The following is a 57,671-nucleotide window of genomic DNA, read 5'->3' on the forward strand; positions in this document are numbered from 1 at the left end:
CCAGGATCAAACTCTCCATTAAAGACCAACCGAAGCTGGTTTATAGAAAGAGCGATTCGCTCATTTTGAAACTGACGAGATAAAATATCTCTTTTACACTCCGATTTCATACAACCTTACGGTGTGCACCGAAATCTTTGTGGTTGATTTTGCGAACAAAATCATTCACTCACTCGTTGTTCAGTTTTCAAAGATCAAACATTTCTTTTTTTTTGCTTCAGGGTTTCTTCCATCCCCTCAGCAACTTTTATATTATATCATGTATCTCTTAGTTGTGTCAACACTTTTTTAAAAAGTGTTTTTCGCTCTATTTGATAACACTTGAAGCGACAAGAAGTAATATATCATACTTTTATTATATTGTGCAACTATTTTTTTAAAAAAACTTACTTAAGTAACAATACACTCGATATAAAGCTCTCTTTGAAGCATTAAGTTAATGATTTCCCCATTTACCTGCACCAATGGACGAGTCGGATGGTCTCGATCGGCAAATATAATTTCCCCTGTACGGTTATCATTGAGACGCACCTTGGTTCCGTTATTGAATTGAGTGAGTTTTTGGATGAAAACCTGTACAACACCCGGGTCCAGCTTACCAAATGATTCCAATTTGATTTGCTCCAGTACCAGATATGGGGACTGTGCTGGTCGGTAGGTCTTCTCCAATGTCATGGCGTGGAATACATCAGCCACTCCAACGATTTTAGCGTAAATATGAATTTGCTCCCCTTTGAGTCGCAATGGATATCCGGTGCCATCGACTTTCTCATGATGCTGAAGAGCTACCAGACGCACTCCTTCATTAATGGCCTTCACATTTTTTAGTAGCTGGTAGCCTAATGAGGTGTGCTGACGAATTTCTTCCTGCTCCTCCCACGTTAATTTAGAGGGTTTGTACAGAATGGCCGGGTCCATTTTAGCATTACCAATATCATGGAGCAATCCGGCAAAAGCAACCTGCATCCAGTCCTTTTGGGGTAAACCAATCCATTGGGCAATAGAATACGAAGTCAGAGAGGTTAGTACAGCATTGTGAAAAATATAATCAACTTCAATCATGGCACGCGGAGTACACGTCATTACATTATAGCGATGAATGTACACCAGTAAAGCCTCCAGCTGTCCTCGCAACTCATATATGGACAGATTAGATACGAGTACCGATTGGAATGCATTTTTCACGAGCATCACCATTTTGTCGTACTCTTCCTGGAATAAAACGGACTCATCCCGCTCCTCTAACGAAGGGGATTGCACTTCAGGCCCTCCAGCCCGAGCAGTAGCATGATCTCCACCAGCTTTTACCGATCCATCACGCTCTACTTCTACTTGCTGGATCAGGAACGCTTGTAAGACCTCCAAATCACGCGGTAGCAGAATACGGCCCTTCGGAAGCAGTAAGCTGCCCATTTCAGTAAATACGTCGCTTTGCAATCTAAGTCCTGCTTTTAATTCGGATACGGGTACTGTTGTCATGGTCAACCTCTCTGTTCTCATAACAGCAGCTCTAGCTGCCAGTTTTTATTATGTCATTATATTACTTGAACCTGCTCCTGTACATTTACTTTATATGATTTGAAGCATACTTGGTGTATTCATGTGTCGGCAATATAAAAAAAGGACTCCCTGACCCAATGGCCAAAGAGTCCTCCCCGTCATTTAAAAACCAATACCACTGTTTATATTGGTGGATTATTATTCGTCCTTAGAAGGCTCCGAATCGTTACCTTCTGTATCCTCCACATCCGTGCCAAGAGCTAAATCAGCTGGTGAATGAGATGCACCCTCACTGACTTCTTGGTTAGCATCCTGCTCCTCAAGCAGTTCATCGAACAATTCATCCTGCTCCTCATTCTTGTTCGCACGACAAACAGTAGCAACCGAATCATCTTCGCGGATGTTGATCAGCCTTACCCCTTGTGTATTCCGACCCATCGTGGAGATTTCCTCCATGCTGGTCCGAATCAAGGTTCCGCTGGCTGTAATGATCATCAGATCCTCTTCAGTTTTTACAACCTTAAGGCCGACAACTGGACCATTTTTATCTGTGACGTTAATCGTCTTGATCCCCTTACCTCCACGGCTTTGGATGCGGTAATCCAATACAGGGGTACGTTTGCCATAGCCTTTGGCCGTTACGATCAGGATATCCAGGCTGGTATCAACAATATCCATACCTATTACAGCGTCACTCTTATCGAGAGTAATACCTTTAACCCCAGTAGCACTACGACCCATGGAACGTACATCGCCCTCAGGGAAGCGGATAGACATGCCTTGCGCTGTACCAATGATCATTTCCTGCTGTCCATCGGTCAGCTTCACTTCAATCAGCGCATCATCTTCACGCAGATTGATGGCGATCAGACCACCCTTGCGGATATTAGCGTAGTTATCAAGCGGTGTCTTCTTGATAATCCCTTGCTGAGTAGCAAAGAACAGATAGCTGTCCTCTACAAATTCCTCAATTGGAATGACCGCATTGATCGATTCACCCTGCTCAATCTGAATCAGGTTAATGATCGGTGTCCCCCGGGCCGTCCGGCTCAGATCAGGAATCTCATAGGCCTTAATCCGATATACCTTACCCTTGTCGGTGAAGAACAACAAATGATGATGTGAATTCGTAATGAATAGATGCTCTACGAAATCCTCATCCTTGGTATCCATTCCCAATACACCACGACCGCCGCGTTTCTGACTACGATAAGTAGTCACGGGAAGACGTTTAATATATCCAGTATGGGTTACAGTAATGATAACATCCTCACGTGGAATAAGGTCCTCATCCAGAATGCTCTCTTCACCCACTGTGATTTCAGTACGGCGCTCATCTGCAAAACGTCCTCTGAGCTCATTAAGCTCATCACTGATAATGCTAAGCACCAGATGCTCGTTGGCCAAAATTTCACGGTATTCCGCAATTTTTTGCAACAACTCATTATACTCGTTCTCAATCTTCTCACGTTCCAGGCCAGTCAGACGTTGCAGACGCATATCAAGAATCGCCTGAGCCTGTTCCAGAGACAACGAGAAGCGCTCAATTAATCCTTCACGCGCCGCTTCTGCGGTTTGGGAGGAACGAATCAGTGCAATAACCTCATCCAGATGGTCGAGGGCAATGCGCAATCCTTCCAAAATATGTGCTCTAGCCTCAGCCTTCTTCAGATCAAATTCTGTCCGACGACGGATAACTTCAACCTGATGCTTGAGATAATGATACAGAACATCTTTCAGGTTCAGAATCTTCGGCTCGTTATTTACAATCGCGAGCATATTAATACCGAAAGTGGACTGCATTGCCGTATGCTTGAACAAATTGTTCAGAACGACGTTCGGGTTCACATCTCTGCGCAACTCGATAACGACACGCATGCCCGTACGGTCCGATTCATCCCGCAGATCGGTAATGCCCTCAATACGTTTGTCACGTACTAATTCAGCGATTTTTTCGACCAGACGGGCCTTATTCACTTGGTAAGGCAGCTCGTGCACAATAATACGTGCTTTATTGCCAATCTCTTCAATGGTGGTCTTCGCACGCATGGTCACAGATCCGCGGCCGGTCTGGTACGCCTGACGAATGCCCGAGCGTCCCAAAATATAACCTGCTGTCGGGAAATCGGGCCCTTGAATATAATCCATCAATTCCATTGGTGTAATGTCAGGGTTCTCAATCAGTGCTTGTACACCGTCAATAACCTCTCCCAGGTTATGCGGAGGAATATTAGTAGCCATTCCGACCGCAATGCCGCCGACACCATTCACCAGCAAGTTAGGATAACGTGCAGGCAAAACGACTGGCTCGCTCTCCTCACCATCGTAGTTCGGCATAAAATCAACGGTCTCTTTGTTCAGGTCACGCAACATTTCCATCGCAATCTTTGACAGTCGTGCTTCCGTGTAACGCATGGCAGCCGCCATATCTCCATCAACGGAACCAAAGTTACCGTGTCCATCCACCAGCATATAACGCAAGGAAAAATCCTGCGCCATCCGAACCATTGTATCGTATACGGCTGTATCACCATGAGGGTGATATTTACCGATAACTTCACCGACGATTCTTGCAGATTTTTTATATGGCTTGTCTGGCGACATGCCCAGCTCGGACATCGCGTACAAAATACGACGGTGCACCGGCTTCAGTCCGTCCCGCACATCAGGCAGGGCACGGCTGACAATAATACTCATGGCGTAATCCATAAAGGATTCGCGCATTTCCACTCCGATATCCCTGTTGATGATTTGCGAGTTATTTTGATCCGCCATGCTGGTCCTCCTTCTCGTCCTTCAATACATTGCTCTCTATGTGAAAAGCCTACCAAAACATTGCCTATATACTTCGCTCTGTGCGCAGGATTTTGGCTGAAATCCTTATCTGTATAATTATATTACTTTCACAAAAAGAGCACAATTAAACGCATCTGTCCGCTTCACAGCGTAAAACCCTCAGAGATTGCGCACTTCTGTGAGCAGCAGATGGCTAACGCATCGTACGGCTCACAGGCCCTGATCACGACAAATTCCCCCGTACTGGGGATTAGCCCCCACCCTGAAGGCCTTTTCCACATACAATACATATACAGTCAGGGTCAACTGAGCACAATTCCGAAAAAATGCCGTATTTCTCTATTATATCATTGTTTTACGCACTTGTCCTTTAGTTTCCCTTGTTTTGTTCAAGCGTTTTGAATTCCATGGAACGTGACTTACATTTTCAAAAGAAAGGGATGAGAATACTTGTCTATTCAACGAGTATCCAGTAAGTGGACCAAAACAAATATCATTCTCCCCAATCCGATGTTGTCCGCTTATGTACCGGAAACACGTTTGTATGCAATTGAGCACTTGAATGAAATGTTGGTAGTGTATGGAACCGTCTATATTAAGCCGGATAAGGGTACTTATGGGAAGGGGGTTATGCGTGCAGAGAGACTCACTGAACCGCTTCCGCCGACTGAAGAGGGAACCATCGGGGAGAGAACGTGGTATATCCTTCGTTATGAGTTAGAGACCCACACCTTCGAAAATCTGGAAGACCTGCATAAAACAGTTTCTCACCGTATACGGAAGCGCCCTTATCTAATTCAACGAGGAATTCCCCTTCTTCATCATGATGCGTGTCCCTTTGATCTACGGGTACTAACACAGATGAACTTGAGAAAGCAATGGGAGACGACGCTTATCATAGGACGCGTAGCTGCTCCTGACAAAGTCGTCACCAATCACCACAGCGGGGGTACAGTGCGCTTTTTCAATGAACTCGTAGCTCCATATCTGGATGTGAAAGAAGCGGTAATACTGGAGCAAAAATTATCAAAAATGGGCGAGCGAGTGGCTTGGCAGCTGCAAAAAAGATATCCCCGTTTGAGGGAAATTGGATTGGACATAGGTCTGGATCAGCAAATCTATCCGTGGATTTTGGAGGTGAATACGAGACCAGCAATTAAAGTGTTCTCTTCCCTTCCAAACAAAAGCTTATATCATAAAATATTCAGATATGCTGTAGGATACGGCCGTTACACAGCATCCACGGGTAAACCTGCACGCACTAAGAAAAAAGCGTAAAGCTTTGATATTAAATACTCAAATTCCCCCCGACGGGTTAATGACAAGAAAAGGGACGCTCAATCTGAGCGCCCCTTGGTAAATTCTTTCAAAATCCATCAATGCAAGTAGTTAATACAGCTGCCCATGATGGAATAATGCAAATTTAAATATCAAGATTTTTCACGTACTTGGCGTGCTCCTGAATAAAGTCGCGACGCGGTTCAACATTATCGCCCATTAGGGTATCGAACAGCGTATCAGCCAGCATTGCATCACTGATGGTAACTTGAAGCATTGTACGGCTCTCAGGGTCCATTGTCGTTTCCCACAACTGGGTCGCGTTCATTTCACCCAAACCTTTATAACGCTGTACGTTATACTTCGCATTTTCTCCGAATTCGCTGATGATAGCATCACGTTCCGCTTCAGAGTTTGCATAACGCACGACCTTATTGCGCTCTACCTTAAACAGCGGCGGCTGGGCAATATAGATATAGCCGGCGTCAATAATTTTACGCAAGTACCGATAGAAAAATGTCAACAACAGCGTCCGAATATGGGCTCCGTCGACGTCCGCATCGGTCATGATAATGACCTTGTGATAACGAGCTTTAGCAATATTGAAATCGTCGCCAATCCCCGTTCCCATAGCCGTTACCATTGACCGAATTTCATCACTGGACAAAATACGATCCAAACGTGCCTTCTCGACGTTCAGGATTTTACCGCGAATCGGCAAAATAGCCTGAAAGTGACGATCACGGCCTTGCTTGGCCGATCCGCCCGCTGAATCGCCTTCGACGATGTACAGTTCGCTAATCGACGCATCCTTGGAAGAACAGTCTGCCAGCTTACCTGGGAGGGAGCTGATTTCTAGCGCACTTTTACGGCGAGTCAACTCACGCGCTTTACGTGCAGCCTCACGAGCACGGGCTGCTTGTAATGATTTATCAACAACGCGACGGGAGACAGACGGATTTTCCTCCAGAAATTCCTGAAGTTTCTCTGCGAACAGGGATTCGACAATCCCGCGCACCTCACTGTTACCCAGCTTCGTTTTGGTCTGACCTTCAAACTGTGGTTCTGGGATTTTGACCGAGATAATCGCTGTTAGTCCTTCACGCACATCGTCACCCGTCAAGTTGGCGGTGTTGTCCTTGATAAAGCCATTTTTACGCGCATAATCGTTAATAATCCGTGTCAATGCGCTCTTGAAGCCAGATTCATGTGTACCGCCTTCATGGGTGTTGATGTTGTTGGCGAAAGAATAAATATTTTCAGTATAGCTGTCGTTATATTGCAGCGCGACTTCGACTTGAATCATATCACGCGAGCCCTCGACATAAATTGGCTGCTCATGTAGCGCTTCTCTCTTCTGATTCAAAAATTGCACGTATTCACTAATTCCGCCCTCGTAGTGGAACGTATCATTGGCGCCAGTCCGTTCATCGGTCAAGCTAATTGCAATTCCTTTGTTCAGGAAGGCCAACTCACGAATCCGCGTTTGGAGCGTATCATAGTCATATACGGTCGTTTCTGTAAAAATTTGATCGTCCGGGTAGAACGTCGTTTGGGTACCGGTTTCGTCCGTGTCGCCAATGACTCTGACATCATACTGCGGAACACCGCGGTGGTATTCCTGCTCGTACATATGTCCATCCCGTTTGACGTGAACGATCATTTTGCTGGAGAGGGCATTCACTACGGATACACCAACACCGTGCAGACCGCCCGATACCTTGTACCCTCCGCCTCCGAATTTACCACCTGCGTGAAGCACAGTCATAACGACTTCCAGCGCAGATTTTTTCATTTTGGCGTGTTCGCTTACCGGAATACCGCGTCCGTTATCTGTAACGGTGACGCTGTTATCTTCGTGAACGACAACTTGAATGCTGTTACAATAGCCTGCCAGCGCCTCGTCAATGCTATTATCCACAACTTCCCAGACCAGATGATGGAGCCCTTTGGCACTGGTGGAGCCGATGTACATCCCGGGACGTTTCCGAACCGCCTCCAGGCCCTCCAGGACCTGAATCTCACCCGCATCATAAGACGGTTGATTCATAGACATACCTTTCACCTACTTCTATAGATTCTATGGTTAAGCATTCGCAACAAACTGGTTTGCCCGTTTTTTGAGAGTTGTTGAGGAGATGGAGGAATAATACACCGTATTTTGAGTCACGACGATGGACTTGGCTTCCTCTTCACCAATCATCTCGACATGCTTTTGCTGTTGGGCGTGGTTCACGTACTGCTTGGAGATTTTAGAGGATTTTTCAATCGAGATATCGAAAATAGCCACAAGCTCTGACGAGCGGATGATTTTTTCTCCACCCAGATGAATATACATAGCGGTCACTCACTCCTTAGTGTTCCACATGCCCGTCGTGGACGTGATAAATACTGGCATCCTTGAGCCGTTCTGCATTCAAGGTCTCAATACCGGTTGCCGTAATAAAGGTCTGTACCTTGCTCTGGAAGGTCTCGATCAGTTGGGTCTGACGGTAGGGATCCAGTTCGGATAGAACATCATCCAGCAGCAGGACAGGATATTCGCCAATTTCCTCATGGATTAATTCAATTTCAGCCAGCTTCAAGGACAGGGCAGTCGTCCGCTGCTGCCCCTGAGAGCCATACGTATGCACTTCCCTGCCGTTAATGGCAAAGGCCAAATCATCACGATGGGGCCCCGCCAAAGTCATACCACGGCGGATTTCCTGTTCCCTCATTTGGGATAACTTTATCATAAATCGCTCCAATAAGACAGCTTCATCTTCTTCCTCCGGCTCGCTGAAGGAGGGGACATAGGTTAATTTTAACTCTTCAGTCCCTCCCGCGATCCCTTCATGAACGGCCTGAGCCCACTTTTGTAGCTTTGTTATAAATTGTTTCCGCTTTTTAACAATTTTAACACCATGCTCAACAAGTTGCTCATTCCATACCTCCAGCATGAGCTGTACGGAAGCCATATCTTTGCCCCAAGCTTGCTTGAGCAGGTTGTTACGCTGGACTAACACTTTCTGGTATTGCTGCAAATGGTACAGATATCCCGGAGCAACCTGTCCAATTTCCATGTCAAGAAACCGACGGCGTACCCCCGGTGTTCCCTTGACGATTTCCAAATCCTCAGGTGCAAACATAACGACATTCAGCGAACCAATAAAATCGCTCAGCTTTCGCTGCTCCAGTCCGTTGATCTTCGCTTTTTTCCCTTGTGTGGATAACGACAGATCCAGCCTGATTTTCCCGTATTTTTTATCCACATCCGCAGCCAGATGAGTGGAGGTAGCCCCGAAAGAGATTAACTCCTTGTCGCGAGACGTCCGGTGGCTTTTGGTCAAAGCCAGGACAAAAATCGCCTCTACCAAGTTCGTTTTGCCCTGCGCATTTTGTCCGATCAGCAAATTAACGGGCCCAAATTCATTCAGCTCCAGCTGTTCATAGTTCCGGTATTGCTGCAAAACAATATTGTTCACAAACACATAGGGTCCCCCTTGTTACTCCGCACCTAAAAGGAGTCCTTGCCGACCAGGCGATCATACTCCTGCCGTGATCTCGAAACTTCCGTTGTCCTCTACTTCTACGGTATCGCCCGGGTACAGTTTTCTTCCGCGTCGTTCTTCCGGCTCACCGTTGACACGAACTTGCCCCTCCTGCAACAGAGCTTTGGCCATTCCCCCTGTAGAAACACAATCGGCTAATTTTAAAAACTGATCGAGCTTGATGTATTCGGTCTGTATAGATATCCGTTTCAAGGCTTGTTCATCCTTTCGCTTGTTCTCGGTTAGGTGACGCTAGACTTTAGTTGGTGGTGCGATATGGCAGGATGATGTACAGCGCATTGCTGGAGTCCGCTGGTTTTAAAATGATCGGGCTCATAATGCCAGTAAAAGCAATCGTCAGTTGCTCGCTGTCAATCACCTTCAGCACATCAAGCATATATTTCGAGTTGAACGAGATTTTGAGTGACTCTCCCTCAAATTTGGAGACTGTGACTTCCTCACGCACTTTACCTAGCTCAGAGGAGCTGGAGGAAATCTCCAAGCCACCGTTTTCCAGCGATTGCATTTTTACAATATTCGTTTTTTCCTCACGGGACAGCAAATAAGCACGATCGATGGATTCGCTCAAACTTTTTGTATCCACAATCAGTTCTGTTTTGTAGGAGGTTGGAATAATTCTAGAAGTATCCGGATAGGTTCCGTCCAAAATGCGGGAATAAAACAGAACCCGGTCAATTTTGAATAATACCTGGTTGTCTGCTACGACGATATCTACAAGCATATTTTGATCCGGAATAATTTTGCTCAGCTCGTTCAACGTTTTACCTGCAATGACGACATTGCTGAAGCGTAAGCCTTCGGACGTTTCCAAACGGGCGCTGCGGGTGGCGAGGCGGTGGCGGTCCGTTGCTACAAATTTCAATTCTCCCTCAGCCAAATTCCACAATACCCCTGTCAAAATAGGTGTCGTTTCGTGGGTGGAAATAGAGAAAACGGTCTGTTTGATCATGTTTTTGAGCAAATCTCCTGGTACAGAGATGACCTGATTTTCTTCAATGCTTGGAAGCACCGGGAATTCCTCAGGGTCCAGACCCACAATCTGAATTTCGGTTGCACCGGATGAGATGAAGGTTTGGAAATGGTCTTTTACCTCCATGCGGATCTCCTGAGACGGCAGCTTCTTGATAATTTCGACAAAGAACTTGGCTGGCAGTACAACACTTCCCGGTTGTTCGACCTGAACGACGGTTTGGTCACCATCCTCCATCGGAATGAAGGATTGAATGGATATGTCGGTATCGCTGGCAGTCAGCGTTACTCCCTGATGATTCACATCCAGCTTAATACCGCTCAAAATCGGAATCGTGGTCCGACTCGATATGGCCTTGGATACATGTTGTATAGCCTCGTTCAATACGTTTTTCAAAATGCTGATCTTCATAAGTTCCTCCTACGGGTTTTAATCCTTCAAGCACGCGTTGACGCGGGCCTTATTTAGGTGATGTATATCTTTAAAATCTATTAGTAATAGTAATAGGGGCACTGAATATGTGGATAAGTCGGTGTAAGCCTAATAAAATCAAGCCTATCCACATGTGTATAAGTTGTGTATAGGCTCTGAACTTGTTCAGGTTGGATTTTTGATTTTTTCTATTAGGCTGTTGATAACTTTGAACAGCTCCTGATCCACTTGAATGGATTTAGAGATTTTTTCGTGCGCATGAATGACGGTTGTATGGTCGCGTCCACCGAAGGCTTCTCCGATTTTCGGTAAAGAATAGTCGGTTAGCTCGCGGGACAGGTACATAGCGATCTGTCGTGGAAAAGCCACAGCCTTCGTCCGCTTGCGTGCTTTGAAATCCTCCATGCGCAGATTGTAAAATTCCCCGACTTGATGCTGTATATCCTGAATGGTAATCATTTTGGGACGACTGGAAGGAATAATGTCCTTTAACGCCTCGGCTGCGAGATGACTTGTCACATCCTGATTGGTCAGCGAGGAATAGGCAACAACGCGAATCAGCGCCCCTTCCAGCTCACGGATGTTCGTATCAATCTGGTTGGCGATATACATCATGGCTTCATTGGGAATATCCAGGTTTTCCGCTCTCGCCTTTTTCCGGAGAATTGCAATCCGCGTTTCCAGATCCGGCGGCTGAATATCCGTAATCAATCCCCATTCAAAGCGGGAACGCAGCCGTTCCTCCAGCGTTGGGATCTCTTTAGGCGGACGATCACTTGAGATAATAATTTGTTTGCGTTCCTCATGAAGCGCATTGAACGTGTGAAAAAACTCCTCCTGCGTCGACTCCTTGCCTGCAATAAACTGAATATCATCAATGAGCAAAATATCAATATTACGATATTTGTTCCGGAAACTTTCCCCGCGGTTGTCCCGAATAGCATTAATAAATTCGTTGGTAAACTTCTCCGACGACAAATACACAACCTTGCTGGCTGGGTTGTGTTCCAAAATATAATGCCCGATGGCGTGCATCAGATGCGTTTTGCCCAGACCTACGCCGCCATACAGAAACAGTGGGTTGTAAGCTTTGGCCGGCGCCTCGGCGACGGCCAGCGATGCTGCATGGGCAAAACGGTTCCCAGATCCGATGACGAACGTATCGAATGTATATTTGGGATTTAGCATATGGGATACGGCTTCTTCATGTACGACCGGTTGCTGCTGAGGTTGTTGCTGAAGGTCGAACTCAGCTGGCTTGTTCTCTTCAATGACAAACTTGACCTCCAGCTGTTTGCCTAAAATTTCATAAACCGTTGCCCCGACTAGCTTGGTATAGCGGCTTTCAAGCCATTCCACGGCAAAAGTTGTCGGTGCGGAAATCACAATGGAGTGGTCATTCAGTTTCGCTGCTTTGGTAGCCTTAAACCAAGTGTCGTAACTCGGTTTACTCAGCTTGGTTTGTATGATGGATAGAATTTGCTGCCATAGTTCAGAGGTATGGCTGTCCACAGACGTCACTCCTTTTAAATCCTGACATTTTGCCGTTTAAGCAGCAGAAAGCTGCTCCCGGCGCTTCGGCAAAACGCCTAAAATCCCAAAAATGTTGTTGAAGGCCATAAAAAGACATACCGCCGCCTAAATCATGCGGCAGTTGGTGAGAGAACGCAGCACAAAATGGTCCTGAAAATAGCTAATGGAAAAATCCGCTGCTGATTGGCAGAAGAGAGGCGATATTTCTCAGGAGGGAATGTGCGGCACGATCCGTTCTCTTGATCCCGCAGGCCAAAACGGGACTGCAGTATGTCGAAATCAAATGAAAAATGTAGAATATATCCCCAGAATCCCGAATCCGCACAAAAACAAAAAGATGGATAAAACGAACTTGTTCACAACTTTATCCACAGGGTGTTGATAATATGGAGGGTGAAACAACATATTCACATTCAAAAGTAATATCATCATAGCAAAAGAAGCCTTGTATTTCAATGTCTCGTGTTTATTTATCCACAAATTCAATCTGTTGTGTACAATTTTTATTCACAACACAAGATATTGTTTATAATTTGTTCATTTTTCGACAATAACTCTTTTTCGTCTCAAAATGTTATGCACAGGTTATGACCATTTAGATCATAAATCAGCTCTTTTTGTGAATCTGTGCATAACAGCCGTTACCTTTTGGTCACAGAGGCTGCTTTTTCTGTTGAAAATTTCCGGTAACGTTTCCGACAATATTTTTAATGAACTGGATTATGATGCTTGTAAATAGGGCGATCACAAAATAGAGGCGGTGTAAATGAGTAGGATGGAAGAGCAGACAGTAAGGAATAGGAGTGGTTGAAGGAATGCAAAATATGGACAAGTTGATATTGAAGAAGGAAGGTCGAAGAAATTCACGATAAAAAAAGAGGGAGAGGATTGCGCGATTTTGGGGGAGGGGATTAAGCTGTACATTGACTTTGGTCGCTATTTATGGTTAAATGTACAAAGGTGTTTTTTGTGGAGATTGCTATGTTAGGTATATTCCATATAAAACGTATTCCTTGTAAGGAGGTGCAGTACAATGAGACCGACTTTCAGACCGAATGTCAGCAAACGTAAAAAAGTTCACGGCTTCCGTAAAAGAATGAGCACAAAGAATGGCCGTAAAGTTTTGGCAGCTCGTCGCCAAAAAGGCAGAAAAGTATTGAGTGCGTAATGCGTGCATAAAGACCACTACGGTGGTCTTTTTTTCATAATGGAGGTATTCATGGACCGGGTCGCTTTCCCTGCGTCTGTAGAAATGCAGTGGAAAAAGAGGCGGAGGCCCCGTATCCTGCTCTATATTAGATGAAGCTTTTGAAAATGAATGTAAAATAAGCGAGATTACCATGGCGGAATGTTGTCCATACTTCTTACTATATAAGAGGTAAGGAATAGCTTGCCGGCATGTGTAAAAGAGATGAGCAAGGAGAAGCGCCGTGCAAAAAAAATTGCGTCTACGAAACCGGGCGGACTTTGGGCGCGTATACCGCCATGGCAAATCTTTTGCCAACCATCAGTTTGTGGTGTACTGGTTCCGCCGCAGAGAGGTAGAGCAGTTCCGAGTCGGGATTTCGGCCAGCAAGAAGATCGGCAACGCAGTTGTCCGTAACCGGATGCGCAGAATCGTCAAGGAAATTGTGCGCCATCATGAGCATGAATTGGTGGAGCAAATTGACCTGATTTTTATCGTCCGCAAGGGAGCGGTTACAATGTCGTATCAGGAGCTGGAGAAAAGCGTGCTGCACGTTCTGCGCAAAGCCTCGCTGCTCAAGTCCTCACGTCGATAGTCAGTATCTTTGTCCTACAGGATATGGTATGATTTACGTTGGAATGGATTGGTTAAGAAAGGGGTTATGAAGTGTCGCGTTTGAAGACTCAACGGGGGAAGTGGTTCCTCCTGATTGCCTTATTGGCACTTGTTGCTGTGCTGTCGGGATGTGCCCAGGCGGCCCACAATTCTTACACGACGGCAGACTTGGCCAATGGATCTTGGTGGCAAAGATATGTCGTTTACTGGTTTTCGTATGCGCTGGATACATTTGCCCAATGGTTCTCAGGAGAGTATGGCCTGGCCGTATTGATTCTGGTGATTATCGTGCGAACCATTATTTTGCCGCTTACACTCAAGCAAGTACGCAGTTCTAAAGCTATGCAGGCCATTCAGCCGCAATTAAAAGAAATTCAAGCAAAATACAAGGATACGCCTGAGAAAGTCCAGCAAGAGACGATGAGGCTGTTCCAGGAAAACAAGGTCAACCCGATGGCGGGCTGTCTTCCTTTGGTCGTTCAGATGCCGATTTTCATCGCGCTCTATAATGCCATTTACTATAACTCGGCATTGCGGGATCATGATTTCTTGTGGCTCCAGTTAGGTAAACCGGACCACTTCTTTATACTGCCAATTCTGGCAGCAATCACAACATTCATCCAAACCTGGATGATGATGAAAATGAATCCGACTCCGCAGCAGGGACCGATGCAATTTTTGCTGTACGTCTATCCGGTGCTGATTCTGTTCATGTCGTATAACTTCCCATCCGCTTTGCCGTTATACTGGTTCTTTAGTAATATTTATACCATTGTTCAAAACTATTTCCTTTATCGGAATAATGATAAGGAAGCTACACTGGCCAATGTGAAAACAGCCAGTCTTACAAAAACAGGTTCCTCCAATAGCAATAACAAGAGAAAAGGTGGCAGAAACTCGAAGGGGGCTAAAAAGTCGAGATGACCAAAGTCGTGACTTCAGGAAAAACCGTTGAAGATGCTGTAAAACAAGGACTCTCCCAGTTGGGAGTAAGCCGTAAACGGGTAACCGTAAACGTGTTGGAGCAGCCGTCAAAAGGATTCCTGGGGTGGCTCGGGGCCAAGAAGGCGAAGGTAGAGCTTACGCTGCTGTCTGATCCGTCTTTCAAAACCACGCACGCGGCTGAACATCATGTATCGGCTCAAGCGTCTACTGTGGGACAGGCTGTTGTTCCGGAAGCTGAACCTGCTACGAAGGAAGTGCGCACGAGCGAGGAAGCCTCCATGGGCCACGCAGATCCCTATGAAGAAGCTGTACGTTTTATTCACGAAACAGCAGCGGGAATGGGATTGGATGTGGAAGTGGATGTCCGTCACCGCAAGGATGAAAGCATACTGGATATATCCGGTCCGTCGCTCGGCATGCTGATCGGCCGCAGGGGACAGACGCTGGATGCGTTGCAGTACCTGACGAATATCGTTGCCAACCGTCATTCTGACAAATTCATCCGGATTGTGCTGGATGCGGAGCAATTTCGCGCACGTCGGCAAAAAACATTGGAGGATTTGGCAGATCGGCTGGCAAACCAGGCTATTCGTTACGGTAAGGAAGTAGTGCTGGAGCCAATGCCGTCACAGGAGCGAAAGTTGATTCACGCCAAGCTTCAACAGCATGCGCTGGTTAGAACATACAGCAAAGGAGACGAGCCGAATCGGCGCGTCGTCATTGCAAAAAAATAATCCGACGCAATGGCTCTCTGCAAGGTGCAGAAGCCATTGCTTTTTATATTTCTTGCTGAAACGGTTGCCGTCCTTGATTACAGGACGGCAATGCCGTTTCTACTTGATAGGAGGTAGAAATCATATGTTGAGCGATACCATAGCTGCCATTGCAACAGCTGTTGGCGAAGGGGGCATTGCGGTTGTACGAGTCAGCGGCCCGGAAGCCGTCACGGAAGTGGAAGCTTTGTTCCGGAGCAAAACGCCTCTAAGCAAGGCTCCATCTCACACGGTACACTATGGACATATTATAGATCCTCAAAGTCATGAAAAGGTGGAGGAAGTTCTAGTTACGGTTATGCGGGCGCCGCGCTCTTTTACAACAGAAGATGTCGTAGAAATCAGTACCCATGGCGGAGTTGTAGCCGTCAAACGGGTGATGGATTTATTACTGCTGCAAAATATACGTTTGGCGGAGCCGGGCGAATTCACGAAGCGTGCTTTTCTGAACGGTCGTATTGATCTGAGCCAGGCGGAGGGTGTTATTGACCTGATTCGCTCGAAGTCGGATAAAGCTTTTTCGGTAGCTTTGAAGCAAGTAGATGGACAACTGTCACAGAATATCCGCCGTTTGCGGCATGTTCTGGTGGAGACACTGGCTCATATTGAAGTGAACATTGATTATCCTGAGCATGATGTGGAATCTTTTACGTCTGAGTTGATCAAGGATAAGAGCAGTCAGGTCATGGCGGAAATTGATCGGCTGCTGCATACAGCGGAGCAGGGGAAAATTTTACGTGAGGGCCTGACCACCGCGATTGTCGGAAGACCGAATGTGGGGAAATCCTCGCTGCTGAATACACTGGCTCAGGGCGAACGGGCGATTGTGACCGATATTCCGGGCACGACCCGTGACGTTATTGAGGAATATGTGACGATTAACAGCATTCCTCTGAAGCTGTTGGATACGGCTGGCATTCGGGAAACGATGGATGTAGTGGAACGGATCGGGGTAGAGCGTTCGAGAACAGCGGTCAGTGAAGCGGATCTGCTGCTCATCGTGATTAACGCCAACGAACCGCTGCATGAGGATGAAATGGCATTAATGGAACAAATCCGTGGTAGACAAGCGATTGTCATTATGAATAAAATGGACTTATCGGCCCAAGTAGACCGGGATTTGCTGCTGCGTTATGTTCCCGAAGAGCTTATCGTACCGATGTCTGTAAAGGAAAATGAGGGAGCAGATCGGCTGGAGCAGGCCATATCACAGTTGTTCTTTAGTGGTAAGCTGGAATCAGCCGACATGACATATGTCAGCAATGTACGGCATATTGCTTTGTTGAAGAAGGCTCGCCAATCGTTAGTGGATGCTTATGAAGCTGCTGATCAATTCGTTCCGATTGACATGATTCAGATTGATGTACGGCTGGCGTGGGAGCATTTGGGTGAGATTGTGGGCGATACGGCGCATGATGCGTTAATTGATCAAATATTTTCACAATTCTGTTTGGGTAAATAGGACATTCGAGTATGGCTGTTATAAGCCCTGCTATCGTTATAGATATACAAGAGTATATTCGGTACGAAGACCGAAGTGCATAAGGAGGTAAGTGAGGTATGGGATATCAAGGAGGCGACTATGACGTAATTGTCGTAGGCGCGGGCCATGCGGGTGTGGAATCCGCCTTGGCAGCAGCCCGGATGGGCTGTCGTACGTTGATGATTACGATTAACCTGGATATGGTCGCGTTCATGCCCTGCAACCCGTCTATTGGCGGTCCTGCTAAGGGGCATGTGGTGCGTGAAATTGATGCTCTGGGCGGCGAAATGGGCCGGAACATCGACAAGACGTTTATCCAAATGCGGATGCTGAATACAGGTAAAGGACCTGCGGTTCATGCATTGCGCGCGCAGGCTGACAAGTTCTCTTATCAGCATGCGATGAAGGAAACGATGGAAAAGGAGCCGAATCTGACCTTGCGCCAGGGAATGGTGGAAGAGCTGATTATTGAAGACGGTCATTGCGTGGGCGTCATCACGAAGACGGGCACAGAGTACCGAAGCAAAGCAGTTGTATTGACTACAGGCACTTATTTGCGTGGCAAAATCATTATGGGTGAGCTGATGTATGAGAGTGGCCCGAACAATCAACAGCCTTCGTTGAGACTGTCTGAGCATTTGCGCGAGCTGGGCTTTGATCTGGTCCGCTTCAAAACGGGTACACCGCCGCGCGTGCATAAGGACACGATTGATTTTAGCAAGACCGAAATTCAGCCGGGAGACGATCAACCGAAGTTTTTCTCGTATGAAACGAAATCTTCGGATAATGAGCAGCTTCCTTGCTGGCTGACATATACTTCAGTGGAAACCCACCAGATTATTAATGATAATTTGCATCGTGCGCCGATGTTTTCTGGTCTGATTGAAGGAACAGGACCGCGCTATTGCCCATCTATTGAAGATAAGGTGGTACGTTTTAGTGATAAGCCGAAGCACCAAATCTTTTTGGAGCCTGAGGGTAAAAACACATCTGAATACTATGTTCAAGGCTTGTCGACCAGCTTGCCTGAGGATGTGCAATTAGCTGTGCTGCGATCGATTCCGGGGATGGAAAAGGTAGAAATGATGCGTAACGGCTATGCGATTGAGTATGATGCCATGGTGCCTACACAATTATGGCCTACGTTGGAAACAAAAAAAGTACCCGGCCTGTTCACGGCGGGTCAAATTAACGGGACTTCCGGTTATGAAGAAGCTGCGGGCCAAGGGATTATGGCAGGCATTAACGCGGCTCGTAAGGTGCAGGGCAAAGAACCTGTCGTGCTGGATCGCTCCCAAGGCTATATCGGGGTTCTGATCGACGATCTGGTGACCAAGGGGACGAATGAGCCTTACCGCTTGCTAACGTCCCGTGCGGAATACCGTCTGTTGCTGCGTCATGATAATGCAGATTTGCGGTTGACTCCAATCGGGCATGATATCGGACTGATTACGAATGAACGATATGAGCGCTTTTTGGATAAGAAGCAAAAGGTAGAGCAAGAGATTGGGCGTTTGCGCTTGGCAAAAGTGCGTCCGGTTGATGTAAATGAGATGCTGGAGCAAGGTGGATCTGCACCGATACAGGATGGCAGTAATTTGTTAACCGTGCTGCGTCGACCAGAGATCAGTTATGCGCAAGTGGCACAAATTTCACCTTCACCTGTAGCTCTGACTGAGGAAGAACAGGAGCAGGTGGAAATCCAGATTAAGTATGCGGGCTACATTGAGAAACAACTGATGCATGTAGAACGTCTGCAAAAGATGGAGAAGAAGAAGCTTCCAGAGGATATCGTATACGATGAGGTTCAGGGTTTGGCGATTGAAGCGAAGCAGAAGCTTACGAAAATTCGTCCGATGTCGATTGGTCAGGCATCTCGTATTTCGGGCGTGACTCCTGCGGACATCTCCATTTTGCTCGTTTATCTGGAGCATTATAACCGCGTAACGGCAGCGAGGGGATTATAATGGACGCGATACAACAGCAATTTAAGCAACGACTGGCAGAGCATAGCATTGTGATTAATGACAGTCAGCTAGAGCAGTTCGAAACGTATTACCGTGTGCTGGTTGAGTGGAATGAAAAGATGAACCTGACGGGCATTACAGAGCGTGATGCGGTATACACCAAGCATTTTTACGATTCTCTTTCGCTGGCCTTTTATGTTCCGTTAAATGATGTGGAAAGCTTGGCGGATATCGGATCGGGAGCGGGGTTCCCTGGTATTCCTTTGAAGATATGCTTTCCGCAGATTCGGTTGACCATTGTGGATTCGTTGAACAAACGCATACAATTTTTGGCGCATGTGGTAGAACAGCTGGGATTGGAAAACGTGGAGCTGGTCCATAGCAGGGCAGAGGAATTGGGTCGTAAAACGGGATATCGGGACAGCTACGATCTGGTCACAGCGAGAGCCGTTGCTCGTCTTGCGGTGCTGAATGAATTTTGTTTGCCTTTTGTCCGTGAAAGGGGTTACTTCGCTGCGATGAAGGGCAGTGACCCGACGGAGGAAATCAAGGAAGCTTCCTACAGTTTGAAAGAGCTTAAGGGGAAGATTAAGCATATTCAGGCTTTTCAGTTACCTGTAGAGGATGCAGCTAGACATATGATTATTATCGAAAAAAGAGCAGCTACACCACGAAAATATCCGCGTAAACCGGGTACACCTTTAAAAACACCGTTAGTGTAGTCAATTGAAAAAAAAGTGAATGTTTCACGTGAAACATTCACTTTTTTTATGGCTTGCGATGCTCTTACATAAATAACGCATAGATAGAGAAGGTCTTTACTTACAACGTAGAGGAATATGGATAAATGAGCATTTGATCGGGCGCACAATTTATTCTCTGATCTTCCGAAAAGCTGGTAGAGACGATAGGATTATGGCTGGAAAAGTGATAGAATAGAGATAATCGTTTTAATGTAGGTTGACTGCTTCCCGTACCGTTCGATTCCGATATACATAAGGGGAAAGCGGGACAACAATGCCAGGGAGAATGCGTGGAGTGTACCCGAATACGGCGCTGTCTCATATAAAAGGGTCTACGATCCGCGTAAGGAACTGTTTTTCACGAAGCGCTGTTAGTATGGGGTGCTATTATGAAATTAGGTGGTATTATACGGAATGAAAGAACAATTTTCCAAGCTATTTGGTTTGACGGAGCGATCCACTGGGGACGAAATAAAGCAAATCCCAGTTCGGGATATTGTCAGTAGTCCTTATCAGCCCCGCACCATATTTGACGACGAGAAGATTGATGAGCTATGCCAGACCATAAAGACGCATGGTGTAATTCAGCCGATTGTCGTTCGTTTCCGTAATGGACAATACGAAATTATAGCAGGAGAACGTCGATGGAGGGCTGTCACCAAGCTGGGGATGAATACCATTCCAGCCATTGTTCGTGATTTTAATGATTCGCAAGCTGCATCCATCGCGTTGATTGAAAATCTTCAACGGGAAGGGCTAACAGCGATTGAAGAGGCTGTAGCTTATCAGAAGCTGATTGATCTGCATCAGCTCACCCAGGAAAGTCTCGCTCAGCGACTTGGCAAAAGCCAATCTACTATTGCTAATAAGATACGGCTGCTTCACCTGCCAGAGAGAGTGAAAGGTGCTCTAATGGAACGGAAAGTGTCCGAGCGTCATGCCCGTGCGTTATTGTCATTAGAGACTGAAGAGCTACAGTATAAGGTTTTGGATGAAGTCATCGCCAAGGAACTCAATGTGAAGCAGACAGAGGCGAGAGTCGCCTTTTATAAACAGGTGTCCACGATGAAGAAATCCAAGCGGGTTTCCTTTACCAAGGATGTTCGGCTTGCGCTGAATACGATTCGTCAATCCATTGATATGGTGTCTGGCTCAGGCTTGGATATCAAGACCAAGGAATCCGATCATGAGGATCACTATGAGATTGTCATTCAAATTCCCAAACGTAAGTAAGGGATGAAGCGTACAGGCGGCAGCAATTGCCGCTTTTTCTGTCTAACGCCAATTAAAACCGCAGCATACTCGTATTCTATTCTAAAAATTGCCGTTATCCGTAAGCTAATGATGGAGAATCGTCTTAATAAAGGATTTTGCAATAAAGGAATATAGCAGGATTCCGATTAAATTATGAGGTGAATGAAGTGTCAAAAATAATAGCCGTAGCCAATCAAAAGGGCGGAGTGGGCAAAACAACTACTTCCGTGAATTTGGGCGCCGGACTTGCTTCCCTCGGCAAAAGGGTATTGCTCGTGGATATCGACCCGCAAGGTAATACAACCAGCGGTGTGGGTATCAATAAGGCGGATGTGGCAAATTGCATTTATGATGTACTCATTAATGAGGTTGATCCTAGCGAAGCGATTGTCAGTACACAGATTGAGGGTTTGGATATTATTCCGGCCACCATTCAACTGGCAGGAGCGGAAATCGAGCTGGTGCCGACCATTTCTCGTGAACTCCGATTAAAAAGATCGCTCCAGCTCGTCAAGCATAAGTACGATTATATATTGATTGATTGCCCTCCATCGTTGGGGATTTTGACACTTAATTCTTTAACGGCCTCTGATTCGGTCATTATCCCCATTCAGTGTGAATATTACGCATTGGAAGGATTAAGTCAGCTATTGAATACTGTACGATTGGTGCAAAAGCATTTGAATACTTCACTGCAAATTGAAGGCGTGCTGCTGACGATGTTTGACGCTCGCACGAATTTGGGTATTCAAGTGATTGAAGAAGTGAAAAAGTATTTTCAAAGTAAGGTTTATCAGACGATTATTCCACGCAATGTGAGGCTCAGTGAAGCACCATCACATGGTCAATCCATTATTACGTATGATCCCCGCTCCCGTGGGGCAGAGGTATATATTGAGTTGGCAAAGGAAGTGGCATCTTATGAGTAAACGGTTGGGAAAAGGGCTGGATGCACTCATTCCCTCCCTTACGGTCAATGATGAGGACAAGGTTGTTGACATTCCGCTTAGCCAGTTGCGTGCAAATCCGTACCAGCCTCGAAAAACGTTTGATGAGGAATCGATTAAAGAACTGGCAGAATCTATTCGCCAGCACGGTGTTATCCAACCTATTATTGCACGTAGTGTATTAAGAGGCTATGAAATTATTGCAGGTGAAAGAAGGTTTCGGGCTTCCCAATATTGTGGGAATTCGTCGATACCTGTGGTTGTTCGCAATTTTACCGATCAGCAGGTAATGGAGATTGCCCTGATTGAGAATTTGCAGCGTGAAAATCTGAATGCTATGGAAATAGCAGTAGCTTATCAGGGATTAATGGATCAGTTCTCGTTAACTCAAGAGGAATTGTCCTTGAAAGTGGGCAAATCGCGCTCTCATATTGCGAATTTCCTTCGTTTGCTTGCATTGCCGGAGGAAGTTAAGGATCATGTTTCACGTGGAACACTATCTATGGGACATGCCAGAGCGATTGTTGGGCTCAAAGATCCGGACATGGTGAAGCAACTGGCGACACAATGCATTGAGCAGCAGTGGAGTGTTCGGGAGCTGGAAGAAGCCGTACAGCAATTAGATCATAAGCCTGGTGAAGCGAAGGCCAAGCCCAAGATGAGAAAAAAGGACCCTTTTATTGATCATATGGAAGAGTCCTTGCGTGAACGTTTTAAAACAACTGTGAAAATCAAGCATAACAAGGATAAAGGTAAAATCGAATTGAATTATTACAGCCAGCAGGATTTGGAAAGATTACTGGAACTATTGCAGTAGTCTGCATGAAATAGGACATGTCTCCTTGATCGAAGCGGGAAATGAGATATGTCTTTGCTTTGTCTGGAAGTGAAAGAATCAGAATGGTCTGGATGGATAATCTAATAGTCTTCTGTTATTTGTTTCGCTGTTCTCAAACGTTTAAAATAAGAGGTATGCAGTGACATGATTTTGGAGGTAGAGGAGTAGAAGCAAGCATATGGCTGAATTGAATGGACTAATCATGGAACAGCTTGCCGGAATCGTTGCAGGAATTGTGCTCATTTTGCTCATCCTGTTGATCGTTATCATTGTGCAGGGTGCAAAGTTGAAGAAGATGCGGCGAAAGTATGAAACCATGATGGCAGGCAGCGGTGTCGAGAATTTGGAAACGCTGTTGATTGATTTGAAGGTACAAATGGATACGATTGAGGATGAGCAGGAAGTCCATCGTGCAAGTATGGAATCTCTACACAGTAAACTGACTGGCCTGAAGGGACATGTAGGGATCAAACGTTATAATGCCTTTGACGAGCGAGGGAGCGATCTAAGCTTCTCCATAGCTATTGTAGATGGCAATCAGGATGGTATCGTATTAACCGGTATTTATAACCGGGATGGCTCTTATGTGTATGCCAAGCCCCTGGAAGCGGGGCAGTCATCTTATTCCTTATCCCCTGAAGAGAAAGAAGCTGTTACTCTTGCGCAGCAAGCAGGACGGAACGGTAATGCCACTCCTTAATCGCGGAGTATAAGCTGCCAGCAATGATATCTGATAATTTCATGACCAGATTTAGTCTTGTATTTTGCAACACAAAGTATTCCATAAAGCCGCCGACGTTAACGATTCCTGTCAAATGGATATCGCCGACCGGCGGTAATTCTTTATTTACCCCCGCTCCAGGCTTCAAAGGCCCGTCCGCAACCTGAATGCATCCAACGCTGGAGGTTTGTCCAAGACATGCGTCTATGCCGATAATATAGGGCTGGTCGTACCGGGTGTGTATACCGTCCAGTGTTGTTTGCAGATTCATAGCATGTACAGGCTCCTCCAATGTTCCGTAAAGGTGAAAGAGCGGGCTTTTATAGCGAGACAAATGAGTACCTACGAGCGGGCCGAGACAATCTCCAGTAGAACGGTCGGTGCCGATGCAAATAATAACGATATTTTGCAGACTGGGCGCCTGGTGCAAATGGAACAGCAAACGATGGATGATGGCTGATTGGATCCCGGGGTCGGTGTGTGATATTTTTAAGCTAAGGGGTTCTTGCCCCGGAATGAAGTCAGGTGGATGAGTCATGGAATCTTCCTTTCGCTCTGTAATGGAGTGTGCAGGTTGCGCTCGTTTATATAGGCAGTTATGCTGTTGGCATAGCATTGATCAGAGATGAACACCGGCAGTATAATTGCCTTAGAGAACAGCTATTAGCCTGCGGGTAACATCTATTCTCAAGATAGTAGCTAGTATATGGATAAGTTTGGGGTTTTATACTCGGTGAAGTAGATTATTCATAGCAAAATGAATGAAGCCATTAGATGGGCTTATGTAGTAGAAAATAGAATTTGGGAAACCAGAAAAGTGGGTCCTTGTGTAAGGAGGAGCAACAGAATGACCTTAATGCGTTGGTTGGAGAACAATACAGAGACGTCTGCTGTTGTGAAGGATGCGATACACTGGAAGGATGTTATATGGGGATGGTTTACAGATAGTGCGATGTGGTCGACCTTGTTGTTTGTGATTTTGAAGATCGCTATTATTTTCATCATCACACGTATCTTTATTCGGGTTATTAATAAAATTATAGATAAGTCGATGCAGCAAAAGGGAGAGAACGGCAGATTTCGATTGAATACCAGGCGGCTAACAACCGTCGGAGAACTGCTGAAAAATGTAACCAATATCGTATTTAATTTCATTCTGATTATGCTGGTATTGTCTCAAATGGGTATTAATCTCGGACCTCTGATTGCTGGAGCCGGAGTGCTTGGATTGGCCGTTGGTTTTGGGGCGCAGAGCTTGGTTAAGGATGTGATTACCGGGTTCTTTATCATTTTCGAGGATCAGTTTGCCGTAGGAGACGTTATTCAGACAGGAACCTTCAAAGGTACGGTAGAAGTGATTGGGCTGCGTACAACCAGGCTGGTGAGTTGGAAAGGAGAGGCTTACATTTTACCTAACGGCTCCATTACGGCGGTTACGAACTTTTCCATGTCCAACTCGTTGGCGGTTGTAGATGTACCGATGAAGGTAGAACGTACTCTGGAGGAAGCTGTTGGTTTGGTAAAACAAGCGATCCATGGAATTGAAGAGTCCAATGTGCAGGTGCTGAATATACCGGATGTTCTGGGGGTTCAGTCCATGACTACATCAGAGTATATTGTGCGTGTTGTGGCGGAGTGTATGCCGAATACAGGGGCTGCGGTAGAACGTGATATTCAGAATAACATCAAGAAGGCACTAGAGGATGAGGAACATCGTCAGAGCGCCCTGGAGACGGCGGTAGCCCTCGAGAAGGAAGACGAGCAGGAAAGAAAAGGGGGAGAGAAGGGTGGAGCGTAAGTCGTTTGAGCTGGGGGATATTGTGCAGATGAAGAAGCCCCATCCCTGCGGAACGAATGAAATGGAAATTATCCGCATGGGTATGGATATTCGGATCAAATGTGTCGGTTGCCAGCACAGTGTTCTGATTCCGCGTGCCAAGTTCGAAAAGAATATGAAGAAGGTGCTGCGTTCAAAAGCCAACGCTGACGGGCAGAATTCGGAAACAAACTGAGCCAAGGGTAACTGAGTGATTTTGGGAAACAATGAGCTTGCATCATGGGCACAATGATGATATAATAATCTTTGCTGCGGAAAGGTACCCAAGTGGTCTAAGGGGGCTGACTCGAAATCAGTTAGGCGTCGCAAGGCGTGCGTGGGTTCGACTCCCACTCTTTCCGCCACTAAAAATATATCGCGCTGTATCAACGTTTACAGTCCGATATGTGGATCGAAAGCTATACGATTTTACACGAAATTGATCTAGATGATTCTGATATACCTAAATGATTCCGTTAACCTCTTACGCTAAACACGCGTAGGAGGTTTTTTAGTATGACGGATTGCCAAGCCAAGTGCGACAGTTCCTCTGAAAAGGATTCGTGAGCCGTTTTCCATCCCAAACCTTTTCGTGGTCTGTGATTAATCAGATAGAGAGCCTTTTCCAAGGCTTGGAGTTCGTGACTAATGGTCGCAGGGTGCCTGCCCAGTTCCTTGTACTCCGCTCTCAATACCCACGTAAGGGTGACGCCATAAACGCCTAATTTCACGTAAAAAGCCCGTGTCCTCAACGTAGAGGATTACGGGCTTTTTCGTCGTTTATACGAGTGGAGTTAAACTCCGTCATCGGTTCTGCCCGCGCTGTACTGCGCGGATTAGCTCTTCGTTTCGCAAGTCAGCTTTGTGGCTGTTTACAACGACCAGCGCGTGAATAACACCAGGGATGAAGAAAAATAGGCACAGTATAAAATTTAAAATAGCCTGGCCGGGTATACGTAGATATGGAACTGAACCTTCTGAGGAACAAGGGATGAGTGTTGAGGTGCGAATAAAATAAAAAAGATGCCCTTTAACAGTGACAGGTATCAGCTGTTAAAGAACACCCCTTTGTTGTTATAGCTGGTTTGGCGGGTAGTTATAGCGTTTTGTTTTTTTCGAGCCGGAGACCATCAGAAGGATTGCTGCGATCAAATGGAGAATCCAGCCTAGAACAGGTATCCAGGCCAATAAAGAGGTCAATATCCCCCATACAGAGCCATAGATCGCCTCCTGATTGCGTAACGACAGGATGAGTGTTACTGCATGCAGGACCAACATGAATCCCAGAGCCGAGTAACCGGTCCCCATGACAATAGCTCCTCCCACAATCGGTACGGCAAGCACCAATTCGAATATACCTGATATCCACTTTAATATTCGAGAATAACTCATCTTAGAACCTCCGTAAATAGTAGGTCTTTGTACTTGGATATATTGTAGCAGAAGGAGCCGGATTAATCTGCATTTTACCAGTATATGCAAAAATTCCAGTAATGCAACAAAGGAGGACCTCAAAGGTCCTCCATCGTAGGCGATACATTTTTAACAGGATACGATCTGTCCAATCACATCACGAAACTCGGTGTACTTACAAGCAATACCAGTGTTGAAAAGACAGTGTCCTTTTACACAAACCTAACGCTTCTAATGCCCGGAATGGATCTCCTAACAGTTTGTTCGGCTACGTCATCCAACGGAACCACACCTCTCTGTTGTATCGCCTAATTATAATATGGCCCGAATGTCGAGAAAATATACATTAATGAACGCGGGCTTTCGTTTTTTTCTTCCATTTGCGATTATGGTTGGTCGTCTCTGGAAAAGATTCGCCTCTTTCCAGTGTCACTTGCTGCGGGTTTTGAATTTCCGTATGAAAGCTTCTTTCTCCGACTTCCATATATACGCCGTCATTTGGCGCTTTGTCGCCTGGCTCAAATTCGGTTTTTTCACCCATAAGGTTGTTCCTCCTTTACTACATGGATTTGAACTGCAACGGTTATTGTGCGCTGACATGAGCAGAAACATGCGGGAACAAGCACACGGAATGTATGAAGCTTAATTAGCTGATTTACATCGCATGGACTCAATTGCAGGTTGCAATCAGCTGTCCGATTTGGTAAACTGTTTTAGTGCGAGTTTAGGCTCGTTCCTTGCTCTCAACCAAGATTGAGGGCCTTATGTCCATAAGGAGGTGTAAAGAATGCGCAAATATGAAGTGATGTACATTATTCGTCCTGACATTGAACAAGAAGCTGTTCAAGCAGCAGTCGATAAATTCCAAGGTATCATCTCCAACGGCGGTGGCGAAATTACGAGTCACGATGTAACTAAACGTCGTCTTGCGTATGAGATTAAGAAATTCCGTGATGGTTCTTTCGTTCTGGTAAACTTCACAGCAGAACCTGCTGTAGTTGCTGAGCTTGAGCGTCTCATGAAAATTTCTGACGAAGTAATTCGTTATCTCATTACGAACGACGTAGCTTAATTATTGTACGTGATTATGTAATGAACAACGCTCAAAGGAGGGGATTGGATTGTTGAACCGTGTCATTCTGATCGGTCGTTTGACCAAAGATCCAGAGCTGCGCTATACACCGTCTGGTGTAGCAGTAACCCAGTTCACCCTGGCTGTAGACCGTCCGTTTACGAGTCAAGGCGGCGAACGGGAAGCGGATTTCTTGCCGATCGTAACCTGGCGTCAGCTTGCTGAAACATGCGCTAACTATCTTCGCAAAGGTCGTTTAACGGCTGTTGAAGGCCGTGTTCAGGTGCGTAATTATGAGAACAATGAAGGAAAACGTGTATACGTGACTGAAATTGTAGCTGATAATGTACGTTTCTTGGAATCTAACCGCGATGGCGGTAACGGTGGCGGCAATAGCGGTGGAACTGCGCGTGAGGAGTCTCCTTTCGGAGGCGGTAACAGCAATAGTGGACGCGGGAATAATAACTCGCGAAACAATCAGGATCCTTTTTCCGATGACGGAAAACCGATCGATATTTCGGATGATGATTTACCATTTTAATTGGGAAAGGACTGACAAAGAATGGGCTTCAGACAAAGAGAAGGCGGAGACGATAACAAAAGACCAGCTCGTCGTGGTGGTCGCAACAAACGTCGTAAAGTATGTTTCTTCACTGTGAACAAAATTACTCACATTGACTATAAAGATACAGACCTGCTTAAAAAATTCATCAGCGAACGTGGAAAAATTCTTCCTCGTCGTGTGACTGGAACAAGCGCGAAATATCAACGTATGTTGACAATCGCGGTTAAACGTTCCCGTCAAATCGCATTGCTTCCTTACACTACTGAATAGTAGTTTTATGGAAGAAAAAAAAGAGGCGTTCCCGAAATCGGGAACGCCTCTTTTTATGATTTTTTTTATTGACAACAAGTCCCATGTATTGTAACTTACTAATAATACAATCCATGTTTAACCATTAGTCGTAACTCAGTTTTTCTGGTTTCATTTGGGATCGCACGTTCCCCAACTCGCCAGAAAAATTTGAGATTTCTGAAATTTTATTTTATATTACATGAAAATTTGGATCATCGGAATTTCTTCGAATAAAATTTATAAACTTTACAAAAATAGATGATTTTCATTTTACATTACACAAAAAAAGATTTTGACGTTTTATTATTTTAAATTTAAGAAAAACTTTAATAAAAATGTAATGTTTATTAGTATCCTAAATTGACCGAAGGTCTAAAAACACGTGTTTACGCTACCGTTGGTAACGGTAAGGAGGATGTCACAGACTTCATTTTCAAACCTCAGGCTTTAACGAATCAACGCAGGAAAGAGACAGGCTGTTAAATAAAAGAGCCGACTAAGGGGGATTAACAGAATGGTGCAAACGAAGAAATGGGTTTCTTTGCTTATGATGCTTATGATCGTTGGTGTTCTGTTTGCAGGGTGTAGCGGTGGTGCTAATGAAGCACAGCCAGGCAATACGGATACTAAAACGGAGCGTAAAGAAGAGAGTGCACAAGTTACGAAGGGTGTTATTAAAGCAAGTGATCTGACGCAAAATCCGCCGGGAGCTACGAACCGGAAGGATAATATTGTGGTCGGTATGCAGTCACCTAAAGGAGTATTTAACCCATTGTTCTACCAAACGATTTATGATCTATATGTAGTCAGATCCGTATTTGATTCCTTTTTACAGGTGAAAGCGGATGGTACATACGAAAATAGCCTGGCTGACAAGATTGATGTGTCGCAGGATGGCTTGAAATACATGTTCCACCTGAAGCCAGGTGTGAAGTATAGTGACGGGACACCAGTAACGGTGAAGGACTATGCTTTTGCCCTGAAGGTACTGCATGATCCGAATTACGATGGAGAAACCGATATTCTGTCTTTCAAAATTAAAGGCGGCAAGGAATATCATGATGGCAAGGCGGATGATATTTCGGGTGTTAAAGTCATTGACGATAACACAGTAGAAGTAACGGTTACAGAAGCAACAGCTTATACAAAGGATTTTCTGGGCAGCGAGATTTATTTTATGCCAGAAGCTTACTACGGAAAAGGATTCAAACGCGGCAGCCTGGACAGCATCAAGGCGCTTAACAATAAGCCACTCGGCTCCGGGCAATATGTGATGAAAAGCTTTTCCCCCGGTCAACAAGTTGTACTTGAAGCCAATCCAAACTACTTCAAGGGCGCACCGAAGGTAAAATCGGTTATTTTCAAAACGACGACAAAAGAAACCAACTTGTCTATGCTGCAAACGGGGGAAACCGATATAGACAATGTTACGGTTACAGAAGATAACGTAGAGGAATTGAAGTCTCTGGGCTTCCTGGACGTGAATATTATGCCGAACAATGGCTACGGATATATTGCCTTGAATCACAAAGAAAAGAAATTTCAGGACCCTAAGGTGCGCCAAGCTCTGACCATCGGTTTGAACCGGAAGGAGATTGTGGAAGGGGTGTATGGTCCGTATGCGAACGTCATTAACATTCCACAATCTACAGAAGCCTGGTCTTATACGGATGAAGGCATTAACAAATATGAGTTTAATACCGCTAAAGCAAAGGCTTTGCTGGATGAGGCTGGCTGGAAGGTTGGAGCGGACGGTATCCGCGAAAAGGACGGCGAAAAGTTTACCATTAACTTCTCAGCGACTGCGGATAATCCAATAGTAGAGGCCTTGCTACCGATCATGTCCAATAACTACAAGGAGCTGGGTATCAAATTGACATCCGAAACCCTAGATTTCAATGCCATTATGGATAAAAAGGATACGGGCAAGTTTGATATGTTCTTTGCTGCTTGGGGATTGACACCTGATCCGGATAATACGGTTTATATTACGAACGGTGCACAAAACGATGTTGGATACTCTAACAAAAAGGTCGATGAATTGACGTTAGCCGGCAAGCATGAATTGAATCAAGAAAAGCGCAAACAGATATACAAACAGCTCTATAAGGAGTTGAACAAGGATTTGCCAGTTATTTTTATGTACCAACGCAGAGATATGTGGCCAGTTAATGGGCGTGTATCCGGCTTAGAAATTACACCATACAAAGATTTTGAATTCAGTCTGTATAACGCTCAGCTCGCTCAATAAGGATTGCCAATCGTATGCTCAGCTCTCACGGGCTGGGCATATCACTTTATTCGTCTGGAGGAATGATTATGAGGCAGTATATTATTCGAAGACTGCTGCAACTCATCCCCACACTCATTGGCATATCCATTATCGTATTTACGATTTCAGCCATGGTGCCGGGTGATTATATTACAGCCAAGCAGAACCCGAACATGACCGCCGAAAAGGCACAGGAGCTACGACATATCTACGGGTTAGATAAGCCGGAGTACCAACGCTATTTTATATGGGCGGGTAATATGCTGAAGGGTAATATGGGGGATTCATTACAGCATAAGCAGTCGGTAACGAAGGTCATTGGCAATTATGTATGGAATTCTTTTATTATTGCTTTTTTCAGTCTTATTTTTAGCTGGCTGATTGCGGTTGTTGCCGGGGTATTTTCAGCAAAGTTCCAATACTCGTTATTCGATAAGTTTGTCACGCTATTCATATTTTTGTGTATGTCGCTGCCGTCTTTCTTTATCGGTCTTTTGGTGATCAAAATATTTGCACTGGAATGGGGGGTTCTTCCGGTTGGAGGTATGACAACAGCAGGGATGGAGCCGGGCTCATGGGCTTATATTGTGGATGTTCTCAAGCATATGTTCCTGCCAACGCTTGTTCTTACGATGCTGAGCACAGGCAGTCTAACCCGGTATTTCCGTACAGGTATGCTGGAGGTTATTCGTCAGGATTATATTCGTACTGCACGCGCTAAGGGCTTGAAGGAACGGACGGTTATTTTCAAGCATGCTCTGCGCAACGCGCTGATTCCGGCCATCACGCTGCTTGGCTTTGAGCTTCCGGCTTTATTTGGCGGGGCGATGATTCTGGAAAAGGTATTTGTGTGGCCGGGTGTGGGACAAGTCTATCTGGAGTCGATCAGTATGCGGGATTATCCGTTTATGCTGGGCTTCACTATTTTCCTGGCGGTTCTTACGCTCATCGGTAATTTGCTCTCGGATGTATTGTATGGCATGGCAGATCCAAGAATTCGCTTGAAGTAGGAGGGATACTATTGCCCGCAGAAAAAGTCACGATTGAAACCAACCAAAAGGCGGCGGTCCGTCCTGAAGCGTCTCCGTGGAGAATCACCGTTCGCCGTTTTAACCAGAACCATTTGGCTTTGGCTGGACTCATTATATTGATTCTTATGGTGGTCATTTGTATATTTGGACCGATGATTTCACCTTATCATCTGGATGATTACAAGCTATCTGACAAAAACTTAGCCCCGAATGCCCAGTACTGGCTGGGGACGGATAAGTTTGGCAGAGATATTTTGCTGCGTACGATGCTGGCTGGCCGTATTTCTTTGATGGTGGGGCTGGTAGCCACGTTTATTTCGGTCATGATCGGTGCGACGTTGGGAGCACTGGCAGGATTCTATCGCAAGGGCGTGGATACGATCATTATGCGGATTGCCGATATTTTTATGGCATTGCCTACCTTGCCGCTGCTGATTATTTTAGGCGCCGTTCTGTCCGATTTAAAGGTTGATCCAGCGAAACGGATTTATTTTCTAATGCTCATTATCGGGGTCTTGAGCTGGACGAGCTTGTCCCGTCTGGTCAGAGGGCAGATTCTTACGCTGCGTGAGCAGGAGTTCATGCAAGCGACGGAAGCGCTCGGCTTGAGAGACCGCCGTAAAATATTCCGCCATCTGCTGCCGAACACGATTCCTACGATTATTGTAACGGCTACGCTCGGGGTGGCTGGGGCGATTATCACGGAGTCTGCGCTCAGTTACTTGGGAATCGGCGTTGTGCCGCCCCAACCTTCGTGGGGTAACATGATTTCGGCTGCGAACAATCTGATCGACTTCCGCAAACGGCCTTGGATATGGGTTTCACCGGGAATGTGTATTTTGATTACGGTTGTAGCAATTAACCTGATTGGCGACGGTTTGCGCGATGCACTAGACCCTAAAATGAAGAAGTAGGAGACGGACACTTATGGAAAATGCTTTGATTGAATTTCGTAACCTGAAAACCCACTTTCGCACCTCTAGTGGAACTGTCAAAGCGGTCAATGACGTCAGTTTTAAAATACGTGAGGGTGAAACGCTCTGTGTGGTAGGAGAATCCGGCTGCGGCAAAAGTGTAACGGCGATGACGATGATGCGGCTGATTGATTCTCCCCATACCTCAGACGGTGAAATCTGGTTTGAGGGTAAAAATCTGTTGACACTGAATAAAGGTCAAATGCAGCAAATTCGAGGCAATGACATTTCAATTATTTTTCAGGAGCCTATGTCTTCGCTGAATCCAGTGCTTACCATTGGAGAACAGATTACGGAGCCTCTGCTGATGCATACATTAATGAGTAAAAAAGAAGCACGTACCCGGGCGATTGAGTTGATCAGTCTGGTGGGCATTTCGCGTCCGGAGGAAATATTTCATTCGTATTCGCATGAACTGAGTGGTGGTATGCGCCAGCGAATTATGATTGCTATTGCACTGAGCTGTAATCCGAAGCTGCTGATTGCGGATGAGCCGACAACGGCACTGGATGTTACGATTCAGGCGCAAATTCTAGATCTCATGCGGGATTTGAAGGATAAGCTTAAAACGTCTATTATGCTGATTACGCATGATTTGGGCGTAGTGGCGGAGATGGCCGATTATGTGGTCGTCATGTATGCGGGGAACGTTATTGAAGAGGCTCCCGTCATTGAGCTGTTCAAAAACCCGCAGCATCCGTATACGCAAGGGTTATTGAAGGCGAAGCCTGTCATTAATCAGAAGATCGATCGGCTGTATTCAATCCCTGGTCAGGTTCCCAACCCGATTGAGCTGGAGGAAAATTGTCATTTTCATGATCGGTGTGCGCATTGTTTACAAATCTGTAAGGATCAGGCCCCTCCTCTGCACGAAAAGAAGAACGGTCATAAGGTTGCCTGCTGGCTATATGAGGAAGAAGGAGGGCAACGGGTATGAGCGAGCCTTTAATTCAAGTGGAAGGTCTGAAAAAATATTTTCCGATCACAGGCGGGATTTTTCAGCGTACCGTGGGACATGTGAAAGCGGTCGATGATGTATCTTTTAGCATCCATAAGGGAGAGTCCTTTGGTCTGGTAGGAGAATCTGGTTGCGGCAAAAGCACGATTGGACGTACGATTCTCAGGCTGATGGATAAGACAGAGGGATCGGTGCGATACAAGGGAGAGGACTTGCATGCGTTAAGTAAGGAGCAGATCCGTGCGCTTCGTCCGAAGCTGCAAATTGTCTTTCAGGACCCTTTTAGCTCATTGAATCCGAGAATTAAGGTAGGTGAAGCCATCGGAGAAGCATTGCTGGATCACGGATTAATTGACCGTAGTAAGCTGCGGGAAAAGGTTAACGAGACGCTGGATATCTGTGGGCTATCCGCCTATCACTATGATCGGTATCCGCATGAGTTCTCCGGCGGTCAGCGTCAGCGGATCGGGATTGCGCGGGCTTTGATTTTGAATCCTGATTTTATCGTGGCTGACGAGCCGGTATCTGCACTCGATGTGTCTATTCAGGCTCAGATTATTAACTTGTTAAGTGATTTGCAGCAGGAACGGCAGTTGACCTATCTGTTCATCTCGCATGATCTAAGTGTGGTCGAGCATCTGTGCAGCCGCATTGGTGTGATGTATCTAGGCTCGATGGTGGAGCTAGCTTCCAAGGAAGAGCTGTTCCGCAATTCGCTTCATCCGTATACGAAGGCGTTGCTGTCGGCGGTTCCCATTTCGGATCCGACGATCAAGAGACAACGAATTGTGCTAAAAGGGGACATTCCTTCCCCAGCGAATCCGCCGTCAGGCTGCAAGTTCCATACGCGCTGTCCTATGGCGGAGGTCCGTTGTAAAACGGAAATCCCAGCGTATCGGGATGCGGGCGATCAGCATTTTGTGGCCTGTCATTTTGCCTAGAAACATAGTAGAAAGCCTTTTTGAATCATTTGAATTATAAAAATCTTCCAGCCTGCAAGCAGGAATTGGCGGGTTTTTTGCTATGGAATGGAAAATGTTAAAAATTGTATCTTTTTTTGATGCGGGATGTTGCTTCACCGGCACAGCCGAACGGCATGACAGAAGGCTGGTTGCTGTGGCGCTGGGAGCACCGAGCAAGGAGGAACGGTTCGAGCAGACACGGAAGTTGTTCGACTATGGTTTCGCTCTGTCTACCTCTTTCCCAGTAAAGATGCAGAATTTGGTGAAGTTGGATAAGACACGGCACTTTTGACAACAAGGTAGCAGACCTTTTATGCTGTTGGAGGGGAAGTTTCCGCTTCATAAGGGCCTGATTCGGTTTAATAAAGATATGGAATTTATTGAAGTAAAGAAGGAAGGAACCTGTTATGGAGAGAAGATATAGGGGAAGGACAGGCGGAAAGCCTAAAAAGAAAAAAAGGTTTACCGCTCTATATATTTCATGTATTGTTTTGTTTCTGATTGCAGCGGGAGGATATCTGTTCCGTAAACAGCTGACACTGGTGGCCTTTGACTGGTTCGTATCTCCGACGTTGGAGAGCAAGCTGGAGAAGTCCTTTCAGCCGCGCCAGTCGGAGGGACAGAAGCAGCCGGAGCCGGTTGCTTATCGGAGAGGGCCGTTTTCGGTGCTGCTGCTTGGTACGGACCAAAGGCCGAACGAAAAGGCGCGTGGCCGCTCGGATACGGTTATTTATGCGGCTGTACGGCCTGCGGAATCGCGTGTGCTTCTAGTTTCCATTCCAAGGGATACGTATGTCCAGATTGCCGGACATGATCCAAATCATGACGGTAAGGATGATTTTGATAAGTTGGGACATGCTTATGCGTTCGGAGGCGAAGATATGTCCATGGCCACGGTAGGGAAGCTGATGGAGCATAAGGCCGATTATTATGCTACGATTAATTTTCAGGGAATTCAGGATGTTGTAAATGCGGTGGGTGGGGTTGAGCTTCCAATCGATAAGCCGATTGAGAATAAAAATCCGCTGCATATCAAGTTCCGTATCGAGGCGGGCAAGCCGCTTTATAATGGTGAAGAAGCGATGTATTATGTTAGATATAGGGAAGACAGCGACTTTAACCGTACCAAACGGCAGCAAATTTTTCTGAATGCAATGACGGATAAGCTGTTGAATATCAACGGGATCTCCAAGATTCCGGAGCTGCTCGATATTATGGGAGCCAATTTCAAGACGGATATGGAGCCTACTTTTATTACAGGGCTTGGCAAGCAGGCTATTTCGCAGGGTCAACCACAAATTTCGAGCTTTACGATTACGGGGAAAGGTTTTAAGAAGAAGGGCCTGTATTATGACCGGGCCAATGAACAGGAACTCGAATATGCTAGACTCATGATCGCGAACTGGCTGGATTCCGGCACAACCCCGCAGACGCTGAAGCTTCCCGACAAGCAGAACATTCAGTGAGTAATCATTTGATTTTACATTTGATGTTGAGGAGGATTCGTTTCTCATGAATATTGCTTTTTTCTTGCTTCCCAAAAAGGAGGTTGCTTGTGTAACGGCGGATGCTACTTTACGGCAAACGTTAGAGCGGATGGAGTATCATCGTTTCACAGCGGTTCCAATTTTGGATAAGGAAGGTAGATATACCGGCACAGTTACAGAGGGTGATCTGCTGTGGCATATGAAAGAATCTGAGGGGGAAATTACCTTTGAAAACGCTTCGAAGTTCATGCTCAAGGACGTTCCGCTTCGGGTTTCAATCAAGCCGGTGTCGATTGATGCCAATATGGAGGATTTAATTAATTTGGCTAAGGTACAGAACTTTGTACCCGTTGTGGATGATATGGAACGGTTTATCGGCATTGTTCGCCGTAGTCAGATTATTGAATATTGTGAAAAATTCGTGTCCAGAGAATCACTTAACTCGTCACCTTAAAGCATGCTATAATGGAGAATAAAGCTTTTTCAGAGGGGTGTGACTCTTCATCATATGCCTAAAGAACTGGATGTGGTTAAACGGGCCAAGGTGATTGAATGGCTCAAAACAGAGGTACTTGACCAGGTATCTTGTCTGTTTAAAGCGATGTGGGAAGGCAGTACAGCCCGCATTGGCGATTGTCTGGCGAGTCTGATGATGAGCAGTTATATTTTGGGAAGACGTCTCGGGGTGTCTTACCGTGAATTGGATGATCTCCTCATCGACAAGCTAAGAAAGCACAGAAAAGAAGGACACCAGTTGGAGGATTGGTATCAGGACATATCCGCACTGGAAGAACATATGCGTAAGAGGTGAAAACTTTGAAATTCCGCTTGGCAACTGTAGCATGGAGCGTTATTTATTTGCTGCTGCTGCTGTCTCTATTGACACCCTTAAGAATCTTTACCGTATTTTTGCTGATTGTGCCTGGCGTTGTATTGTTTTCGTCGCTGCCTTTCAAGGGATTTCTGATTCATGTCATACCGGTGCTATTGATTATAGCGCTACAAGATGTATATTTGCTGCTTCCCGCGATTTATTTTCTGATCCCCGCATTGTTGATGGGACGGGTATATAAAAAGGGAGCACCTGCTTTTCAGGTATTGATGACCGGAACGGGTGTGATTTTAGCCGAGTTGTTGGTTGTACTGCTCATTGCTACGTATACCTTCGGGTTTGATCTTTCGCAGTATCTTCGTGATCAGGCTGCTATATCGGCCAATCTGGTACAGCAAATATTAAATGGCAATCCGAAGCTTCCGGGCATGAATTGGACAGCAGAAGATACACAGAGACTCGGTACGATGATGATCGGCAAAGTGTCATATGTGCTGATCCTGACCTCGTTTTTACTGGCTGTGATCACGCACGCTCTGGCGCGTCCGGCATTGAGCAGCCTTGATGTGCCTGTACGCAAAATGAAGCCTGCCCGAGAATGGAGGCTGCCACGCGCGCTCATCTGGTATTACCTGCTGGCGATTGTGTTTGAGTGGATGGGCATGTCCTCTGACAGCAGTTGGGTTCAGGCGGTTGCGGTTAGTATGTTGCCGCTGATCCATGCGTGTTTTATTATCCAGACGATCGGCTTTATTTACTTCTGGACGCATAGTCGTAACATGAGCCCGGTGATCGCGTTGCTGCTGTCGCTCGTCGTTCTGGTGTTCCAGCCGCTCCGCATTATCGGTATTATTGATTTGGCCTTTCCGCTGCGCGAAGCTATTACAAGATCAAAGAAATAGGGTGAACAGTCATGCCTAAATTTCTACAAAAACGCTGGCACGGCTATCAGACTATCTGGGCGTTTTTACTGCTGCTGGTGCTTGTCATATGTATTTCCATGTATAACTGGGAACTAGGTGTGATGGGACTGCTGCTGTCATTCTTGCTCGGCGGGCTGATGCTGAAGACGGAATTGGATTTCCGTCGGGGACTGAATCAATATATCAGTGGCCTTTCCTTTCGCATCAAGCGGGTGGAAGGGGAAGCGGTCAGCTCACTGCCGTTCGGCATCATTTTATACAGTGAAAATCGAACGGTGGAATGGCACAATCGGTTTGCAGGGGAAATGTTCGAGGACCAGTCACTGATAGGCGAGCCGCTCCAGAATCTGTTTCCTCAACTGGCAGGAGCTTTGGGCGCCAAAAAGGAAATGAAGGAGCCTGTTCGTGAGCTAAAGGTGGAGCTACAGCATGATGAGCGCTACTATCAGTTCCTCATCGTGCTGGACGAGCGTCTGATTTATTTGTATGAGGTAACGGAGTTGGCGGTGCTGCGCAAGCAGTATGAAAACGAGCGGCTGGCGCTCGGCATCGTTATGCTCGATAATATGGATGAAGCCGCTCAGGGAATGGACGATCAGCAGCGTACCGCGCTTATTGCGAAGGTGTCGAGCGAGATTACATCATGGGCGAACCAGTACAATATTTATTTGCGTCGTTTGTCATCCGAGCGTTATCTCATCATGCTGAATCACAAGGCGCTCCAGGAGCTGGAGCAGAGTCGATTCATCATTCTGGATACGGTACGGGAAATGACGGCTGATTTGAAAGTGCCAATGACCCTGAGCATCGGCTTGTCCTTCGGCGCGGAGAGCATCAAGGAGCTGGGCGAGCTGGCTCAGTCCAGTCTGGATATGGCGCTCGGACGGGGTGGCGACCAGGCGGCGGTGAAGGCCGGACAGCGTCTATCTTTTTACGGCGGCAAGTCCAATGCTGTCGAAAAGCGTACACGGGTGCGCGCACGGGTCATTGCGCATGCGCTGCGTGACCTGATGCAGGAGAGCGACCGCGTGCTGATCATGGGACACAAAATACCGGACATGGATGCACTGGGAGCAGCCATTGGGGTGTGGAAGGCCGCAGCGCTCTATAATGTAGAGGCGCACATCGTGCTGGATAAATCCAATCCGTCCATCGAACGGATGATGGAGCAGGTGAACAAGGACGAGAATCTGTCGGCAGCGCTCATGACACCGGAGCAGTCGCTCCAGTTGATGACCGAGCACAGCCTGCTGGTCGTGGTGGATACGCACAAGGCCTCAATGACGATTGAGCCAAAATTGGTGCAGACGGCGAGCAGGGTGGTCGTTGTAGATCATCATCGTCGGGGCGAGGAGTTTATTAACGACTCTGTTTTGATTTATCTGGAGCCATATGCGTCGTCGGCTTGTGAGCTGGTGACGGAGCTGCTGCAATATATTCATGAGAAGGTTCAACTGACGCCGCTGGAGGCGACATCGTTGCTTGCAGGGATTACCGTGGATACCAAGCATTTTTCCTTGCATACAGGCTCGCGGACGTTTGAGGCCGCCGGTTTTTTGCGGCGTAGCGGGGCGGATACAGTGATGATCCAGCGCTTGTTAAAAGAGGACCTGGATGAATATATTGCTAAGGCGGAAATTATTAAGCATGCTAAAATGATATATGAGCACATCGCGCTTGCGGTGACAGAGCCTGGACAGAAGATACCGCAGCTCCTGATTGCTCAGGTGGCGGATTCATTACTCAATATGACGGATGTACTGGCTTCTTTTGTGGTCAGTGAACGTCCTGACGGCCTGGTGGGGATTAGCGCCCGTTCACTCGGACGCATGAACGTACAGGTCGTCATGGAACGGCTAGGCGGCGGAGGACATCTGACGAATGCGGCGGTTCAGCTGGACTGTCCGCTGGAGGAAGCCAAACGCAGAGTGGTCGACGTGCTGGCCGAAATTGATGGGGAAGAGGGGTTATTTGAATGAGAGTGATTTTTATTAAAGATATGAAGGGTCAAGGCAAGAAGGGACAAATTAAGGAAGTATCGGACGGTTATGCAGCGAATTTCCTGCTGCCACGCGGTGTTGCCCGCCCGGCGACGGAAGGGAATATGAAGACGCTGGAGAACCAGAACGCTGCTGAGGAAAAGCGTAAGCATGAGGAAAAAGAAGAGGCGCAGGCACTCGGTAAAAAGCTGGAATCCACAACCGTTCAGCTGAAAGCAAAAGCTGGTGAAGGCGGTCGACTGTTCGGCGCGATTACAAGCAAGCAAATCGCGGAGGCTGTCGCTAAAACTGGCATCAAACTGGACAAACGAAAAATCGAGCTGGAAGAACCGATTCGTACGTTGGGCGTGACTCAAATGACCGTCAAGCTTCATCCTGAGGTCAAAGCTACGCTGAAAGTACAGGTGACTGAAGAATAATTATGGGCGGCGAATTTTTCGATCGGATTCCTCCGCAAAATCTGGAGGCAGAACAGGCGGTTATCGGGTCCATTTTGCTCCAGTCCGAAGCACTGATTACAGCGATGGAGCGGGTGCAGACCGAGGATTTTTACGATAAGGCTCACCAGATGATTTACGAAGCGATGATTGAGCTGGGTGAATCCGGGCAGCCTATAGACTTGGTTACCCTGACCTCGAAAATTCAGGACAAGGGTCAGTTGGAGGATATCGGGGGCGTCAGCTATCTGGCGAAGCTGGCTCACGGGGTGCCGACAGCGGCTAACGTGGATTACTACGCTCAGATCATTGAAGAAAAAGCGATGCTCCGCCGATTGATTCGTGCAGCCACGCAGATTGTGAGCGAAGGCTATAGCGGTGGCGAGGACGTCGCCGGTATGCTGAGCGATGCCGAGCGCAAGATTATGGAGATATCCAACGGGCGTTCGGGTAGCGGTTTTGTTGCCATCCGCGATGTCGTGATGGAAGTGTTCGACCGGGTCGAATTGCTGCACCAGAACAAGGGCAATACGACCGGGATTCCATCCGGTTTTGTTGATTTGGACAAGATGACGGCGGGTTTCCAGCGCAATGATCTAATCATTGTGGCAGCTCGTCCATCCGTAGGTAAAACGGCGTTCGCCCTGAATATTGCCCAAAACGTTGCGGTTCGGGCGAAGGAGACGGTAGCCATCTTCAGTCTGGAAATGTCGGCGGCCCAGCTCGTTCAGCGGATGATCTGCGCCGAGGCCAATTTGGACGCGAACGTGATGCGGACGGGTGATTTTAAGGGCGACGACGATTGGGCGAAGCTGACAATGGGCATTGCGGCCTTGTCGGAGGCTGAGATCTATATTGACGATACGCCGGGTATTACGGTTGCGGATATCCGTGCCAAGTGCCGCCGTCTCAAGACGGAAAAGGGACTGGGGATGATCGTGATCGACTACTTGCAGCTCATTCATGGGCGCGGGAAGTCGGGCGAGAACCGGCAGCAGGAGGTATCCGAAATTTCACGGACCTTGAAGCAAATTGCCCGTGAGCTTGAAGTGCCTGTAATCGCCCTTTCCCAGTTGAGCCGGGGGGTGGAGCAGCGTCAGGACAAGCGGCCGATGATGAGTGATTTGCGGGAATCCGGTTCCATTGAGCAGGATGCTGATATCGTAGCGTTTCTGTACCGGGATGATTACTATAATCAGGAAACCGAAAAGAAAAATATTATTGAGATTATCATTGCTAAGCAACGTAACGGCCCGGTCGGTACGGTAGAGCTGGTGTTTCTCAAAAATTATAATAAATTCGCCAATTATGAGCGCGCTCATTCGGATGCGTTCGCTGGATAACGGAATGATATATTTGAAGAAAAGGCTCTTTCGACGCGGTTCTCGCGATGTCGGAGGGGCCTTTTACATATCCTTTCATATGTTTTCATACAAGGCCCGAAATTCTCAATTACGAACAATACTATTTTCATGTGATATAATGTTCGCTTTTTATTTGACTTTGAAAAATGGTGCTGTTACACTTATAGTGCTGCTTCAACGCAGTGGGGAGATCATTACGCCCGGGGCTTTCCGTACCTACGGAATGTCGGCGACGGACGTTTTTTCCTGCTGTCCGAGAACGTTCTATATCTGCCCGCTCAGGCGGTTGAAGTCAGATATACGTAGCGCGTCAGCCCAAAATCAGAGTGTCTGTGGGCACTCCACGGAGGAATGAAACATGTCAACTGTAGTCGTTGTGGGAACACAATGGGGAGACGAAGGCAAAGGTAAAATTACGGACTATCTGGCGGAAAGCGCTGAAGTGGTGGCCCGTTACCAAGGCGGAAACAATGCTGGTCATACGATTCTCATTGACGGTAAAAAGTACAAGCTGAGCCTGATTCCATCCGGCGTTTTTTATGAAGATAAAAAGTGTGTCATTGGCAACGGCATGGTAGTTAATCCGGCCGCTCTTATTGAAGAAATTACTTACATTCACGATAATGGCTTTTCTACGAAGAATCTGGTCATTAGTGACCGTGCACATGTTATTATGCCATACCACATCACGTTGGATGTGCTGGAAGAAAACCGCAAAGGACCTAACCAAATCGGTACTACGCGTAAAGGGATCGGCCCTGCTTATATGGATAAAGCGGCTCGTAACGGTATCCGTATTGCTGATTTGCTGGACGCGGAGGAATTCGAAACGAAACTGCGCCTTCAAGTGAAGGAAAAGAATCAAGTGATCGAAAATGTATACGGCGGCGAGCCGCTGAATGTGGATGAAATACTGAAACAATACCTGGAGTATGCAGAATTTGTTCGTCCTTATGTAGGGGATACGTCTGTTGTGCTGAATGATGCGATTGACGCGAATCAAAAGGTACTGTTCGAGGGCGCTCAAGGCGTTATGCTCGATATCGACCAAGGTACGTATCCGTACGTTACGTCCTCGAATCCATCGGCTGGCGGCGTATGTATCGGTTCCGGTGTAGGCCCATCCAAGATCCAACAGGTCATTGGTGTAGCCAAATCGTACACAACTCGTGTCGGTGACGGTCCATTCCCAACGGAACTGAATGATGAAATCGGCGATTACATCCGTGAAACAGGTCATGAGTACGGTACTGTTACAGGTCGTGCTCGTCGCGTTGGCTGGTTCGACAGTGTAGTTGTGCGTCATGCTCGCCGTGTCAGCGGACTTACAGGTCTGTCCCTGAACTCGCTGGATGTATTGACAGGTCTGAAAACGGTGAAAATTTGCACAGGCTACAAGTTCCGTGGTGAGGTGATTACGCATTATCCGGCTAGCTTGAAAATGCTGGCGGAGTGCGAAGCAGTATATGAAGAAATGCCGGGTTGGAGTGAAGACATTACTGGCGTGAAGACGCTGGAGGAACTACCTGAGGCTACTCGTAATTACGTACAACGCGTATCCGAGCTGACAGGTATCCCAATCGCGATCTTCTCTGTTGGCCGTAACCGCGATCAAACGAACCAAGTGCTTCCGATTTATCTGTAAGACAGTATAATTGTTTCCATTTGTTAAGGCGTTATGCCTATTTAATTGTATAGCTATTCCTGCACGACCAAGGAGAGAGAGGCTGTTAAAGCCTTTCTCTCCTTTTCCATGTAAAAGCAATTGTGCTAGTTTTGCATATTCCAAGGGTTAAAAATCGCCATATCTCGTCAATACTGATCTATATGCACTTTATGATGTACACATGCAAGATGCGTATAAGGAGGTAACGGGATATGAGGTGGCTTGGATGGCTGCTTAAAAAGGGAATGACGGTGGTGCTGGTCAGCGCCTTAACGCTGGCGGTAACAGGTATGGTCGTGAATGCCTATGTCCAATCGCTGCTGCGGCAGTTTAACATTCAGCTGGATCATCAGCCGGTATGGGGATTGGGCTGGCTGAACGGAAGCTCTGGCACCGATAAAAGTACAAACACGGGGAAAAACAAAGCTATGGGCGGCGGTTCGGAAAGTGTAAAACCGCCTGTTGATGCTTTACCTGTCATGGGGCAGGGACTAGAAGAGAGTGGGAGCGGCGCAGGAGGCACAGATGCTGCGGGAACCAGTGGGGCGACGAATGGGAATACATCGCAAGAGGGCGATTCTTCGTCGTCTGGTGCATCAGGTAGCGCGTCACGGGAACAGGCAGAAGGTACAGCTATACCTGAAACGAGTATTGAAGGTCATGAGCTGGTCATAACGCCCGACAATTTGACGGAGAAGAAGAACAGCTTAACCGCAGAGCAGAAGCAGGAAATTTTTGCGATTCTGATGAATAAGTTGCCGCCGGAGGAAATGCAGAAAATATCAGCCGCGATGGAAGGCGGCCTGACCGAGCAGGAGCTTCAGGATATTCAGCAGGTGCTTGCTAAATATTTGACCAAAGAGGAATACAACAAGCTGATGGGTATGCTTAAATAATAACGATTCGATCTTGGGTATTGATCATGCTCACAATAGGACTGTGGAATCCGCGCCAGGCGCGGATTTCTTTGCGTTTCAGGAAGAATATGGAGTACAGTTGAATTCTTTGTAAAAGCTATGTTAAAGTAAACAGTATCACGAAAAGGTTAAGATTTTGAAACCTTTTACGCAACTATGCAATGATAGATAGCGACTAATATCATAGATACTTGTGAATACAGGCTAGATTCATAGGGTGAAAGACCAATAACGAACGCATTTATATAGAGACAAGATATGCTGAAAAGGAGAGAATTATGAAGGTTTTGAAGGAAAAGCATTCACCAGATAGCAGGAATGGAGATTCGAGCATTGAGGACAAACCTGCTGCGGAAGCGGGGAAAATAGCAAAGTGGTGGAGCGGACGGAGAAAATGGTTGAGCTGGACCGCAGGCGGTGTGGTGATTGCAGGCAGTCTTATTTTTGCGGGAAATCAATATGTCGGAGCCAATACGGTCCCTTATTATAAAGTGTATGTAAAGGGTGTCGAGGTCGGAAGTATCCTCAATGAGCAACAGTTAAAGCAATTGTATGCAACGAAGAGCAAGCAATATAAGGACAAGTATCCCGGTGTGGACATGGTGCTCAATACGAGCGCGGTAACGACAGGCATTGAAAGGGCGCATGAAGTGGATATCGACAGCGGAGCAACATTGAAGAAGCTGGACGGGTTGCTGACCGCATATGCCAAAGGAGTAGAAGTAAAGGTCAACGGCCGGCCGGTCGGTATTATAAAAGATAAAGCGACTGCACAGGCGGCTTTGAAGCAAGTGCAAAAGAAATACATACCTGCGGGTGAGGGCACGGCTACAGGCATCAAGGGGCGGGTTCGCAAAACATCTGTGGGAAGCAGTCATGCAAGTGCCAGTAGCAAAACTCCTAAAGCATGGCTGGAGTCTGCCAGTATTCGTGAGAAAATTGTATACGAGCCTGTAAAAGCAGACCCGAACAAGGTGCTGACCGAGGCAGAAGCAGTTAAAGCGCTGACCGAAGCGCGTGAGGCGCCCGTAACGTACACGGTGCAGGAAGGCGATTCCCTGACGTCGATTGCGAATAAATTTAATATGACTGCTTGGGAGATTAAGCAGAACAACCCCGGCTCGCGTGAGCTGTATCTGCAAATTGGGGATGAGCTGAAGCTTAACGCTCCAAAGGCTCCGGTTACGGTCCGGACGGTGGAGAAGGTCGTCGAACAGATTGCCATTGAGCCAGAGATTGAGGTTCGCCAAAGTGACGAACTGAAAGCAGGGGCCACCAAGGTCGTCAGACCAGGACAAGCAGGCCTGAAGGAAATGGATTACCGTCTGACCAAGGAGAACGGCGAGGTCGTGCAAGAGGAATGGCTCGGTCAAAAGGTATTGCAGCCGTCTGTTTCCGAGGTGGTTCTGAAAGGAACGAAGGTCGTAGGCGAAGGATCGGGGCAGTTCGCTTGGCCGGTGTCCGGGGCAACGATGTCAAGTAGCTTTGGCGCACGCTGGGGACGTATGCATGAGGGTGTCGATTTAGTCGGCAGCCCTGACATTCACGCATCGGATGAAGGTGTAGTTACATTTGCAGGTCAGCAGAATGGCTACGGAAATGTCATTATGATCGACCATCGTAACGGCTACCAAACGGTGTACGGGCATTTGAGCAGCATTGGCGTTCATGTGGGACAGGTGGTTCAGCAAGGCGAGTCGATCGGAGTTATGGGTAACACGGGACGCTCGACAGGAACACATCTGCATTTTGAAATACGTAAAGAGGATACACCACACAATCCATTGACGTATTTAAGATAGATGGATCGTTTATAACGATGAGTTATTGATGATTCATGAGGATACGGGGGAAAGCCATGTTTTTCTGCATGCTTAACAGTAGTGCAGGCATGGCTTTTTCGTGTAAGAAAAAGGGGCTGGACAATTGATGGAATGGCGTGCGGGTATGGTAGAATAGATTAAGCAGCTTATGGACATTGACAAACGAAAGTTAATATATAACATGATCCGTGAGAAGAGGTGAGCGCTGTATGCAGGGAACGATTCTGGTAGTGGATGATGAACAGCCTATCGCTGATATTTTGAAATTTAATTTGGAAAAAGAGGGCTATCAGGTGATTTGCGCTTTCGATGGAATCAGCGCGGTGGATATCGCGGTCAAGCAGCGGCCTGACCTGATTCTGCTCGACCTGATGCTGCCGGGGATGGACGGCATGGACGTGTGCCGCGAGGTGCGTGGCCATCAGCTCCAGACGCCGATTATCATGCTGACCGCCAAAGACGGGGAAATCGACAAGGTGCTGGGGCTGGAACTGGGCGCAGATGATTATGTGACGAAGCCGTTCAGCACACGGGAATTGCTGGCACGGGTAAAGGCACAAATGCGCAGACAGCAGCGCGGCGGGGCAGGCACGTCGGAAAGCCGCTCGCAGGAAGAGAAGCAGGGGCTGCGCGTGGCGGACCTCTTTTTTGATACGGATATGTATACAGCTTACAAAAATGGTACATCGCTCGATCTTACGCACCGGGAGTATGAGCTTCTGTATTATATGGCGAAAAACGCCGGGAAGGTCATGACGCGGGAGCATTTGCTCCAGGCGGTGTGGGGCTTCGAATACTATGGAGATGTGCGTACGGTGGATGTGACGATCCGGCGGCTGCGTGAGAAGATTGAGGAAAACCCGAGCAAGCCGGAGACGATCCTGACACGCCGAGGACTCGGATATATTATTAGCGGGGGCAAAGGTGGCCTGCGGGCATGAGATGGCTATCTTTCTTTCGTACTATTCATGCGAAGCTGATCATTATTTATGTGCTGTTGATTTTAGTGGCGATGCAGCTGATCGGGGTCTATTTTGTCAGCTCGATGAAGAACTCTTTGACGAGCAACTTTACACAGGACTTGCAGGCGCGGGCGGAAATGCTGTCCGTGCTGGCAGAGCAGGATCTGAGCGGCAGTGACGGTAAAATGGAGGAAGACAGCGTGGAAAGTCTGCGCGCGCGCGTGAATAATCTGTTTGATTTCAGCGGCGCAGAAATTCAGGTACTGGATGCCAGCGGCAAGGTGCTGATTACGTCCCAAGGCTCACACGCCGATTATGTCGGACGCAAGAATACGCAGACGGTGGTCAGCCGCGCACTCCAGGGTATCCGTGACAACGAGGAATACATGGTGGACGAGGATAATGTCCGCAAGAAGGTCGTTGCCAAGCCTGTCATCAGCCAAGGCAAGATTGTCGGCGCAGTGTATATCGCTGCCTCCATGACCGAGCTGTACGATACGATGAAACGCATTAACAATGTGTTTTTATCAGGCATGCTCATTGCATTAGCGTTGACGGCTGTGCTGGGCGTGGTGCTGGCGCACACGATTACACACCCGATCAAGGTGATGACGCGTCATGCGACAGAGGTTGCCGAGGGCAAATTCGACCAGCAGATGCCTGTGTTTGGCGACGATGAGATCGGCAGGCTCAGCGTGGCCTTTAACTATATGACAGGCCGCTTGCGCGAGGCGCTGTCCCAAAATGAAGAGGAGAAGGAAAAGCTCTCCTCCATCTTGACCAACATGAGCGATGGTGTGGTCGCTACAGATGACAATGGCCGGGTTATTCTGGTCAACCGCCGAGCCAGCGCGATGCTAGGCGTGAACGAGAATGAAATGACCGGCAGACATATCGCAGTGCTGCTCGGTATCGACCCGGAGGAAACCGAGGTCCTGTACAGTGGTTCTTCAGCTTCCACGCTCTTGCAACTGGAGCCAGCGGGTCAGGACGAGCCGATCGTTATCCGCGTGACGTTCACGCCGATTCATCGGCGGGAATTTGGCATCACGGGGACGATTGCGGTGCTCCAGGATGTGACGGAGCAGGAGGAAATGGAGACGACACGGCGGGAATTCGTAGCGAATGTATCGCATGAGCTGCGCACCCCATTGACGACAATCCGCAGCTATGCCGAAGCGCTGGATGACGGCGCAATGGGTGAACCACAGCTCGCGGAGCGCTTTGTGGGCGTGATCCGCAACGAGACGGAGCGTATGATCCGGTTAGTCACGGATTTGCTGCATCTGTCGCGGCTGGACTCCAATGAATCGCCTTTGCGGATGCAGCCTGCGGATGTGATGGAAATGCTGGACGAAGTCGCGGATCGGTTTTCTTTTCAAATGAAGCAAAAGAATATCCGGTCTGGAATGTTCGTGGAGCAGGGGATCGGCAAGGTCGTGATTGACCGGGATCAAATTGAGCAGGTGTTGGACAATCTGATGTCCAATGCTTTGAAATATACGCCGGAGGGCGGAAGTATTCGGATTGAAGCTCGCCGTAATAGTGAGGGGATGCTGTCTATTTCGGTACAGGATACCGGGATAGGGATTCCTAAAAAGGATTTGGACCGGATTTTTGAACGGTTTTACCGTGTGGACAAGGCCAGATCGCGCAATATGGGTGGCACAGGTTTGGGGCTGTCGATTGCCCGGGAAATTGTAAAGGCTCATGGGGGCCAGATTTTTCTAGAGTCGGAATACGGTCAGGGAACCTGTACGACCTTTACGGTACCCATGTCGGGTGAAGGGAGGGAAGCACAGTGAAGGAACATTTGAAGTCATGGGCGCTTATTTTGCTGGTTGCTTCCAGCCTCGTACAGAGTTATTTTCTGATTTACCGCCTTCCGGGCAGTGATTCTGTCTTTACTTCGGAGACGAACTATGTCAAAACCGAGAGCATGGGACAGGAGAAAAAGATTGAAAATCTCGTGTTTCCCGATAAAATGCTGATTCACCAAGGGCAAAACAAGCATACCGTTTTTTATCCGGGCGTTGCTTTCTATGATTTGATTTTTAAACGGCTAGAAAGCCGGAGCTTTAACAGCTTTCAACGTCGGAGTATCCAGTCGGCGGATTGGGCGCAGATTCGCAGCGAGAATGAGGGCATGGAATTGTCCTTTTCGGGGGGCGTCCCTGTTTCATTACTGGAGCGGGTCATGCATCTGACGCCGGATTCGGTGTTTCAAGGAGAGACGATTAACCGTATCTGGATCTATATAGATGAGAAAAATGCCAAGCCGCATGCTCTCTTTTTCAGTGCCAGAGGCGATGTGGTGTATGAGGCGAATCAGTTCGATATGACGGTGGAGGATATCCGGCAGCATGTGAATTTCGGTAAAAATGCTCCATTGTACGAGCTGGTGGATAATCAGTATTACATTCCGGCAGATAACCTGGAGACGGTGCAGCCGGTGGTATATGCCGGGTTGTTCACGACAGAGCAGATGCAGCGGAATTTGTTTTTCGATCCGGGGATTACCCGTAATATTCAGGAGAAGGACGGTTCCCAAATTTATACGGACAGCAAGCGCAGTCTGCAAATTAAGCAGGAGCAGCGTTGGATGAGCTATACAGATCCCAGTGCGCCGGGGGCAGGCGGAAGCAGTTCGGTGAGAGATGTGCTAGGGGCAGTTGATTTTGTGAATCAGCATGGCGGTTGGGATGCTTCGTATCAGTTGAAAATGAAAAGCAGCAACGAGAATCGTACCAATGTGCTGTTCCAGCAGTATTACGGATCTTATCCGGTGCTGGATACGCCATCCTTCCGGTTTGGCACGATTTTGTTGGAAATCCAGCAGGAAACGGCATCCGTCTATGATCGGTCGCTGTTGTATCTCAAGGGCGGCGAACAATCCTCGAAAAAGGTTATGCTTCCGGGTGGTGAAACCTTGAAGAAGCAGTTGGAAGCTGTAGCTAAAGGGAAAACGATTAGAGATCTGACCCCTGTATATCAGCCAGAGGTGATCAATGATGGGTTAAAGCTCGTTCCCGAGTGGCGGGTTATATTGAGCGATGGTTCAGTGGCAGAGATTCACGTTGTGACCGTAACGGCGACAACGTCGAGTACACCGCAAACGCAGCAATCTCAGGTGGTAAAGAAGTGACTATACAGGCTTATGGCAGAAAGGGGGAACGGGAATGGATTGGAGCCGCGCCAAAAACGTACTGATCTGCACATTTTTGCTGCTCAATGTGGTACTGGGTTACCAGCTGTGGCATGATGCACAGGAAACTGCGGGGCCGAATCTGGATTTTACTTCGCTGGATGAAAATACGCAGCGTTTAATGGAAGAGAAGAGCATTCAGGTGTTGGCTCCGATTCCCGGGGATACTCCCCAACTGCCGAAGCTGTCTTACACGTATGTTCATAGTGGGGAAAAGGATGATCGCGTGCAACTGGTAAAGCCGGTAGACAGCAAGCTTGTATTCACCCATGATGCGCTAGTTGAGGCATTGGAGCCGCAAATCAAGGATATCGACAACTACCAGTATGATCCACTGGATGTACAGGAGGAGCCAGCATCCGGACAGACGGACGCTTTTGTGCTGCATCCGTTGGTACAGGATAAATGGCCGCTGTTTAATGTCAAGCTGGCTCTGTTTTACAGTAATCAGAAGATTACCGGATATCGCAAAATTCAGGTGGATCTTCAGCCCTCGGATGAGACGAAGAAAATGCTGCCCGCATCCAAAGCGTTGGCACGGCTGATTGACAGTTATTTGCCGCGTGATGCGATTGTGAAGGATATCCGGCTGGGTTATTACGGACAGACCTTTAACTCGGATAACCAGGTAGCTGCGCCTGTATGGCGGTTTATGCTGGATAACGGGCAAGGCGTGTATTACGTGCAGATGAATGGAGATGTCATAAGTCCAAAGACAGAACAAACAGAAGGGTCTTGAATAGATATGGGGATTTCATTTACCGTGCTGTCGAGCGGTTCGACCGGCAATGCCACCGTTGTCCGGAACGAAGACACGACATTACTCATCGACGCAGGTCTCAGTGCGAAGCGTATTAATGAATTGCTGAAGGAACGCGATCTGAGCGGAGAAGAGTTGGATGGTATTTTGGTCACACATGAGCATTCCGATCATGTTAAAGGACTAGGCGCCATGGCGCGTAAATATAATTTACCTGTGTATGCGAATGAGAAGACGTGGTTTGCCATCAGCAATGCTGTCGGGCAGATTGCGGACGATAACCGCAGAATATTGGAGACAGGCGCGACACGGGAGTTTGAATCGTTGCGCGTAGAGTCTTTTGGCATATCCCATGATGCGGCTGAGCCGGTAGGCTATAGCTTTTACGATGGGGCAGAGAAGCTCAGTGTAGCCACTGATCTCGGCTATGTCAGCGACAAGGTGAAGCAGGCCATTTCAGACGCAGACGTATTGGTGCTAGAATCTAATCATGATGTGGAAATGCTGCGCATGGGACGTTATCCATGGAACATCAAGCGCCGTATTCTCAGCGATATCGGTCACTTATCCAATGAGATGGCGGGCGCGATTCTTAGCGAGCTGCTGACGGGACGGACGAAGCGAACGTATTTGGCACATTTGAGTCGCGACCACAATATGATGGAGCTGGCAAAGCTGACCGTGCGCGGGGCGATGGAAGACCGCGGCTGCTTTTACAAGGACAGTGAGTTCCGATTGTGCGATACGTATTATGACCGTCCTACACCGTGGGATAAGGTAAGTGAGCCATAAAGCGGTCCAGCTCGGCGGCTTTGCGTTCTAACTCTTCGCGGGTCACCATGCCTTTGTCCACCAGCAGCTCAATGAGTGTACTTAACGCCAGAGTGTTGCGGTAATGCTCGTCTTTCAGATCCGCAAGCTTGGCAACCATACAAACTTCATCCATAGCTGAGCGATGTTGATTCATCATACATTCCTCCTGTTAAAATATTTAAAAAACGGTGTGTGATCAGCTTGGTTTTGCCGGGTGCTGTGATACAATAAAGCTAACAATTGAAAGCTTTTTGAAGGAAAGCTTGTATCGGAAGCATAAGCTGTTGCAAGCGAACGGGAACAGGCCAGAACGTCTCTATGAGACGATCATTTTGTAATAGAATAGAAGACTTGTTACTATTGTAGTCAATTGGTTTGGAAATCATTCCTCCTTTTTCCTCTATTCGGAGTGGGATGCGGTGTGTATGCTGGTTAATGAGATCAGGATGCTTAGGGAGGCCCCATTTGTGGTGATTAATAAGTAGACTGAAATGAGCGGTTGTTTCGGTCATGGGGGATATTCAATCCATTTTGGCGTTCAAACGGAGCGAGTCTCTGTAGCATAGGTTGGCGCAAGCCCGAATAGCCCTAATTTTTTAGTGAGTGTCGGTGCATGACAACGAAGGGGAGAGGATTAGCATGGGCTTGTTTGATGACGATTTTTATTCAACGAGGGTATCCACGCGTGCGGCCAAAAAAAAGGCATTCAAGGCACGGCGCGGAGGACAGGGACGTTGGCCGCATAGGAACCGGGGCGTAAGTCCAGTGCAGGCTGCTGTCATTAGCGGTGCAGTTAGTGCGGTGGTTGCGGTGCTGCTCTTCAGCTTTATTACAGATCTGCCCTCCACTACAGTGGTAACCGGAGCAAGCCATTATCCGATGCGGCAAGCAGCGGGTGATCCGTATGACCGAATTGTGCAGGCGGCAGCCAAGGTGCGCCCAGCCGTCGTCAGCATCGTGAACCTGAAAGGGGGAGACGGTCATAGCACAGAGCCGTCGGCGCTTGGATCGGGTGTTATTTTCCGGATAGCTTCCGGCAAAGCCTTCATTATGACTAACAATCATGTGATTGAAGGCTCGGATGATCTGGAGATTGTAACCGTGGATGGTGTCAAAAAAGAGGCGAAGCTGATCGGCAAGGATCGCATTAGCGATATCGCAGTGCTAGCGGTAGACGATAAGGGCATTAGCACGATAGCGGATATCGGTGATTCCAGTAAGCTTCGTCTGGGCGAGACCGTGATTGCTATTGGTAATCCGCTTGGCTTGGGCGATACGCTCACCTCCGGCATTGTGAGCTATACGAATCGCATCATTCCCATTTCCATTAATCAGGATGGCGTATATGACTGGGAACAGCATGTCATCCAGACCGACGCAGCGATCAATGAGGGGAACAGCGGCGGTGCGCTGGTCGATCTGGACGGACGTGTAATTGGCATCAATACGATGAAAATTGCCGATACTGGTGTGGAAGGACTCGGCTTCGCCATTCCGGCCAATGAGGTCATGAAGACGGTGAATGAACTGGTTGAGGACGGTAAGATTACCCGTCCTTATCTGGGGGTATACACGGTTGACCTCAATAATGAGTATGCTCCGCTGGATGAAACACAGCGCAAAGAACTCAAGTTGCCTAACATCGTAAAGGACGGAGCGGTTATTCTGGAGGCGCACGGCCCTGCCGAGGAGGCAGGCTTGAAGCTGAACGATGTCATTACTGCGTTCGATATTGAACCGATTAACTCCACGCTTGATTTGCGCCGCTACTTGTATGATAACAAGAAGATTGGCGACGATCTGAAAGTTACCTTTTACAGGGCAGGCAAGGAAGAATCCGTGACGTTGAAATTAACGGATAAGCCGGAAGGCTAAGATTTGATTATAGGCTTAACTATAAAAAAGGGCGTTCTCGGATCATTTCCAGAGACCGCCTTTTTCATTTGACTATTACGCCTTATGTCAAGATGCCGTTCCCGTTACACGGGTTCCGCTCTTGGTAATGTTGTAGGTTACCACATCGCCGCTCCCACCGCACGCTGGGCAGCTACGTACAGGCTATTACTGGAGCGATATCCCGATTTCCACGAGGACCTGAACGTCAGTCATGTTCTCATTTTTAAAACCAAGCGTCAGGGATAGGAATCAAGCCCTTTTCTTTCCGCGTTAAGTGTGGTAGAACAAAAGAAGGCGTTTGTAACAGACGCCAAACAACTGGACGAGCTTCATACGGAAAGGGATGCAACTGGGATGTACGTGGTATGTAAAGAGCATGTGGAACTGGCAATTGATATGTTCGTCGATGAATACGAGGATGCACCGGATGTCGTCGATCTCAAGGAAACGAAATTTTCGGATTGGGACCCTCCGGTGAAGTGCAAGGAATGTGAGCAGAAAGCGGAATTTTTAGTCGTCTAAAAAACAAGCACGGGCGTTTCGGGGAGAAACGTCCTTTTTGTATACTAGGATTTTGAAAAATCCTCATACATATAGCTATACTTATTCGCAACACGTGCTGAGGCAGGAGTGAACGATGGATGGACCCTTTGCTGCATTCACTGTTTCGTCCGATTCAGGTCCATGGAAGTGATTCTTCCACAACCTATATCGAAAAAAGGCCGTCTGCTGCGCTGAGAGCTTATGTCGCTTGCTATTGGGAGTCCGGTCCGGTTACTGGAGAGGTTTTGGAGGGGAATCCGGGTATTTCGTGTGCTAGCGAAGCTACATTAAGCTTGTCAGGTGAAGAAGCAGTGGATCGGGTATTGCCTGACGGCTGTACGGATATTCTATTAAAATACAACCCTGTAAGTAAGCGTCAGGAACTCTCGTACTGCGGGACGTTTACACATCCGTTCGTGTCTGCCGGACAAGCAGGTACCGAGACACGTATGTTTGCTGTGCGATTTTTTCCGGGCGGGGCACATTATTTTCACGACATGCCAACTCATCTGTTTACAGGTGGACACTTCCGCTTGGAAGATATCTGGCCCGAAAGCATCGCGGTCATAGGTGAGCGTATTCTGGAGGCACAGGATTTTAATGAACGGGTGCGCATCATGGATGAGTATCTAAACCAGCTTTTGCTGCGCCAAGGGGCGAACGATTGTGATCTGATGAAAAATCTGCTGCATCGTATTTTTGTAAGTAGTGGGAGTATGAGTGTTAAAGAGCTAGCAGAGCGCGAAGCGATCAGTGAAAGACAGATCAACCGCAAGTTCGGGCAATGGATCGGGATCAGTCCCAAAAAATTCAGTGAAGTTGTCCGCTTCCAGAGCGTTCTACACAGTATCCAAAGCGGCGGGAGTCTGGATTGGACGGAGCTGGCATTAAAGCACAGCTTTTTCGATCAGGCACATCTGATCCGCGATTTTCGCAGATTTTATGGCGATTCCCCGCTTACTGCGGCCAAGGATTTTCAGAAGTTGTCCGATTTTTACAATACACGCCCAGAGGCTTCGGCTATACTCAAAATATGAATAAGAATGGCAAAGGAGATGAGAATATGAGTGGAACGCTGCAAGTTCGCGATCATCTGCTGAGTGAGTTGGAAACCGGAGTACGGACGGGGGAAGCCTTGATCCGTAAAATACGCCCAGAGGATTGGAGTTTTCGTCCACAGGACAATTTCCGCTCGCTTTTGGAGCTAGTGCATCATTTTGTACTTATTCCAGCTTCGGATCTTGCAATTATGCAGGAGAAGTCCGAGGGTGAAGTGGGAGAGATTGAAACCAGCCTGTCCGGGGTGGGAAATCCCGAGCGCTTGGCTGCAAGTTTCAGAGAGAATTTTGAGGCGTATAAGGCTTACATTCTTTCGCTTAGCGAAGAGGATTATCTGAATCGTTCGACCAAAGCCTTTTATATGGAGCATGGACATGTGCAGGTCCAATGGCAGATTGAGACCGTTACACACGTGTTCCATCACCGTTCGCAAATATATAATTATTTGAAGCAGTTGGGGCATGAAGTGAGTTTCTTTATGTTGTACGCTTGAGTATTTTTTATAAAAAGGTTTGGAGGGCACCTGTGCGGTGCTCTTTTTTTGGTTGTAATCAAGTTTTTCCGGGATGGTATGGTCCTACTCAAACGCGCGTGAAACTTCTTTACTAACTCGTCTAAGAATCCCGATTTGCTCTTCATTCAATCTGCTGGTCAACGCAACAAATTCATCTACCGCCTCTTGCCGAATAGTTTCGTCTTTAGTCATATGTTCTTTGGAAAACATTAATTCACTGATAGACACGTTTAAGGCGGTTAACACCTTCTCCAACGTATCAATAGAAAAGTTTCTTTCGCCACGCTCTACCGATCCAATATATGCATCATCTAATCCTGAAAGTTCCGCAAGTTGTTGCTGTGTTAATCCCTTAGCCTTCCGAATTGCTCTAATTCTTTCTCCAACTGAATTTCGTAATTTTGTCATATTAGCCACCTCTCCTAAAGGTTAGGAGAGTATCGATGTAATTAGCAGAGACATAAAGGCGGTAAAATTCATTGAAAAAACTGCGATTATGTACTATAGTTAATTTATTGTACTACTTATTTGGAGTTTCACAAAGGAATATATTAAGAGCGAGTGCTTTTTATTCTAGTCATTTTAAAGGAGGAACCCTCTTTGCGAACTTCTATCCTGAAATCACTCAAACCGGACATCATTGTTGAAATGTTGGAGATGGCTGTGGCTTTTGAAAATTGGAAAAAGGTGATGGAGACAGCAGATATTTTGTACCAATGTGTACAGCGTATCTATGAAGAACGGCAGTATCATAAAGCAATGAAATTACCCATTCCGCATGTCAATTTAGAGCGCCCGCTGGTATATTATTTTGGACTCAGTCACCTGATGTGTGGAATGGCTCACCAGAATCAGGGTGCATATGAGCAGGCGAGGGAGTGCATCTATAAGTATGCTGAGCTGGGTTGGATGGAGGATCTAAAGGAAGAAGACAATCAGGTTGTTGAGGAGTTCAGGTTTTTAGCCAAAACTAATTTATATGCAGTAGATATTTTGTCTGGAAATATAGGGCTTGTAGAGGAATACGCAGCCTTTTTGCAGGATAATCTAGAGGAAATATTACCGGGGCTGAATACCATATTACAGGCAGCGCTTATGTATCAAATGGATGTGGCAGATATTTTACATACGTTTGCAGAGCAGATTGATGAATTCGGGAGTTATGAAGACGCAGAGAACGTATCTTACTATTATAGCTACTGCTATCATTTGGCTTTGTACTATCGGGAGTGTGGCAGATTACAGGAAGCAGTGGGGCTTACTTTGCAGGCGATGCAACTAGCCGATCAGTCGGGTAACGATCGAAATTTCAAGAAATGTACAGCATTGTTGGAATCATTGCGGGAGTCAGCGACAGCGGAACAAATCAGCGAATATCGACAGATGCTGATGCAGTGTCTTGATGAATATGAAACGGATAGGCATTTCATTTGTGAAGAGCGTAAATGAATGATCCGCTATAATCTGAACAGGGAATAGGCTCGTAACGGAGAGGAAATAGATAGGTAAGAGACGTTTCAGGTGCTAAAATAACTATGTTAAAGGTATCTTTTCATGTTAGGGATCGTAAATACGATTTTACAT

The 57,671-nt window shown here is 47.1% G+C and carries 58 protein-coding genes and 1 tRNA gene; 45 read left to right on the top strand and 14 right to left on the bottom strand.

Annotated elements, in window-relative coordinates; translation table 11 throughout:
• Positions 1-390: 390 nt before the first annotated feature.
• Together ACWGOO_RS14570 and gyrA are read right to left on the bottom strand one after the other, a co-directional pair.
• A complete protein-coding gene (locus tag ACWGOO_RS14570) occupies positions 391-1,479 on the bottom strand; it encodes an HD-GYP domain-containing protein (RefSeq protein WP_452484906.1) in 1,089 nt (362 codons plus the stop codon).
• 219 nt (positions 1,480-1,698) lie between these two features.
• A complete protein-coding gene (gyrA, locus tag ACWGOO_RS14575; RefSeq protein ID WP_452484515.1) occupies positions 1,699-4,275 on the bottom strand; it encodes a DNA gyrase subunit A in 2,577 nt (858 codons plus the stop codon).
• Between the two features lie 471 nt (positions 4,276-4,746).
• On the opposite strand from gyrA, the gene ACWGOO_RS14580 reads away from it, so the two are divergent.
• The gene (locus ACWGOO_RS14580; RefSeq protein ID WP_452484517.1) at positions 4,747-5,574 is read left to right on the top strand and encodes a YheC/YheD family protein; all 828 of its coding nucleotides are present in this window, start codon (positions 4,747-4,749) and stop codon (positions 5,572-5,574) included.
• A gap of 145 nt (positions 5,575-5,719) precedes the next feature.
• Here ACWGOO_RS14580 and gyrB read toward each other — a convergent pair whose 3' ends face one another.
• The 6 genes from gyrB to dnaA form a co-directional block, all read right to left on the bottom strand.
• Complete coding sequence (gene gyrB / locus ACWGOO_RS14585; protein WP_452484519.1) at positions 5,720-7,630, bottom strand: DNA topoisomerase (ATP-hydrolyzing) subunit B; 1,911 nt, start codon at positions 7,628-7,630, stop codon at positions 5,720-5,722.
• Between the two features lie 30 nt (positions 7,631-7,660).
• Entirely contained in the window at positions 7,661-7,912 is a 252-nt protein-coding gene (gene remB, locus ACWGOO_RS14590; RefSeq protein WP_452484521.1) for an extracellular matrix regulator RemB, read from the bottom strand.
• Between the two features lie 16 nt (positions 7,913-7,928).
• Positions 7,929-9,044 carry a DNA replication/repair protein RecF gene (gene recF, locus ACWGOO_RS14595; RefSeq protein ID WP_452484523.1) on the bottom strand — a complete coding sequence of 372 codons (1,116 nt, stop codon included), beginning with the start codon at positions 9,042-9,044 and terminating at the stop codon, positions 7,929-7,931.
• Between the two features lie 54 nt (positions 9,045-9,098).
• On the bottom strand, positions 9,099-9,317 hold the full coding sequence (yaaA, locus tag ACWGOO_RS14600) for a S4 domain-containing protein YaaA (RefSeq protein ID WP_452484525.1): 219 nt from the start codon (positions 9,315-9,317) through the stop codon (positions 9,099-9,101).
• Between the two features lie 46 nt (positions 9,318-9,363).
• A complete protein-coding gene (dnaN, locus tag ACWGOO_RS14605) occupies positions 9,364-10,506 on the bottom strand; it encodes a DNA polymerase III subunit beta (protein WP_452484527.1) in 1,143 nt (380 codons plus the stop codon).
• A 186-nt stretch (positions 10,507-10,692) separates the two neighbouring features.
• Positions 10,693-12,039, bottom strand: coding sequence for a chromosomal replication initiator protein DnaA (gene dnaA, locus ACWGOO_RS14610; RefSeq protein WP_452484529.1), 1,347 nt, complete (start codon positions 12,037-12,039; stop codon positions 10,693-10,695).
• 1,054 nt (positions 12,040-13,093) lie between these two features.
• Here dnaA and rpmH point away from each other — a divergent pair.
• The 11 genes from rpmH to ACWGOO_RS14665 all read left to right on the top strand — a co-directional run bounded on the left by rpmH (position 13,094) and on the right by ACWGOO_RS14665 (position 23,511).
• The gene (gene rpmH / locus ACWGOO_RS14615; protein ID WP_007433250.1) at positions 13,094-13,228 is read left to right on the top strand and encodes a 50S ribosomal protein L34; all 135 of its coding nucleotides are present in this window, start codon (positions 13,094-13,096) and stop codon (positions 13,226-13,228) included.
• Between the two features lie 262 nt (positions 13,229-13,490).
• Positions 13,491-13,841: a ribonuclease P protein component gene (gene rnpA / locus ACWGOO_RS14620; RefSeq protein ID WP_013312817.1), complete on the top strand. Its 351-nt coding sequence runs from the start codon at positions 13,491-13,493 to the stop codon at positions 13,839-13,841.
• 71 nt (positions 13,842-13,912) lie between these two features.
• Positions 13,913-14,785 carry a YidC/Oxa1 family membrane protein insertase gene (locus tag ACWGOO_RS14625; protein ID WP_452484532.1) on the top strand — a complete coding sequence of 291 codons (873 nt, stop codon included), beginning with the start codon at positions 13,913-13,915 and terminating at the stop codon, positions 14,783-14,785.
• Complete coding sequence (gene jag / locus ACWGOO_RS14630) at positions 14,782-15,540, top strand: RNA-binding cell elongation regulator Jag/EloR (RefSeq protein WP_452484534.1); 759 nt, start codon at positions 14,782-14,784, stop codon at positions 15,538-15,540. The genes ACWGOO_RS14625 and jag overlap by 4 nt, the downstream gene beginning before the upstream one ends.
• 124 nt (positions 15,541-15,664) lie before the next feature.
• The gene (mnmE, locus tag ACWGOO_RS14635; RefSeq protein ID WP_452484536.1) at positions 15,665-17,041 is read left to right on the top strand and encodes a tRNA uridine-5-carboxymethylaminomethyl(34) synthesis GTPase MnmE; all 1,377 of its coding nucleotides are present in this window, start codon (positions 15,665-15,667) and stop codon (positions 17,039-17,041) included.
• A gap of 98 nt (positions 17,042-17,139) precedes the next feature.
• The gene (gene mnmG, locus ACWGOO_RS14640) at positions 17,140-19,029 is read left to right on the top strand and encodes a tRNA uridine-5-carboxymethylaminomethyl(34) synthesis enzyme MnmG (RefSeq protein ID WP_452484538.1); all 1,890 of its coding nucleotides are present in this window, start codon (positions 17,140-17,142) and stop codon (positions 19,027-19,029) included.
• Positions 19,029-19,751 (top strand): 16S rRNA (guanine(527)-N(7))-methyltransferase RsmG, encoded by a 723-nt coding sequence (gene rsmG / locus ACWGOO_RS14645; protein ID WP_452484540.1) that lies wholly within the window; start codon positions 19,029-19,031, stop codon positions 19,749-19,751. The genes mnmG and rsmG overlap by 1 nt, the downstream gene beginning before the upstream one ends.
• Before the next feature lie 435 nt (positions 19,752-20,186).
• Complete coding sequence (gene noc / locus ACWGOO_RS14650) at positions 20,187-21,005, top strand: nucleoid occlusion protein (RefSeq protein WP_452484542.1); 819 nt, start codon at positions 20,187-20,189, stop codon at positions 21,003-21,005.
• 188 nt (positions 21,006-21,193) lie between these two features.
• Entirely contained in the window at positions 21,194-21,955 is a 762-nt protein-coding gene (locus ACWGOO_RS14655; protein WP_025683689.1) for a ParA family protein, read from the top strand.
• Complete coding sequence (locus ACWGOO_RS14660; RefSeq protein WP_452484544.1) at positions 21,948-22,790, top strand: ParB/RepB/Spo0J family partition protein; 843 nt, start codon at positions 21,948-21,950, stop codon at positions 22,788-22,790. Before ACWGOO_RS14655 ends, ACWGOO_RS14660 begins: the two co-directional genes overlap by 8 nt.
• A 199-nt stretch (positions 22,791-22,989) precedes the next feature.
• Positions 22,990-23,511 carry a DUF4446 family protein gene (locus ACWGOO_RS14665; protein WP_452484546.1) on the top strand — a complete coding sequence of 174 codons (522 nt, stop codon included), beginning with the start codon at positions 22,990-22,992 and terminating at the stop codon, positions 23,509-23,511.
• Here ACWGOO_RS14665 and yyaC read toward each other — a convergent pair.
• A complete protein-coding gene (gene yyaC, locus ACWGOO_RS14670; protein ID WP_452484547.1) occupies positions 23,465-24,070 on the bottom strand; it encodes a spore protease YyaC in 606 nt (201 codons plus the stop codon). The genes ACWGOO_RS14665 and yyaC overlap by 47 nt on opposite strands.
• Before the next feature lie 309 nt (positions 24,071-24,379).
• Between yyaC and ACWGOO_RS14675 the strand changes: the two genes are divergently transcribed.
• The 3 genes from ACWGOO_RS14675 (at position 24,380) to ACWGOO_RS14685 (ending at position 25,713) form a co-directional block, all read left to right on the top strand.
• Positions 24,380-25,330: a mechanosensitive ion channel family protein gene (locus ACWGOO_RS14675; protein WP_452484549.1), complete on the top strand. Its 951-nt coding sequence runs from the start codon at positions 24,380-24,382 to the stop codon at positions 25,328-25,330.
• Positions 25,320-25,544 (top strand): DUF951 domain-containing protein, encoded by a 225-nt coding sequence (locus ACWGOO_RS14680; RefSeq protein WP_025683694.1) that lies wholly within the window; start codon positions 25,320-25,322, stop codon positions 25,542-25,544. The genes ACWGOO_RS14675 and ACWGOO_RS14680 overlap by 11 nt, the downstream gene beginning before the upstream one ends.
• Before the next feature lie 78 nt (positions 25,545-25,622).
• Positions 25,623-25,713, top strand: a tRNA-Ser gene (locus tag ACWGOO_RS14685).
• A gap of 439 nt (positions 25,714-26,152) precedes the next feature.
• On the opposite strand, the gene ACWGOO_RS14690 is transcribed toward ACWGOO_RS14685, so the two are convergent.
• From ACWGOO_RS14690 to ACWGOO_RS14700, 3 genes are all read right to left on the bottom strand, one after another.
• Complete coding sequence (locus ACWGOO_RS14690; RefSeq protein ID WP_452484908.1) at positions 26,153-26,398, bottom strand: YqaE/Pmp3 family membrane protein; 246 nt, start codon at positions 26,396-26,398, stop codon at positions 26,153-26,155.
• Between the two features lie 24 nt (positions 26,399-26,422).
• Positions 26,423-26,740: a hypothetical protein gene (locus ACWGOO_RS14695; RefSeq protein WP_452484551.1), complete on the bottom strand. Its 318-nt coding sequence runs from the start codon at positions 26,738-26,740 to the stop codon at positions 26,423-26,425.
• A gap of 367 nt (positions 26,741-27,107) precedes the next feature.
• Positions 27,108-27,302 (bottom strand): YjzC family protein, encoded by a 195-nt coding sequence (locus ACWGOO_RS14700; protein WP_044648140.1) that lies wholly within the window; start codon positions 27,300-27,302, stop codon positions 27,108-27,110.
• A gap of 246 nt (positions 27,303-27,548) precedes the next feature.
• Between ACWGOO_RS14700 and rpsF the strand changes: the two genes are divergently transcribed.
• From rpsF to ACWGOO_RS14820, 24 genes are all read left to right on the top strand, one after another.
• The gene (gene rpsF, locus ACWGOO_RS14705; protein ID WP_044648139.1) at positions 27,549-27,833 is read left to right on the top strand and encodes a 30S ribosomal protein S6; all 285 of its coding nucleotides are present in this window, start codon (positions 27,549-27,551) and stop codon (positions 27,831-27,833) included.
• A 49-nt stretch (positions 27,834-27,882) separates the two neighbouring features.
• Entirely contained in the window at positions 27,883-28,374 is a 492-nt protein-coding gene (ssb, locus tag ACWGOO_RS14710) for a single-stranded DNA-binding protein (RefSeq protein WP_452484554.1), read from the top strand.
• Between the two features lie 21 nt (positions 28,375-28,395).
• Positions 28,396-28,668 carry a 30S ribosomal protein S18 gene (rpsR, locus tag ACWGOO_RS14715; protein ID WP_013312800.1) on the top strand — a complete coding sequence of 91 codons (273 nt, stop codon included), beginning with the start codon at positions 28,396-28,398 and terminating at the stop codon, positions 28,666-28,668.
• Between the two features lie 535 nt (positions 28,669-29,203).
• Complete coding sequence (locus ACWGOO_RS14720) at positions 29,204-30,940, top strand: ABC transporter substrate-binding protein (protein WP_452484556.1); 1,737 nt, start codon at positions 29,204-29,206, stop codon at positions 30,938-30,940.
• Between the two features lie 68 nt (positions 30,941-31,008).
• Positions 31,009-31,971, top strand: a complete 963-nt coding sequence (locus tag ACWGOO_RS14725) for an ABC transporter permease (RefSeq protein WP_452484558.1) — start codon at positions 31,009-31,011, stop codon at positions 31,969-31,971.
• Positions 31,972-31,982: 11 nt separating this feature from the next.
• Complete coding sequence (gene opp4C, locus ACWGOO_RS14730; RefSeq protein ID WP_452484560.1) at positions 31,983-32,906, top strand: oligopeptide ABC transporter permease; 924 nt, start codon at positions 31,983-31,985, stop codon at positions 32,904-32,906.
• Positions 32,907-32,919: 13 nt separating this feature from the next.
• A complete protein-coding gene (locus tag ACWGOO_RS14735) occupies positions 32,920-33,903 on the top strand; it encodes an ABC transporter ATP-binding protein (RefSeq protein WP_452484562.1) in 984 nt (327 codons plus the stop codon).
• The gene (locus ACWGOO_RS14740) at positions 33,900-34,865 is read left to right on the top strand and encodes an ABC transporter ATP-binding protein (protein WP_452484564.1); all 966 of its coding nucleotides are present in this window, start codon (positions 33,900-33,902) and stop codon (positions 34,863-34,865) included. The genes ACWGOO_RS14735 and ACWGOO_RS14740 overlap by 4 nt, the downstream gene beginning before the upstream one ends.
• Positions 34,866-34,959: 94 nt before the next feature.
• Complete coding sequence (locus ACWGOO_RS14745; RefSeq protein ID WP_452484566.1) at positions 34,960-35,178, top strand: hypothetical protein; 219 nt, start codon at positions 34,960-34,962, stop codon at positions 35,176-35,178.
• A gap of 115 nt (positions 35,179-35,293) precedes the next feature.
• The gene (locus ACWGOO_RS14750; RefSeq protein ID WP_452484568.1) at positions 35,294-36,352 is read left to right on the top strand and encodes an LCP family protein; all 1,059 of its coding nucleotides are present in this window, start codon (positions 35,294-35,296) and stop codon (positions 36,350-36,352) included.
• 46 nt (positions 36,353-36,398) lie between these two features.
• Positions 36,399-36,827, top strand: coding sequence for a CBS domain-containing protein (locus ACWGOO_RS14755; protein WP_452484570.1), 429 nt, complete (start codon positions 36,399-36,401; stop codon positions 36,825-36,827).
• A 54-nt stretch (positions 36,828-36,881) separates the two neighbouring features.
• Positions 36,882-37,184, top strand: a complete 303-nt coding sequence (locus ACWGOO_RS14760) for a MazG-like family protein (RefSeq protein ID WP_452484571.1) — start codon at positions 36,882-36,884, stop codon at positions 37,182-37,184.
• Positions 37,185-37,189: 5 nt separating this feature from the next.
• Positions 37,190-38,107, top strand: a complete 918-nt coding sequence (locus ACWGOO_RS14765) for a DUF2232 domain-containing protein (RefSeq protein ID WP_452484573.1) — start codon at positions 37,190-37,192, stop codon at positions 38,105-38,107.
• A gap of 11 nt (positions 38,108-38,118) precedes the next feature.
• Positions 38,119-40,107, top strand: coding sequence for a DHH family phosphoesterase (locus ACWGOO_RS14770; protein ID WP_452484575.1), 1,989 nt, complete (start codon positions 38,119-38,121; stop codon positions 40,105-40,107).
• The gene (rplI, locus tag ACWGOO_RS14775; protein ID WP_452484577.1) at positions 40,104-40,547 is read left to right on the top strand and encodes a 50S ribosomal protein L9; all 444 of its coding nucleotides are present in this window, start codon (positions 40,104-40,106) and stop codon (positions 40,545-40,547) included. The genes ACWGOO_RS14770 and rplI overlap by 4 nt, the downstream gene beginning before the upstream one ends.
• A gap of 2 nt (positions 40,548-40,549) precedes the next feature.
• Positions 40,550-41,908: a replicative DNA helicase gene (gene dnaB / locus ACWGOO_RS14780; RefSeq protein WP_452484578.1), complete on the top strand. Its 1,359-nt coding sequence runs from the start codon at positions 40,550-40,552 to the stop codon at positions 41,906-41,908.
• Positions 41,909-42,287: 379 nt separating this feature from the next.
• On the top strand, positions 42,288-43,574 hold the full coding sequence (locus tag ACWGOO_RS14785; RefSeq protein WP_452484580.1) for an adenylosuccinate synthase: 1,287 nt from the start codon (positions 42,288-42,290) through the stop codon (positions 43,572-43,574).
• A gap of 233 nt (positions 43,575-43,807) precedes the next feature.
• Positions 43,808-44,491 carry a hypothetical protein gene (locus ACWGOO_RS14790; protein WP_452484582.1) on the top strand — a complete coding sequence of 228 codons (684 nt, stop codon included), beginning with the start codon at positions 43,808-43,810 and terminating at the stop codon, positions 44,489-44,491.
• A 299-nt stretch (positions 44,492-44,790) separates the two neighbouring features.
• Positions 44,791-46,314, top strand: a complete 1,524-nt coding sequence (locus ACWGOO_RS14795; protein WP_452484584.1) for a peptidoglycan DD-metalloendopeptidase family protein — start codon at positions 44,791-44,793, stop codon at positions 46,312-46,314.
• Positions 46,315-46,544: 230 nt separating this feature from the next.
• Positions 46,545-47,276 carry a response regulator YycF gene (gene yycF, locus ACWGOO_RS14800; RefSeq protein ID WP_452484586.1) on the top strand — a complete coding sequence of 244 codons (732 nt, stop codon included), beginning with the start codon at positions 46,545-46,547 and terminating at the stop codon, positions 47,274-47,276.
• A gap of 71 nt (positions 47,277-47,347) precedes the next feature.
• A complete protein-coding gene (walK, locus tag ACWGOO_RS14805; RefSeq protein ID WP_452484910.1) occupies positions 47,348-49,102 on the top strand; it encodes a cell wall metabolism sensor histidine kinase WalK in 1,755 nt (584 codons plus the stop codon).
• Positions 49,099-50,442, top strand: a complete 1,344-nt coding sequence (locus ACWGOO_RS14810) for a YycH family regulatory protein (protein ID WP_452484588.1) — start codon at positions 49,099-49,101, stop codon at positions 50,440-50,442. Before walK ends, ACWGOO_RS14810 begins: the two co-directional genes overlap by 4 nt.
• Positions 50,443-50,476: 34 nt before the next feature.
• Positions 50,477-51,241, top strand: a complete 765-nt coding sequence (yycI, locus tag ACWGOO_RS14815; RefSeq protein ID WP_452484589.1) for a two-component system regulatory protein YycI — start codon at positions 50,477-50,479, stop codon at positions 51,239-51,241.
• A gap of 6 nt (positions 51,242-51,247) precedes the next feature.
• Entirely contained in the window at positions 51,248-52,054 is an 807-nt protein-coding gene (locus tag ACWGOO_RS14820; RefSeq protein WP_452484591.1) for an MBL fold metallo-hydrolase, read from the top strand.
• On the opposite strand, the gene ACWGOO_RS14825 is transcribed toward ACWGOO_RS14820, so the two are convergent.
• The gene (locus ACWGOO_RS14825) at positions 52,023-52,229 is read right to left on the bottom strand and encodes a hypothetical protein (protein ID WP_452484593.1); all 207 of its coding nucleotides are present in this window, start codon (positions 52,227-52,229) and stop codon (positions 52,023-52,025) included. The two genes, ACWGOO_RS14820 and ACWGOO_RS14825, sit on opposite strands and share 32 nt — an antisense overlap.
• 485 nt (positions 52,230-52,714) lie before the next feature.
• Between ACWGOO_RS14825 and ACWGOO_RS14830 the strand changes: the two genes are divergently transcribed.
• The 5 genes from ACWGOO_RS14830 to ACWGOO_RS14850 all read left to right on the top strand — a co-directional run bounded on the left by ACWGOO_RS14830 (position 52,715) and on the right by ACWGOO_RS14850 (position 56,066).
• Positions 52,715-53,950 (top strand): S1C family serine protease, encoded by a 1,236-nt coding sequence (locus tag ACWGOO_RS14830; protein WP_452484595.1) that lies wholly within the window; start codon positions 52,715-52,717, stop codon positions 53,948-53,950.
• A gap of 84 nt (positions 53,951-54,034) precedes the next feature.
• Positions 54,035-54,217: a hypothetical protein gene (locus tag ACWGOO_RS14835; protein WP_452484597.1), complete on the top strand. Its 183-nt coding sequence runs from the start codon at positions 54,035-54,037 to the stop codon at positions 54,215-54,217.
• A gap of 108 nt (positions 54,218-54,325) precedes the next feature.
• A complete protein-coding gene (locus tag ACWGOO_RS14840) occupies positions 54,326-54,493 on the top strand; it encodes a CxxH/CxxC protein (RefSeq protein WP_081750721.1) in 168 nt (55 codons plus the stop codon).
• A gap of 119 nt (positions 54,494-54,612) precedes the next feature.
• On the top strand, positions 54,613-55,551 hold the full coding sequence (locus tag ACWGOO_RS14845; protein ID WP_452484599.1) for a DUF6597 domain-containing transcriptional factor: 939 nt from the start codon (positions 54,613-54,615) through the stop codon (positions 55,549-55,551).
• Between the two features lie 26 nt (positions 55,552-55,577).
• The gene (locus tag ACWGOO_RS14850; RefSeq protein ID WP_452484601.1) at positions 55,578-56,066 is read left to right on the top strand and encodes a DinB family protein; all 489 of its coding nucleotides are present in this window, start codon (positions 55,578-55,580) and stop codon (positions 56,064-56,066) included.
• An 84-nt stretch (positions 56,067-56,150) separates the two neighbouring features.
• On the opposite strand, the gene ACWGOO_RS14855 is transcribed toward ACWGOO_RS14850, so the two are convergent.
• Complete coding sequence (locus tag ACWGOO_RS14855) at positions 56,151-56,495, bottom strand: helix-turn-helix domain-containing protein (protein WP_452484603.1); 345 nt, start codon at positions 56,493-56,495, stop codon at positions 56,151-56,153.
• A gap of 192 nt (positions 56,496-56,687) precedes the next feature.
• Between ACWGOO_RS14855 and ACWGOO_RS14860 the strand changes: the two genes are divergently transcribed.
• Positions 56,688-57,536, top strand: coding sequence for a DNA-binding protein (locus ACWGOO_RS14860; protein ID WP_452484605.1), 849 nt, complete (start codon positions 56,688-56,690; stop codon positions 57,534-57,536).
• Positions 57,537-57,671: the final 135 nt, after the last annotated feature.

Source organism: Paenibacillus sp. NPDC055715 (assembly GCF_053617595.1).

Bases quoted from the DNA above. Each gene is read 5' to 3' on its own strand.
- ACWGOO_RS14570 (WP_452484906.1), bottom strand. From the start codon at position 1,479: ATGACAACAGTACCCGTATCCGAATTAAAAGCAGGACTTAGATTGCAA.
- gyrA (WP_452484515.1), bottom strand. From the start codon at position 4,275: ATGGCGGATCAAAATAACTCGCAAATCATCAACAGGGATATCGGAGTG.
- gyrB (WP_452484519.1), bottom strand. From the start codon at position 7,630: ATGTCTATGAATCAACCGTCTTATGATGCGGGTGAGATTCAGGTCCTG.
- remB (WP_452484521.1), bottom strand. From the start codon at position 7,912: ATGTATATTCATCTGGGTGGAGAAAAAATCATCCGCTCGTCAGAGCTT.
- dnaN (WP_452484527.1), bottom strand. From the start codon at position 10,506: ATGAAGATCAGCATTTTGAAAAACGTATTGAACGAGGCTATACAACAT.
- rpmH (WP_007433250.1), top strand. From the start codon at position 13,094: ATGAGACCGACTTTCAGACCGAATGTCAGCAAACGTAAAAAAGTTCAC.
- jag (WP_452484534.1), top strand. From the start codon at position 14,782: ATGACCAAAGTCGTGACTTCAGGAAAAACCGTTGAAGATGCTGTAAAA.
- mnmE (WP_452484536.1), top strand. From the start codon at position 15,665: ATGTTGAGCGATACCATAGCTGCCATTGCAACAGCTGTTGGCGAAGGG.
- mnmG (WP_452484538.1), top strand. From the start codon at position 17,140: ATGGGATATCAAGGAGGCGACTATGACGTAATTGTCGTAGGCGCGGGC.
- rsmG (WP_452484540.1), top strand. From the start codon at position 19,029: ATGGACGCGATACAACAGCAATTTAAGCAACGACTGGCAGAGCATAGC.
- noc (WP_452484542.1), top strand. From the start codon at position 20,187: ATGAAAGAACAATTTTCCAAGCTATTTGGTTTGACGGAGCGATCCACT.
- ACWGOO_RS14660 (WP_452484544.1), top strand. From the start codon at position 21,948: ATGAGTAAACGGTTGGGAAAAGGGCTGGATGCACTCATTCCCTCCCTT.
- ACWGOO_RS14665 (WP_452484546.1), top strand. From the start codon at position 22,990: ATGGCTGAATTGAATGGACTAATCATGGAACAGCTTGCCGGAATCGTT.
- yyaC (WP_452484547.1), bottom strand. From the start codon at position 24,070: ATGACTCATCCACCTGACTTCATTCCGGGGCAAGAACCCCTTAGCTTA.
- ACWGOO_RS14675 (WP_452484549.1), top strand. From the start codon at position 24,380: ATGACCTTAATGCGTTGGTTGGAGAACAATACAGAGACGTCTGCTGTT.
- ACWGOO_RS14695 (WP_452484551.1), bottom strand. From the start codon at position 26,740: ATGAGTTATTCTCGAATATTAAAGTGGATATCAGGTATATTCGAATTG.
- ACWGOO_RS14700 (WP_044648140.1), bottom strand. From the start codon at position 27,302: ATGGGTGAAAAAACCGAATTTGAGCCAGGCGACAAAGCGCCAAATGAC.
- rpsF (WP_044648139.1), top strand. From the start codon at position 27,549: ATGCGCAAATATGAAGTGATGTACATTATTCGTCCTGACATTGAACAA.
- rpsR (WP_013312800.1), top strand. From the start codon at position 28,396: ATGGGCTTCAGACAAAGAGAAGGCGGAGACGATAACAAAAGACCAGCT.
- ACWGOO_RS14720 (WP_452484556.1), top strand. From the start codon at position 29,204: ATGGTGCAAACGAAGAAATGGGTTTCTTTGCTTATGATGCTTATGATC.
- ACWGOO_RS14725 (WP_452484558.1), top strand. From the start codon at position 31,009: ATGAGGCAGTATATTATTCGAAGACTGCTGCAACTCATCCCCACACTC.
- ACWGOO_RS14735 (WP_452484562.1), top strand. From the start codon at position 32,920: ATGGAAAATGCTTTGATTGAATTTCGTAACCTGAAAACCCACTTTCGC.
- ACWGOO_RS14740 (WP_452484564.1), top strand. From the start codon at position 33,900: ATGAGCGAGCCTTTAATTCAAGTGGAAGGTCTGAAAAAATATTTTCCG.
- ACWGOO_RS14745 (WP_452484566.1), top strand. From the start codon at position 34,960: ATGTTAAAAATTGTATCTTTTTTTGATGCGGGATGTTGCTTCACCGGC.
- ACWGOO_RS14750 (WP_452484568.1), top strand. From the start codon at position 35,294: ATGGAGAGAAGATATAGGGGAAGGACAGGCGGAAAGCCTAAAAAGAAA.
- ACWGOO_RS14755 (WP_452484570.1), top strand. From the start codon at position 36,399: ATGAATATTGCTTTTTTCTTGCTTCCCAAAAAGGAGGTTGCTTGTGTA.
- ACWGOO_RS14760 (WP_452484571.1), top strand. From the start codon at position 36,882: ATGCCTAAAGAACTGGATGTGGTTAAACGGGCCAAGGTGATTGAATGG.
- ACWGOO_RS14770 (WP_452484575.1), top strand. From the start codon at position 38,119: ATGCCTAAATTTCTACAAAAACGCTGGCACGGCTATCAGACTATCTGG.
- rplI (WP_452484577.1), top strand. From the start codon at position 40,104: ATGAGAGTGATTTTTATTAAAGATATGAAGGGTCAAGGCAAGAAGGGA.
- dnaB (WP_452484578.1), top strand. From the start codon at position 40,550: ATGGGCGGCGAATTTTTCGATCGGATTCCTCCGCAAAATCTGGAGGCA.
- ACWGOO_RS14785 (WP_452484580.1), top strand. From the start codon at position 42,288: ATGTCAACTGTAGTCGTTGTGGGAACACAATGGGGAGACGAAGGCAAA.
- ACWGOO_RS14790 (WP_452484582.1), top strand. From the start codon at position 43,808: ATGAGGTGGCTTGGATGGCTGCTTAAAAAGGGAATGACGGTGGTGCTG.
- ACWGOO_RS14795 (WP_452484584.1), top strand. From the start codon at position 44,791: ATGAAGGTTTTGAAGGAAAAGCATTCACCAGATAGCAGGAATGGAGAT.
- yycF (WP_452484586.1), top strand. From the start codon at position 46,545: ATGCAGGGAACGATTCTGGTAGTGGATGATGAACAGCCTATCGCTGAT.
- walK (WP_452484910.1), top strand. From the start codon at position 47,348: ATGCAGCTGATCGGGGTCTATTTTGTCAGCTCGATGAAGAACTCTTTG.
- yycI (WP_452484589.1), top strand. From the start codon at position 50,477: ATGGATTGGAGCCGCGCCAAAAACGTACTGATCTGCACATTTTTGCTG.
- ACWGOO_RS14820 (WP_452484591.1), top strand. From the start codon at position 51,248: ATGGGGATTTCATTTACCGTGCTGTCGAGCGGTTCGACCGGCAATGCC.
- ACWGOO_RS14825 (WP_452484593.1), bottom strand. From the start codon at position 52,229: ATGAATCAACATCGCTCAGCTATGGATGAAGTTTGTATGGTTGCCAAG.
- ACWGOO_RS14830 (WP_452484595.1), top strand. From the start codon at position 52,715: ATGGGCTTGTTTGATGACGATTTTTATTCAACGAGGGTATCCACGCGT.
- ACWGOO_RS14835 (WP_452484597.1), top strand. From the start codon at position 54,035: ATGTCAAGATGCCGTTCCCGTTACACGGGTTCCGCTCTTGGTAATGTT.
- ACWGOO_RS14840 (WP_081750721.1), top strand. From the start codon at position 54,326: ATGTACGTGGTATGTAAAGAGCATGTGGAACTGGCAATTGATATGTTC.
- ACWGOO_RS14845 (WP_452484599.1), top strand. From the start codon at position 54,613: ATGGACCCTTTGCTGCATTCACTGTTTCGTCCGATTCAGGTCCATGGA.
- ACWGOO_RS14850 (WP_452484601.1), top strand. From the start codon at position 55,578: ATGAGTGGAACGCTGCAAGTTCGCGATCATCTGCTGAGTGAGTTGGAA.
- ACWGOO_RS14855 (WP_452484603.1), bottom strand. From the start codon at position 56,495: ATGACAAAATTACGAAATTCAGTTGGAGAAAGAATTAGAGCAATTCGG.